At 40.0% G+C, this 44,734-nt stretch carries 35 protein-coding genes and 1 pseudogene; 17 read left to right on the top strand and 19 right to left on the bottom strand.

The window, feature by feature from the left end; translation table 11 throughout:
* Positions 1–74: 74 nt before the first annotated feature.
* The 10 genes from rluF to AAEY57_RS09870 all read right to left on the bottom strand — a co-directional run bounded on the left by rluF (position 75) and on the right by AAEY57_RS09870 (position 15,502).
* Positions 75–1,064 carry a 23S rRNA pseudouridine(2604) synthase RluF gene (gene rluF / locus AAEY57_RS09915; RefSeq protein ID WP_024600878.1) on the bottom strand — a complete coding sequence of 330 codons (990 nt, stop codon included), beginning with the start codon at positions 1,062–1,064 and terminating at the stop codon, positions 75–77.
* 43 nt (positions 1,065–1,107) lie between these two features.
* Complete coding sequence (locus tag AAEY57_RS09910; RefSeq protein WP_502704884.1) at positions 1,108–2,208, bottom strand: DUF418 domain-containing protein; 1,101 nt, start codon at positions 2,206–2,208, stop codon at positions 1,108–1,110.
* A 12-nt stretch (positions 2,209–2,220) separates the two neighbouring features.
* On the bottom strand, positions 2,221–3,435 hold the full coding sequence (locus AAEY57_RS09905) for an EAL and HDOD domain-containing protein (protein ID WP_024600880.1): 1,215 nt from the start codon (positions 3,433–3,435) through the stop codon (positions 2,221–2,223).
* Positions 3,436–3,518: 83 nt separating this feature from the next.
* The gene (locus AAEY57_RS09900; RefSeq protein ID WP_024600881.1) at positions 3,519–5,051 is read right to left on the bottom strand and encodes a glycogen synthase; all 1,533 of its coding nucleotides are present in this window, start codon (positions 5,049–5,051) and stop codon (positions 3,519–3,521) included.
* Positions 5,052–5,109: 58 nt separating this feature from the next.
* On the bottom strand, positions 5,110–6,384 hold the full coding sequence (glgC, locus tag AAEY57_RS09895; RefSeq protein WP_013463240.1) for a glucose-1-phosphate adenylyltransferase: 1,275 nt from the start codon (positions 6,382–6,384) through the stop codon (positions 5,110–5,112).
* Between the two features lie 20 nt (positions 6,385–6,404).
* A complete protein-coding gene (locus AAEY57_RS09890; RefSeq protein ID WP_036954834.1) occupies positions 6,405–8,930 on the bottom strand; it encodes a glycogen/starch/alpha-glucan phosphorylase in 2,526 nt (841 codons plus the stop codon).
* Complete coding sequence (glgX, locus tag AAEY57_RS09885; RefSeq protein WP_051894360.1) at positions 8,923–10,986, bottom strand: glycogen debranching protein GlgX; 2,064 nt, start codon at positions 10,984–10,986, stop codon at positions 8,923–8,925. Before glgX ends, AAEY57_RS09890 begins: the two co-directional genes overlap by 8 nt.
* Positions 10,979–13,201, bottom strand: coding sequence for a 1,4-alpha-glucan branching protein GlgB (glgB, locus tag AAEY57_RS09880; protein WP_058155994.1), 2,223 nt, complete (start codon positions 13,199–13,201; stop codon positions 10,979–10,981). The genes glgX and glgB overlap by 8 nt, the downstream gene beginning before the upstream one ends.
* Positions 13,202–15,190, bottom strand: a complete 1,989-nt coding sequence (malQ, locus tag AAEY57_RS09875; RefSeq protein ID WP_128583283.1) for a 4-alpha-glucanotransferase — start codon at positions 15,188–15,190, stop codon at positions 13,202–13,204.
* A 9-nt stretch (positions 15,191–15,199) separates the two neighbouring features.
* Positions 15,200–15,502, bottom strand: coding sequence for an isoamylase early set domain-containing protein (locus tag AAEY57_RS09870; protein WP_013463235.1), 303 nt, complete (start codon positions 15,500–15,502; stop codon positions 15,200–15,202).
* Between the two features lie 384 nt (positions 15,503–15,886).
* On the opposite strand from AAEY57_RS09870, the gene AAEY57_RS09865 reads away from it, so the two are divergent.
* Entirely contained in the window at positions 15,887–16,810 is a 924-nt protein-coding gene (locus AAEY57_RS09865) for a hypothetical protein (RefSeq protein WP_058155990.1), read from the top strand.
* 1 nt (position 16,811) lies between these two features.
* Here AAEY57_RS09865 and AAEY57_RS09860 read toward each other — a convergent pair.
* The 4 genes and pseudogenes from AAEY57_RS09860 to AAEY57_RS09845 all read right to left on the bottom strand — a co-directional run.
* Positions 16,812–17,417 (bottom strand): annotated as a pseudogene (locus AAEY57_RS09860) (GGDEF domain-containing protein); the annotation flags it as partial.
* A gap of 231 nt (positions 17,418–17,648) precedes the next feature.
* Positions 17,649–18,035 carry a hypothetical protein gene (locus AAEY57_RS09855; RefSeq protein ID WP_249362401.1) on the bottom strand — a complete coding sequence of 129 codons (387 nt, stop codon included), beginning with the start codon at positions 18,033–18,035 and terminating at the stop codon, positions 17,649–17,651.
* Positions 18,036–18,184: 149 nt separating this feature from the next.
* Positions 18,185–18,559: a hypothetical protein gene (locus AAEY57_RS09850; RefSeq protein ID WP_138765372.1), complete on the bottom strand. Its 375-nt coding sequence runs from the start codon at positions 18,557–18,559 to the stop codon at positions 18,185–18,187.
* Positions 18,560–18,815: 256 nt separating this feature from the next.
* Complete coding sequence (locus tag AAEY57_RS09845; protein ID WP_138765373.1) at positions 18,816–19,244, bottom strand: Lrp/AsnC family transcriptional regulator; 429 nt, start codon at positions 19,242–19,244, stop codon at positions 18,816–18,818.
* 191 nt (positions 19,245–19,435) lie between these two features.
* Here AAEY57_RS09845 and AAEY57_RS09840 point away from each other — a divergent pair, with 191 nt between their 5' ends.
* The 4 genes from AAEY57_RS09840 to AAEY57_RS09825 all read left to right on the top strand — a co-directional run bounded on the left by AAEY57_RS09840 (position 19,436) and on the right by AAEY57_RS09825 (position 24,063).
* Positions 19,436–20,641: an aspartate aminotransferase family protein gene (locus AAEY57_RS09840; RefSeq protein WP_138765374.1), complete on the top strand. Its 1,206-nt coding sequence runs from the start codon at positions 19,436–19,438 to the stop codon at positions 20,639–20,641.
* Between the two features lie 81 nt (positions 20,642–20,722).
* Positions 20,723–21,757 (top strand): arginine N-succinyltransferase, encoded by a 1,035-nt coding sequence (gene astA / locus AAEY57_RS09835; RefSeq protein WP_138765375.1) that lies wholly within the window; start codon positions 20,723–20,725, stop codon positions 21,755–21,757.
* A gap of 8 nt (positions 21,758–21,765) precedes the next feature.
* Positions 21,766–23,232, top strand: a complete 1,467-nt coding sequence (astD, locus tag AAEY57_RS09830; protein ID WP_350607706.1) for a succinylglutamate-semialdehyde dehydrogenase — start codon at positions 21,766–21,768, stop codon at positions 23,230–23,232.
* 27 nt (positions 23,233–23,259) lie between these two features.
* Positions 23,260–24,063, top strand: a complete 804-nt coding sequence (locus tag AAEY57_RS09825; protein ID WP_262976440.1) for a DUF1338 domain-containing protein — start codon at positions 23,260–23,262, stop codon at positions 24,061–24,063.
* Between the two features lie 218 nt (positions 24,064–24,281).
* Here the strand turns inward: AAEY57_RS09825 and AAEY57_RS09820 are convergent, their stop codons facing one another.
* Positions 24,282–25,562 (bottom strand): flavohemoglobin expression-modulating QEGLA motif protein, encoded by a 1,281-nt coding sequence (locus AAEY57_RS09820; RefSeq protein ID WP_138765377.1) that lies wholly within the window; start codon positions 25,560–25,562, stop codon positions 24,282–24,284.
* Positions 25,563–25,708: 146 nt separating this feature from the next.
* On the opposite strand from AAEY57_RS09820, the gene AAEY57_RS09815 reads away from it, so the two are divergent.
* From AAEY57_RS09815 to AAEY57_RS09785, 7 genes are all read left to right on the top strand, one after another.
* The gene (locus AAEY57_RS09815; RefSeq protein ID WP_008111462.1) at positions 25,709–25,966 is read left to right on the top strand and encodes a DUF3081 domain-containing protein; all 258 of its coding nucleotides are present in this window, start codon (positions 25,709–25,711) and stop codon (positions 25,964–25,966) included.
* Positions 25,966–26,268: a hypothetical protein gene (locus AAEY57_RS09810; RefSeq protein WP_024600891.1), complete on the top strand. Its 303-nt coding sequence runs from the start codon at positions 25,966–25,968 to the stop codon at positions 26,266–26,268. Before AAEY57_RS09815 ends, AAEY57_RS09810 begins: the two co-directional genes overlap by 1 nt.
* 438 nt (positions 26,269–26,706) lie before the next feature.
* Complete coding sequence (gene betI / locus AAEY57_RS09805; RefSeq protein WP_008111458.1) at positions 26,707–27,282, top strand: transcriptional regulator BetI; 576 nt, start codon at positions 26,707–26,709, stop codon at positions 27,280–27,282.
* Between the two features lies 1 nt (position 27,283).
* Positions 27,284–28,747 (top strand): betaine-aldehyde dehydrogenase, encoded by a 1,464-nt coding sequence (betB, locus tag AAEY57_RS09800; protein WP_350607701.1) that lies wholly within the window; start codon positions 27,284–27,286, stop codon positions 28,745–28,747.
* Positions 28,748–28,756: 9 nt separating this feature from the next.
* Entirely contained in the window at positions 28,757–30,424 is a 1,668-nt protein-coding gene (betA, locus tag AAEY57_RS09795) for a choline dehydrogenase (RefSeq protein WP_036954848.1), read from the top strand.
* 166 nt (positions 30,425–30,590) lie between these two features.
* Positions 30,591–31,808, top strand: a complete 1,218-nt coding sequence (locus AAEY57_RS09790; protein ID WP_013463220.1) for a BCCT family transporter — start codon at positions 30,591–30,593, stop codon at positions 31,806–31,808.
* An 8-nt stretch (positions 31,809–31,816) separates the two neighbouring features.
* The gene (locus AAEY57_RS09785; RefSeq protein WP_028834775.1) at positions 31,817–32,521 is read left to right on the top strand and encodes a TorF family putative porin; all 705 of its coding nucleotides are present in this window, start codon (positions 31,817–31,819) and stop codon (positions 32,519–32,521) included.
* 352 nt (positions 32,522–32,873) lie between these two features.
* Here the strand turns inward: AAEY57_RS09785 and AAEY57_RS09780 are convergent, their stop codons facing one another.
* Entirely contained in the window at positions 32,874–35,120 is a 2,247-nt protein-coding gene (locus AAEY57_RS09780) for a carbohydrate binding family 9 domain-containing protein (RefSeq protein ID WP_016899724.1), read from the bottom strand.
* 141 nt (positions 35,121–35,261) lie between these two features.
* Positions 35,262–35,585: a ferredoxin FdxA gene (gene fdxA / locus AAEY57_RS09775; protein ID WP_008114035.1), complete on the bottom strand. Its 324-nt coding sequence runs from the start codon at positions 35,583–35,585 to the stop codon at positions 35,262–35,264.
* A gap of 188 nt (positions 35,586–35,773) precedes the next feature.
* Here fdxA and AAEY57_RS09770 point away from each other — a divergent pair, with 188 nt between their 5' ends.
* Both AAEY57_RS09770 and AAEY57_RS09765 read left to right on the top strand, forming a co-directional pair.
* Positions 35,774–37,381 (top strand): NAD(P)/FAD-dependent oxidoreductase, encoded by a 1,608-nt coding sequence (locus AAEY57_RS09770; protein ID WP_013463219.1) that lies wholly within the window; start codon positions 35,774–35,776, stop codon positions 37,379–37,381.
* Between the two features lie 92 nt (positions 37,382–37,473).
* Complete coding sequence (locus tag AAEY57_RS09765) at positions 37,474–38,979, top strand: amidase family protein (protein WP_016899721.1); 1,506 nt, start codon at positions 37,474–37,476, stop codon at positions 38,977–38,979.
* 29 nt (positions 38,980–39,008) lie between these two features.
* On the opposite strand, the gene AAEY57_RS09760 is transcribed toward AAEY57_RS09765, so the two are convergent.
* Positions 39,009–40,310, bottom strand: a complete 1,302-nt coding sequence (locus tag AAEY57_RS09760; RefSeq protein ID WP_016899720.1) for a DEAD/DEAH box helicase — start codon at positions 40,308–40,310, stop codon at positions 39,009–39,011.
* Between the two features lie 317 nt (positions 40,311–40,627).
* Between AAEY57_RS09760 and AAEY57_RS09755 the strand changes: the two genes are divergently transcribed.
* Both AAEY57_RS09755 and AAEY57_RS09750 read left to right on the top strand, forming a co-directional pair.
* Positions 40,628–41,095, top strand: a complete 468-nt coding sequence (locus AAEY57_RS09755; protein ID WP_008115277.1) for a DUF3015 family protein — start codon at positions 40,628–40,630, stop codon at positions 41,093–41,095.
* A 39-nt stretch (positions 41,096–41,134) separates the two neighbouring features.
* Positions 41,135–42,952: an Lnb N-terminal periplasmic domain-containing protein gene (locus AAEY57_RS09750; protein ID WP_350607695.1), complete on the top strand. Its 1,818-nt coding sequence runs from the start codon at positions 41,135–41,137 to the stop codon at positions 42,950–42,952.
* Positions 42,953–43,024: 72 nt separating this feature from the next.
* On the opposite strand, the gene dapA is transcribed toward AAEY57_RS09750, so the two are convergent.
* A complete protein-coding gene (gene dapA / locus AAEY57_RS09745) occupies positions 43,025–43,942 on the bottom strand; it encodes a 4-hydroxy-tetrahydrodipicolinate synthase (RefSeq protein WP_008115282.1) in 918 nt (305 codons plus the stop codon).
* Positions 43,943–44,143: 201 nt separating this feature from the next.
* Between dapA and AAEY57_RS09740 the strand changes: the two genes are divergently transcribed.
* Positions 44,144–44,734, top strand: a 591-nt coding sequence (locus tag AAEY57_RS09740; protein WP_350607692.1) for an IS1595 family transposase, incomplete at its 3' end; no start/stop codon positions are given.

Raw genomic sequence — 44,734 nt, 5'->3', positions numbered from 1 at the left:
AATCGTTCTTGGTCGAAAGATCGGATCTCGGAACAGGCATTTAGTTCAATTTTCTTAAACGAGATTCAGGTTAATTACTTTTTTAAGCTTAACGTGCCACTGCTGCGGGTTTTGTTTCCTGTGGCAGTATTTGCTTTGTGAGTATTTGATTTACCCACATAAGTAGTAGAGCGTTTTTGATAAGGCGTATTTCGACTACTTTTTTTAGCTTGCTTTTGTTGCTCGTCATTATTTTCACGACGTAGTTTCCCGCCCTGAAAGTCACGCTTATGAGCAGATTTAGCGCCACTATTTTTAGCTTGTTCAGTGTAATTGCGCTGTTCAGTATCATCATAAAGTGAGTGTTCTTGCGTTTTACCTGAATCAGCAATTGAGTCGTTAATGACCGCCATTTCAGCGTCGCTTAAATGTCGCCACTGCCCTACTTTTAAGCCTTTGAGAGTTACGTTCATAATACGCACACGTTTTAGTGTAACCACTTCGTAACCTAAGTATTCACACATACGGCGAATTTGACGGTTTAAACCTTGGGTTAAAATAATGCTAAATTGCTGCGCACCAGTCTGAGTAACTTTACACTTTTTAGTCACGGTATCTAAAATAGGAATACCGTTCGCCATTTTATTTACAAACTGACGATTAAGTGGTTTGTCTACAGTAACCACATATTCTTTTTCGTGGTTATTGCCAGCTCGTAAGATTTTATTAACGATATCGCCTTCATTGGTTAAAAAAATCAGCCCTTCTGAGGGTCTGTCTAAACGACCAATCGGAAATATACGTTCAGGATAATTAACGGCTTTAACTATATTACTTTGAATTTTACGCTCTGTGGTACAGGTAATGCCCACAGGTTTATTATAAGCAATATACACACGTTTAGGTGGTGCTTTTAATGGTTTACCATCAACCAAAACTACATCTGATTGGGCAACTTTAACACCCATTTCTGGTAATTCGCCATTAACGGTAACACGACCTTGCTCAATATATTTATCGGCTTCGCGGCGAGAGCAAAACCCGGTTTCACTAATAAATTTATTTAAACGCTTCAAGTCTGTCATCAGGCAAATCTTCTTAAATATAAAGGCGCATAGTTTAAACTACTCAAGCTATTTTTTCGCGGTTAATTTTCGCTAATTTACGCCATAGGTATTCAAGCGGGCCTTGCTTAAAATACCGGCAATAAATAGCTGTAAATATAAGCTGTACAATCACTAAGCTAATAGCGACGAGCCAATAATCGAGTCGGTTAAATTTGAGCGTCCACTGCGGAAAAAACACTTTAAACAATAATAACTGCATAATGGTTTGGCTTATGTATAAAGTAAACGCTAAGCGTCCAACTTGTTGGATAAGCCCCCCTATGTGGGCGCTGTTGTCACAAAGTTTAACGATTAAATGAATATAAAGCAGTGCAACACATAAGGCAGCAAGTTCATTAACAGGCTCTTGTAAGGCATAACCAATACCTTGATTGTATGGCACTAACATTAACCTTAAGCTAATAAATAACGCACTTAATAGAATAAGCTTAATAAGCAGCGCCTTACTAAGCCCTTTACTAAACACACCGTATTTGTAAGCCAAAATACCAATTAGCATAAACCCAGCACTAGCCCACAATAATAAAATAGGCACAGCCAACAACATATAGGCGCTCATTGCTATATTTTGGCTAAAGTGAGCACCGATGCTTTGGTAGTAACTAGTGTATATTTCGTAGTACTCGGGGGAATCTCTGTATAATGGCGCCTCATTAAGTCCTAACATAAATATGGCAATAGTCATTAAAGAAATAAAAGTAAAAAGCGCAGCTTTGTTTTTAAGCTCTTCATTCGTGTAATCTAAATAGCGCAATATAAATAAACCTGACACCCCATATAAAAACAAAATGTCGCCCGCCCACAATAAAAAACCATGTATTAAGCCAAACACAATTAGCCAATGTAATCGTTTTTTTAGTGGCTCAGTGCATTGGTATCGCTGATACTGAATATAAAGACCCGCACCAAACAGTAAAGTGAATAAAGTGCGAAACCGCCCTTCAACAAATATAAGGCTTAGTATGTTTAGAAACTGATCACTAGGTGGTGGTGTTGTGAGTGGCGTATAATTAAGCTCGAAAATAGCGAAGGAAAAACAGTTAATAAATACCAGACCAAGTACGGCTATGCCCCTTATAAAGTCCATATTATAATTGCGCAAAGCATGAATTCCCTAAATATTATCTTTATAGCTATCGGCCCATTGTACCGCTTGTTTGTATAATTTTGGTAAAAAAGCACTGTCTAAATTAATCAGTAATACTGCATTCTCAAGCGCCCACCAGCTTCCTGTTTCGTAGGCTTTTACTGTTTCAAGGATATAATATAAGTTATTTTTTTCACCAGTTAACGCTGCTTTTATATCTTCCGGGAATGGAAGTTTATCAACCAGCAAGTCCATTGGCTTGTCTAAAATAGCATCGAGCAGTGAAAAAAGCCCCGTTAAAAATGCTTCACCTTGAACCTGCTTAGCAACTTTAGCGGCTATTAATTCACAAAACCGTGCGCGAATAACGCACATCTGCATGAGCTCTATAGGCTTAGAGCGTGCTGTATGGGCAGTGACAATTAAACTAACAAACTTTTTTAAACGTGCTTGGCCGAGGTAAACTAACGCTTGTTTTAACGACGAAATTTGGCTTTGTAGCGGAAACACACCGCTATTTAATAAACGCAGTAACTTGTAGGCCAATGCCGCATCAAGCTCAAATAAACCGGTGATCACTTTAACATCAGGATCTGGCTTCATTACTTCTGAGTAAATAGCGATCACTAGGCCGTAATTATAGTGAATATCTTTTTGTTCTATCATCACTGGGCGCGCAAAATAATAACCTTGAAAATAATCAAAGCCCATTTTACGGGCCAATTTATATTCTTCATCGGTTTCTATTTTTTCGGCTAGTAGTTTAATATTTTTGTACTTTTTAAGCTTATTAACCACCAGCGGAATTTCAGCAAGTGGAGTAAGGCGAATATCAAATTTAATTAAGTTGACCAGCTTTAAAAAGCGCTCCCACTGCGGCGTATAAACAAAATCATCCAGGGCTAATTTGTAGTTACTGTGAAATAGCTTGCGACATAGCTCGTAGGTATCGTCGGTGGGCTCTATGGTTTCAAGTAATTCAATTACAACATCTTTACAAGGTAAAAAATCACACAAATCAAGTTTTAATGACTCAGGGCCAATATTGATCAATGCTTTTTTACCCGAGGTAATGTGACGAGTACCTAGGTTAAGCTGGTTTTCCATGATAAGCCTCGCCGTTGCTTGACCATCAGATACACCAGGAAAGCAATTTTCAGGACTATCGCGAAATAGCAGTTCATAAGCAACTACATTTTGATTCCGATTTAGTATTGCTTGCCTTGCCACAAATACAGACACATTACCTACTTTATATTATTTCCACCAGACTAAGTAATTAAAGCGTAAATAAGAACGGATGTCACTGAACTTTATAAAATTTTTTAATATAAGTATGTTATATAATCAGTTACCACACTATCCCAACTAAATCGTGCATCAGCAGCTCGCCTTTTTATTGCTTGCCATTGCTTAGGGTTTGTTTGATATAGGCTAAGTGCCTCAGTTAAACTCTGCAAGAGTGCATCAGCTTGTGTACTTAGCGTATCGCCGTTAAAACAAAATCCACTGACATTATGCTCTACGGTATCTTTTAAACCTCCGACACTGTGCACTAAGCAAGGTTGGCCGGCTCGCATTGCGAGCATCTGGCTAATCCCACAGGGCTCAAAAGAACTCGGCATTAAAAATAAATCACCTAATTGATACATTAAATCGCCAACATCTTGCCCATAGCCTTTTAAAAACAAAAAGTTGTTATTACGTGCCATGGCGCAGGTAAAAAGGTGTTCAAGTTTACTATCGCCTGAGCCCAGCACAAGTAAACGCCCCTTAAATTGATTAATGATCTGACACACTGAATCAATAGTCAGGTCTTTGCTTTGTTGCTGGCAAAGTAACAATACTTTTTGCTCAGTGAGCCGCCCTACACTTGTTACAAGTGGCCCTTGCTTATCACACGCCATAAATTGTAAAACACGCTGATGGGCGATGTAGTGGCTGCTGTGTAATTGCGCGCTTTTTGCCATCCAACTAAACAAAGTCGATTCTATTTGCTCTAATAGCTGACTATAGGTTGCTTCATGTTCGTCTTGAATTGCGTAATCACAGCCGTTGAGTATGCCAATTAATTTGCCTTGCTCAGCCGCTTGTTGTAAATCTCGTTCAAGTCCTTCGCCACCAAAGAATCCGTGGGCGTCATTACTTGCTATTTGCACTTCTTGGCTATAACTCGGTGAAACCACATGTACTTTGTCGGCTAAATTAATGGCACTGCGCATAGGGTTAAAGCAATGCGGATAACGAGGGTCACATAATCGTTGCCCGTCGTAACTTAACGAGGGAAACCATGCTTCTAAGCTTGAATCATCCCCTTTAAAAGGACGAATTCCCTGCAAAGCTAAATTGTGCACCGTATATACCAAGCGCAGCTTAGCAAGCTTGCCATAACGAGGATTAAATTTAAGTAACACGGCCACACAGGCACTGTGCCAATCATGCAAATGTAAAGTGTTGGGTTGTGTTAATACGCCCTGTATCAGGGCTTCACAAATAGCGGCATTAAACAGTGCAAACTTGGTTGCATCGGTAGCAAATGGTCTATTATCGTTGTCGTTACAATACACACTCAATGATTGACTAAAAAGAGGATGACTTATAACTATTTGCCTCACCCCTTTTTGATTCTGTGTAATTTCAAACAAAGATAAAACGTGTGTCTCTGACTTAAATGCCACACTCACTTCACCAATAAAACAGCGCTCACCTAGTTCAAAACCATAATCAGGAATAACCACATCTACCGTCAGCCCCTGCGCCACTAACGCCTTTGGTACATCACGAATAACATCAGCAACACCACCAACTTTGGCATTAGGTAACGCATCATTCTCTGCAGCAACCATTAATACATGCATTAATTTACTCTTATAGTTTGCTGCAAGGCTTTCGCCTTGCTCTTTTAATTATTATTTATTAACGATGTGACTTATTGTCTAACTTCATCAGCATATCGCGGGTGACCAATACAATCCCTTTTTTTGATACCCGAAATCCATTGGCTTCATCGGTTTTACGATCAAAACCAATCTCTAATCCAGGTGGGATCTCACAGCTTCTATCTATAATTGCTCGCTTAATTTTACACCCTCGATTTACAATAGCACCGGGTAAAATGACCGACTCCTCAATGGTACAATATGAACGAATATGTACATTAGAAAATAATAATGATTTTCTCACTAAAGAGCCGGAAACAATACACCCACCCGACACCGTTGAGTCAACCGCCATCCCTCGGCGATCATCATCATCAAAAATAAATTTGGCAGGAGGAAGTTGCTCTTGGTAAGTCCAAATTGGCCAAGTAGGATCGTACAAATCCAGTTGAGGCTCTGGCATAACCAGTTCCATATTTGCTTCCCAAAACGAATCTAGAGTTCCCACATCGCGCCAATAGGGTTGTCCTACCTGTGCGGGATCTCTAAACGGGTAGGCAAACACATTATGCTCTTCAATAATAGCCGGAATTATATCATGGCCAAAATCACGCCCTGAGCCCTCTGTTTGCGCATCTTTTTGTAGCTGCTCAAATAAAAACTCAGTATTAAATACATAATTTCCCATTGATGCTAAACAGGTGCCTGGTTTACCAGGCACTGAGCTGGGCTCGGCAGGTTTTTCGTCAAACCGACGTACACGACTTTCTTCATCAACCGTCATCACACCAAAGGTACCCGCAGCTTCTTCAACCGGTACTTCTAAACAGCATACCGTCATGTCGGCGCCATTTTCTACATGCTTTGCCAACAGCCCGCCATAATCCATACGATACACATGGTCGCCAGATAAAATCATTACATATTTAGGTAACTCATGGCGAATAATATCCATATTTTGAAATACCGCATCGGCAGTACCGCAATACCATTCATCACCATGGCGCTGTGACGCAGGTAATATTTCAACTGACTCACCTAATTCCTTTTTAAAATGCCCCCACGCTCGATTTACATGGCGAATCAGTGAGTGTGATTTATATTGCGTTGCAATTCCGACACGTCTTACACCTGAGTTAATGCAATTTGATAGTGGAAAATCAATAATACGATGTTTACCACCAAAATAAACGGCGGGTTTAGCACGCCAGTCGGTTAGCTCATGCAAGCGAGAACCGCGACCTCCGGCAAGAATTAAAGCGTAGGTTTCTCTTGTTAAATTACTTATATAACGATTTGCATAACTGGGCATATTACTCTCTCCGTTTAGTGTCAGCTATTAGTGTCAGTGTTTGTTTTTACTGTTTGGTGTGTGGTATCTAGTGGAGTTAAATGCCATATATCATCACAATATTGACTAATTGTTCTGTCACTAGAAAATGAGCCACTGGCGGCAGTATTTAAAATACTCATTTGAGTCCAGTAGGTTTGATCTGCATAGGCTTTATCAACATCACGTTGCGCAGCTATATAGCTGGCAAAGTCATGGGCGGTTAACCAAGGATCGTTGTTACTTTTAATGCCATTAATCACATCGTCAAATAAGCCAGGTTCAAATAGATTGAAATGGCCACTTTCGAGTAAGTGCATCACACTATTCAAATCAGGGTTATTCGCAATTATTTCACTGGGGTTATAATGTGCTTTTATGTCGTCAATCTGCTCAGCTTGTGCGCCAAATAAGAAGAAGTTCTCAGCCCCAACAGCGTCACGTATTTCGATATTAGCGCCATCTAGGGTGCCTATTGTTAGCGCGCCATTCATCATAAACTTCATGTTGCCGGTACCTGAGGCCTCTTTGCCTGCGGTTGATACTTGCTCCGATAAGTCCGTTGCAGGGCAAATGGTTTCCATGGCGGTGACATTATAATTAGGTAAAAACGCGACTCTTAGAAAAGCAGATACCTGTGGGTCTTTATTGATCACCTCAGCAACATTATTAATGAGTTTAATGATTTTTTTAGCCATCATGTAACCCGGTGCTGCTTTACCACCTAATAAAACGCAACGAGGCACCATGCCTTGTGTGTCGCCACGGCGTATGCGGTCATATAAATGAATAACGTGTAAAATGTTAAGTAACTGGCGCTTATATTCGTGAATACGTTTTACCTGCACATCAAATAGCATATTGATATCAAACTCTACGCCACATCTTTGTTTTACTAAATCAACGAAGCGTTGTTTGTTTTGCTGTTTTGCTTGATGCCACTTTATATGAAACTGCGGGTCATCGTAGTAACGACGTAATTGGCCAATTTGTGCAAAATCACCTATCCAGTCTTTGCCTATTTTTTCGCTAATGATCTGGCTTAAACTCGGATTGCAGTATGCAAGCCAGCGCCGTGGAGTAACACCATTGGTTTTGTTGTTAAATTTATCAGGCCATAGCGCGTAAAAATCTTTAAACAAACCCGCGGTTAATAACTGCGTATGTAGCGCTGCCACACCATTGACAGAGTAACTGCCGACAATGGCTAAAAAGGCCATACGTATTTGCGGCTCGCCCCCTTCTTCAATTAATGATAAATCCCGTTGTTTTTGCACATCACCTGGCCAATGCATGGCCACCTCGGCTAAAAAGCGGGCATTAATTTCATAAATAATCTCTAAAATACGCGGTAATAATTTAGCAAATAACGATACCGACCACTTCTCTAATGCCTCTGGTAGTAAGGTATGATTTGTGTAAGCCATGGTTTTGGTGGTGATATTCCATGCCTGATCCCAATCCAGTTCATGGTCATCAACTAAAATTCGCATCAGCTCGGCAACCGCAATACTTGGGTGGGTATCGTTAAGCTGAAACACATGATGCTGAGCAAATTCAGTAAAATCATTACCGTATTGTTCAATCCATTGTGTAAGTACATCTTGAATACTTGCCGATGATAAAAAGTATTGTTGACGTAATCTCAGCTCTTTACCATTTTCACTGCTGTCGTTAGGGTACAACACCATGGTTATTTGCTCAGCGAGATTTTTTTGTGCTACTGCTTCAGAATAACTTCCGGCATTAAATTCTGTTAAATTAAATTCGTCCGTTGCTTCAGACTTCCAAAGTCTAAGGGTATTAACAATATTATTTTTATAGCCCGGAATAGGTACATCATAAGGCACTGCTAATACATCTTGAGAACTGATCCATTGGCGATGCTCACGGCCAAATTTATCGGTGTAGCTTTGTACATAACCAGAAAACTTAACCCGTTTAGCTTGCTCCGGTGCGCTTAATTCCCAAGGATGACCTTCTCGTAACCAGTTATCTGGTTGCTCAACCTGATTACCCTCTTTTATTGACTGATTAAACATGCCATATTCATAACGAATACCGTAACCGACTACTGGCAGCGCTAAACTGGCACAGCTATCTAAAAAACAGGCCGCTAGTCGCCCTAAGCCGCCATTGCCTAAACCGGCATCATGCTCAGCTTGTTCAACACTTTCAAGCTCAGTACAGTAAGCTTGCAGTGCCTTTGTAACTTGTGATTCTAAATCTAGATTTAATACTGCATTACCCAGCGCTCTGCCCATTAAAAACTCTAACGATAAATAGGCTGTTTTACGGCGTTTTTGTTGTTTTATTTGTTGATTGGTTTCCCTGCAGCGTGCCACTAACCGGTCTCTGATCGTCAGTGCTAATGCATGATACAAATACAGCTGTGACTCGCCCACCACATCACGCCCTAAGGTGTAATAAAAGTGTCGTGTTAAATCATCACTTAAAGTACTTTCGTCTATCACTGGGCCTGCTTGCCAGCCTTTTACTACACACACTTGCTCGTCTTGCTTAGTCATAATCATCGCCTTCTAAATTGGCACTAAAAACCCAACTACTTTGTGCTGAAATATTCACGGTTGCATCTTCTTGAATAACAGATGATGCGTTATTTACACTTGATAATACTAACGTCCATGGCGCGATAATGGGCGATTGTGGTAATTGGCAGACCACAGGCAGTTTACTAGCATTAAGAATAATTAATAACGCATGCTTATTTTGCTTATCAAGTAAGCTATACATTAAAAATTGCCGTGTATCTTCATGCCAATGTGTTTCATCCATTTTTTTACCTTGCTCGGTAAACCACTTAACGGTGAAGCGCTCATCAATATCATCCAAAAACACACTGTGTTTAAATGCACTGTGACCACGCCTGATTTTTAGCGCATCATCAATAAACTGAATCAATGAATGATTCAGTTGTGAGTCTTTCCAGGCAAGCCAGCTGGTGCGATTATTTTGACAATAAGCGTTATTATTACCGCCTTGCGAGTGCGCCATCTCACTGCCAGCGGCTATCATTGGCACGCCTTTGGAGAGTAATAAGGTGAGTAGAAAGTTTTTTTGTTGTTGTAAGCGCAAACTCATTACTTCTGGGTCGCTGGTATATCCCTCAACCCCGCAGTTAAACGAATAATTAGCGCTATGGCCATCCTGGTTGTTTTCACCATTGGCCTGGTTATGTTTTTGCTCATAACTGACTAAGTCGGCTAACGTAAACCCATCATGGCTGGTAATAAAGTTAATGCTATTTAGCGGGCCTCGGTTACTGTGTTCAAAAATATCAAACGAGCCATGTAAACGCTTTGCCACATCACTAATAATGCCTTTTTCACTTTGCCAAAAGCGTTTAATCACATCACGATATTGATCGTTCCACTCTCGCCAAGGTGAAGGAAATGCACCAAGCTGATAACCACCAGGGCCTATATCCCACGGCTCACTGATCAGTTTAACTTTATTTAACACAGGATCTTGGGCAATTGCTTGTAAAAAGGTGTGAGACGCACTAAAGCCCGTATTTGAACGCGCTAAAATGGTGGCTAAATCAAATCGAAAGCCATCAACGCCCATAACTTCAACCCAGTAACGTAAGCTGTCGAGTACCAATTGTAAGGTTTTAGGGTGATCGATATTTAACGTATTGCCACACCCTGTATCATTAATATAAACATTGGGTTGCCGCTCAATGGTGCGATAATATGTCAGGTTGTCGAGCCCTCGCAGAGATAAAATAGGGCCATCATTTCCTCCCTCTGCGGTGTGGTTGTATACCACATCCAAAATAACTTCAATATTGGCGCGATGTAACTCACTCACCATTTGTTTAAATTCGTTTATATCGTCATTAACCAAATAGTCTTTATGAGGAGTAAAAAAATTAAGACTATTATAGCCCCAGTAATTTTGCAGTCCTTTAGCGGTTAAAAACTGTTCGCTTATAAAAGCATGCACAGGCAAAAGCTCAATAGCCGTTACCCCTAAACTTTTTAAATGCTCAATAAAACTGGGATGACTCAAACCTAAAAATGTCCCTTGTAGCGCTTTAGGGATATCAGGATGGCGACAGGTAGCACCTTTAACATGGCACTCATAAATAACGGTATTGGCCCAACTATGCTGTGGCTTATTATTTGAATAAGCAACCGGCGCAGTCACTTTTGATTTAGGCATATCTATCGCATTATTAACCACGCTTTTAGTGCCAATGGGCATTTGCCCGTAATGACGTTCGCTCCAAGTAAATTCGTTAAACAAGTCTTTTGCATACGGATCAATCAGTAATTTATGCTCATTAAATAACATGCCTTTTTCTGGGATGTATTCGCCATCAACCCTAAAGCCATACAATGCGCCTGTGCTTAATGGGGCTATATGAATGCTCCATACGCCGCCTTCATTAATATTCATGGCTATTTTTAATATTTCTGTATGACCACTTTTATCAAATAAGCACACAAAAGCTTGGCTTGCATTAGGGGCATACAAGGCAAAGTTGACGCCTTGGTTTTGTACACTCGAACCCAGTGGCAAAGGCGCACCCTGAGTAACCTCAAAGCAATTACTCATCATTCACCTTTTCTAAGTAAAGTGTGGTTAAGCCACCAATATTAACTGTAATACTGTGATCAAACCCATGACTTGGCTGAACGACTGAATGGATAAGCTGGTTTTTATCCTCTGTGACACGATAACCTGAGCCAAAAAAGCAAACTTCATCGGTATTTAATACCACTTTATATGTGCCCTTCGCTGGCACACCTAAGGTGTAGTGTTGATAAGCCGTTGGTGTAAAGTTAGCGACAATAACCATAAACTGGTCAGCATTTTTAGCATAACGAATAAAGCTAAACATACTCTGCTGGCTGTTATTATTATCTATCCATGAAAAGCCCGTTGCACAGCTATCGAGCTCATATAAAGATGGATGCGCTTGATACACTTGATTAAGACGTTTAACCGTATGCTGAATCCCTTGATGGCTTTGATGCTCAAGCAAGTGCCAGTCTAGTGAATGGTCATGATCCCACTCTTTACGCTGTGCTATTTCGGCGCCCATAAACAGTAATTTTTTGCCTGGATGTGCCCACATAAACGCATAATAAGCACGTAAGTTTGCAAACTGCTGCCAATCGTCACCGGGCATTTTGTTTAGTAGTGATCCCTTGCCATGCACCACTTCATCATGACTTAGCGGTAAAATGTAATTTTCACTAAATGCATACACCATAGAAAATGTCATTTTATGATGGTGATATTTTCTAAATAACGGATCTTGCTGCATATAATCTAAGCTGTCATTCATCCAGCCCATATTCCATTTATAACCAAAACCTAAGCCATTGTGTTCAACACTTTGCGTGACCCCAGGCCAAGCCGTTGACTCCTCGGCAACCATCATAATGCCGGGGTTATTTTTATAACTGCGTAAGTTCACTTGTTTTAGGCACTCTATTGCCCCTAAGTTTTCTCGACCGCCATAACAATTAGCTACCCACTGTCCTTCTTTACGACTGTAATCAAGGTAAAGCATTGACGCCACCGCATCTACACGCAGTCCGTCTATGCCAAATTGGCTAAGCCAATACATCGCATTAGAAATTAAAAAGCTTTTTACTTCAGGGCGGTCATAATTATAAATATAAGTGTTCCAATCAGGATGAAACCCTTGGCGCATATCAGCGTGTTCGTATAAATGGGTGCCATCAAAGCAATGTAAGCCATGTGGGTCGCTTGGAAAGTGCCCAGGAACCCAATCAAGTAATATGCCTATGTTAGCTTTATGACATTGCTCAACTAAGTATTTAAAGCTGTTGTAATCACCAAAGCGGCTCGTAGGTGCAAACAGCCCTACTGGCTGATAACCCCAAGAGCCATCAAACGGGTATTCACTGATCGGCATAAGTTGTAAATGCGTGAACCCCATTTCAATCACGTAGCCTACAAGCTTATCTGCAAGCTCGGTGTAGCTTAAGTAACGGTTATGCTCAGCGCGTTGCCAAGAGCCTAAGTGCACTTCATAAATACTAATAGCGGCATCAATATGATTACGCTTTTGGCGATTTATAATCGCTTGTTCACTTAGCAAAATAGGCGCTGGTTTGTACTGTAATATACTGGCAGTGCCCGGTGCTTGCTGCATTTTAAATGCAAAAGGATCGGCTTTATCTAAAACTTCGCCACTGAGCGTAGTAATAGCAAATTTGTAGCACATGTCTGCACTTAAACCCGGGATAAATAATTCCCATACCCCACTTGCCGGATGAAATCGCATAAAATGGCGATTCGCTTGCCAAAAATTAAACTCACCAATAACCGATACACTGGCGGCATTAGGCGCCCACACACAAAAACGAACACCATCTACCCCTTGTTGTGTAGTAAATTGCGCACCTAGGTGAGTATAAGCATGCTCAAGGCTACCTTCGTTAAACAAGTACATAGCCTGTTCATCCAATGTACTGCTGAAGCTGTATTCATCATAAAATGTAACATCGCTATTTTCATAACTAACCTGGCATTGGTAAACACTGCTAGGCATGCTTGATAACTCAGCGATAAATAAATCACTGTGTTTATAGCGTAACGTGCTAATAACTTGACCATCAATTAACAGTTCGACGCGTAATGCCGCTGGCAAATAGACGCGTATTTCAGTGCCACTTTGGGTGTTGTGCGCGCCTAAAAAACTAAACGGGTCTTTAAATCGCCCTGCAGTTAATGCGTTTACCTGTGCGTCATAATCAACTAATTGCGTTGATACCCTATTTTTAGTACTGCCCATTTACGCATTCCTTATTGAATGTATTGCAGCCAAAAGAGCAGCATTATCTTTAAAAATATCGTCGCATGTATGTGTGAGTACCCGTCGCCAATTAGGATACTCTTTATCGGTGCCAGGAATATTGACTGGGTAGTGTTGCTTGTCTAAATCATCAAGCTGTAATGCAAATAAACGAGACGGCGATTTAGCTAAACATACAGCCAAAGCGCTATAAACATCAAAAGCATCCGTGTTAAGTGAAAAGGAAGTGTTTTGTGGATTTAAAAAGCGTAATAACCGGTGTTGCTCTTGCTCTCGCTGCTGAACTAACTGCTGATACTCATCAGTATCAATCAGCCCATACTGCTGTTTAATTTTTAAATCGCTATGCTGCCACCAGCCCACAAATGGCGGTACATCATGATTGGCTATCATTAGCAGGCATTGATCGCTAAGGTCATCGCTATTTACAAATTCATCATTTTGTTGTTTTTCAAAATAAAATAAGCTGTTTGAGAAAATGCCACTATCAACCAGTGCCTCTTTTACCTCAGGTGGTACAACCCCTAAATCTTCGCCTATTACTATGGCCTGATTAAGATGAGATTCAATTTTTAAAATTGCTAATAAATGCTCAAATGGGTAGTACACATAACAGCCATCTTGGGTATTATTGTTTATGAAACACCACCACAAACGCCTAATCGCCATTACATGGTCGATTCGTAACCCGCCTACTGCATCCATATTAGCGCGTATGAGTGAACGATAAAACTGATAGTTATTGTCAGCAAGGCGCTGCGGGTTTATTGCTGGTAGCCCCCAATTTTGGCCGTTAGGTGCCCAAGGATCTGGTGGTGCACCAAGGGTTGCATCTTGACTAAATAATCCCTGCTGATATTTAAATTCAGTGCCCTCATTAGCACAGCCCACCGCTAAATCATTAATTAAACCAATCGCCATCCCTTGGGCAATACAATGCTGTTGGCATTGCGTAAGTTGGCTGTGTGCTTGCCATTGGAGGTAATATTCAAATGTGGGCTCTGTAGTTTCTAACATAGCCAGCACATCATTGTACTGTTTACAAAACGCACTAAATTCGTTTTGCCGTGCTTGACTGCCCTGTTGTTGAAAATGCTTAAAAAGCAGCTTAAAAGCAGCATATTTACACTCAGTAACCGTTTTATAATCAATAAAGGCTACATCTTGGTCGCTGTATTTACTTGAGGTATAAGCAGATAACAACTCAGTTAAATCCGGATTGTTAAAGCTGTCTGGCGATAAATTAATTGCGATATATAGCGGATTGAGTAAGGCACGATTGTTTGGGTTGTAGGGGCTGGCGCACTCAGGGTTATCTGCAAACAATAAGTGCAATGGGTTAAGTAAAATATAATCCATATTTTGCTTTGCACATAAGGTTGCCAACTCAAGTAAATCACTAAAATCGCCAATCCCGAGTCCGGCTTTATTTTTTAATGTATATAACTGAATTGATAAGCCAAAGCGTTTTTTATCCGCTATTTGGTAGGCTTGTTCAGGGGTAGACCAAATTTGTGTTTTAGCTGATTGCTCACCCATCGTTAATAACGCATCATAATAGCCGGTTGGTAAATGCGTCAGTGGTAGCGCTATTTCTATATAACGACACCCATTTACAAAGTACTCACCTAATGCTGCATACTGAGCAATGTGTTCAAATTGCAGCTTTATATTTAATGCTGCCACAGTTAATGTAATTTTGTGATGCGTATCAGCTTCATTAACACGCACCTTTAGCACATTACTAGCCTGATCTATTATGCTAACAGCAGGTGCGAGTGTTAACCATGTAGCCGCATCCAATTGATAATTTAACTGGGTTATTTGCGCCGTATCACGTGTGTCAACGCCACAGCAGTGCAAAGCAGATATACGGGTGTCTTCGCTAAATATAACGTGTTCACCCGTATACTTAGTGTATTCGTAACCAATACCATGCAAATAAAACAATTGCGATAGTGCGTCCATTCAGCGACCTTAATTAATGCGTTGTGTATTTACTATACTATTTTCTGTACCAAAATTATTAGCAATATACCCATCAGCCTGATGATCGTTATCCCACTGTTTACCATTTATTAAATAGCGAAAATGAAACTCTTTATCAACGGGAAGACGTTGCTTGCATTTAAATACGCCAAGCTTTTTGTTGTGCTTCATTGGCACCGGCTGCCAATCATTAAATTCTCCAAGTAAACAGACATCATCTGCATCTGGGTGAGAAAATTCAAAGGTTACTTCTGCTTCATTTTTTGTTTTAAAAAAGCGTTTATTCAACATAATAGGCTCCAACTAAACCATAAGGGTTATTCATCTTTGCCACAGGCCAAACAGCTTAAAAAGGCGATGTGGAATCCATTCATTCACATAAAAACAGCTTTAAAGTTAATCAAAACTTTATTTACGCATTATTACAGTGCGTTATTTATTTTACCGCACTGGTTTGGTGCAATTTTAACCATTAAAACTGATTTTTAAGTAAGCACTGCAACTGAGCAACTTTTAAACCAACTACACCATAACAGCTAATTAATTTGCTTTTGTCCTTATACACATACTTATTAATTTTTATTACTACATTAAAACTATAAAAACCTTTAGCTTAACAACATCATCAGCGATAATAACTATCTACTCAGCCAACCCGATGAACACTTAAATACAATGTTGAAAAAAAGCATCCTTATTACTTCTGTTATCGTCTTTAGCATCATTACGGCTGTTGTAGGCAGTTCAATTTATACACTATATAGTAAAAAGGTGGTCTCTGTAGACCCAAAACTAAAAGAAATTTCAGGCATTGAGTTTGATAAACATAAACGGCTTTGGGCTATTAACGACAGTGGCGACGAGCCTAAGCTTTATAGGCTCAATGACGATGGTTCAATTGCAAAAGAAGTACTCGTCACGAATGCAAAAAATATAGATTGGGAAGATATGACGCAAAATAAGTTTGGTCATTTCTTTTTAGGCGACTTTGGTAATAATAAAAATGATCGTAAATGGCTAACAATTTATAAAATAGAAAACCCTATAGATATAAAAACCAATACAACAGAAGCTGAAATTATAAAGTTTACCTACCCAGAATTAGATGGCAGCCCAATACAACCTGATCAACGTAATTATGACTTAGAAGCGTTTGTGGCTTTTGGTCGACATTTATACTTGTTTACTAAAAATCGCACAGAGCCATTCGATGGAATTACTAACGTTTACAAAGTAGGTGACCATGCAGCGAATTTTGATGCCCAGCTGATAGATTCATTTAAAACGTGCACCACCATGGAAAAGCTTTGCTGGATCACATCCGCAGCACTTAGCCCAGATAGAAAAAAGCTCGCGCTATTAGATTCAACCAGTATTTGGCTGTTTGAAAACTTTAAAGGCGATAAGTTTTTCTCTGGCGATGTATTTAAAATTGACTTAGGTATTGTAACCCAAAAAGAGGCAATCACCTTTTATGATGACAATACAATCGCCTTTACCGATGAGGAGTTTAAAGGCATTGGCGGCAATGTTTATTTTATAAAGCTCGACCAAGTAACCAAAGTGAAAGTGCAGCGAAGCCATCCTCAGCCGCAGTAGTTTAAAATAAATCTATTTCTGAGGAATTAACTTGTACACTGATTAAGTTCTCGGCAAGTAAATCTTCATAGATACAAAATTTATCTCGGCCATTATTTTTTGCATAATAAAGCGCTTTATCTGCGCTTTCTAGCACTGCAATTGGAAAATCATAAGGACTAATACGCGCTAAACCAGCACTGATCGTCATATTTTCAACAAAAGGAAACGATGTATCTCTAATGAGCTGTATAAATTCAGCCATTTTATTACTGATTGAGTCAGCATCTGTGGGCTCAAAAACAATCACGAATTCTTCCCCACCAAAACGAAAAATTAAATCTGTTGAGCGAAAAAAGTGACGCATTTTTTGCGCTAATACGAGTAACACTTCATCTCCACAGATATGACCGTATTGATCATTTATATTTTTAAAATGATCAATATCTAAAATAGCCAGCCAAGATGTTGATGCCTGCTTTTGTTGCCTTTTATCTTTATCTCGGGATGAGCCGTGCATTTTTAATACTTGTTTTTCAATTAGCTGTTTTATTTTTTTCTCAAAGGTCTGTCTATTTAACAGACCCGTTAATTTGTCTCTTTCGTTTTCATGGAGTATCACTAAATAACCTGAACTCCGGATAATAAATCCATCTCAAGCAGCTATTTTCAGCGCTAACTGCGTTGAATTTACTTGCAATAGGCTAGCTATTGACGCGTAATTTCGCCTTGTTTTCACTAAAAATCTCTAGCTTGAGAAAATAAAAATAAATATCATTTTGATTCAATATGTTAGTAAATCTCTTAACCAGAGTTCAGGTTAAATAGTTTTCAAATATGCGGCAAAAAGCATTTAGCATCACTTGAGCCGAACTATCAAACTTTTTGAAACCACAAAAATGGCAGCAACTGTTTTTTCTTGGCGGGTAATGGGGAGCCAACGGCGTTCAATTCCATCGGCAGACTGAACAGTAATAATACAGGCAGAACGTAAACACGATAGAAGTTCATCCTCAGGCTGTGCAACAATTTGTCGTTGCACCCACTCGAATTGCTTTTCACCCGTGACTTTTAAGCAAAGACTTTGCTCAATAGTCAATTGGCCTTGAACTTCTATATCTTTATAAACTGAGACTTCTTTACAGCCTATAAATTCTTGGATGGTCGATATCAAACTATATTCAAGAGAATCTACATCTCTATTTTTTGTTATTTTGATGACTGAATTCAGTAAATTTTCTTGCATTGTACTCCTTAAAGCAAACTGGGCGTTTGAGCATTAATAAAATTTAGCTTAGACCACGCAGTGGAATATGCTAAATAAAAATTAAAGCATCAATGCTCATCCAGTTTAGGAGCCGCATTTTTAATAAATTAAGAACTGTAAGCGCTATTTTAGCTATTGGTCATGCAATTAATAAACTTCTCAGAGAGCTGTGTTATTGCCACTTTATCAGTGTACATAGGCTCGTTATTTTTTATTATAAACTCAGCACATTGTGCTTGAGATTGTTTGAATTTTTGCTTACATGAGTTTACCGATTCGCCAATTACTTCTTGGTAGATGCTTTCATCACACAAGCTATCGGCAAATTGACTCGCCCCGGTAACAATTTCATTAATGCTGACAGGAGAGGATTCTAATTTGAAGAATATATCGCTGTAAGTTTCAACCGTTATGCTCTGTGCAGGGTCAAATAAAGTCGCTTTTGCACTTAAATATGAGCCACCTATTAATAATGCCACAGCAGCCATTGTTGTGTATTTCATAACATTTCCTTGTAAAGTCTTAGCCCAGTGGTGCCAAAAACGTCCTATTTCACTCACACCTTATTAGCCAATGCTAATAAGATTAATAACTGTATTGATGAGATTTATTAAGTACTGGAAGATTGCAACAAATGCAGGGCAATAAGCCTATTGATTTGGTTAAAAACATTCCTTGTTCCGAATATCAAGTAGACTACAATCAAGTTAGCTTAAATGCAAATAATTAATGCTCACTGAATGTACTAAATAAATCGAATTAACGCTTAAATTTAGTCTCTAAAATAACCGATGAACGGGTACGTTCTACCCCATCTAAGTTACCAATATCATCCAGCAAGTGGCTTAACTGCTCAAGGTTCTGTGCTTCTACAATAGCAATTAAATCAAACTCTCCACTAATTGCATACAACTGAGAAATCGCATCAATTTGCTTTAATTCAATATTAGTTTTTGTTGTTAGCTTCTGTTTTACTTTTATTGAAACATGCGCAGAGACCAAGCTATTTAAAAAGTCATCTCCAAAGTCAACGCTATAACCCTTAATGATCCCACTTTGCTCTAATTTTAGCATTCGGCTTTGCACCGTTGAACGAGATAAACTCAAATGCCTTGCAAGATCAGAAATGCTAGTGCGGGCGTTCGTTTTTAATACTGAGAGTAGTTTTTCATCTTGGGGAGTTATCATAATGCTAATTAAATTCGTTAATTTGACTATTATTCTAATCATTTTTCACAAAATAGCACTGCAAATTTCATTCATAACCTTTGATAATGACATTTTTAATAAGTAAAACACATTGTATTGCTGAATCATCCTGACCTTATCGTTATTTTTTCAGCAACGTATTTTTTTATGTGAATAATTTAGGTGTAAAAATGCAAGTAACCAGAGATTTATTTAACGACGTAATGGTCCCTAATTACAACCCTTCAGCTGTTGTTCCTGTTCGCGGTGAAGGCTCACGTGTGTGGGATCAGAACAATAACGAATTTATCGATTTTGCCGGTGGTATTGCAGTTAATTGTTTAGGGCATTGCCATCCTGCATTAGTCGGTGCACTTAAAGAGCAAGGCGAAAAAATTTGGCACTTATCAAATGTAATGACCAATGAGCCAGCTCTTCGTCTAGCTAAAAAAATGGTTGATGCCACGTTTGCTGAAAAAGTTTACTTTGCAAACTCAGGGGCTGAAGCAAACGAAGCAGCATTAAAATTAGCACGTCGCTTTGCGCTAGATAAATTTGGTGCTGAAAAAACTAAAATTATTGCTTTCAATAAAGGTTTTCATGGTCGTACATTTTTCACTGTAACAGTGGGTGGCCAAGCTGCTTATTCTGACGGTTTTGGTCCAAAACCTGCTGATATTGTTCATTGTGACTACAATGATATTGCCGCTTTTGAAGCCTTAATTGGTGATGATACCTGTGCGGTAATGATGGAGCCATTACAAGGTGAAGGCGGCATTGTGCCACCAACTAATGAATTTGCACAAAAAGTACGTGAACTGTGCACTAAACACAACGCACTACTTATTTTTGATGAAGTGCAAACCGGCGTTGGCCGTACAGGTCACTTATACGCATACGAAGGGTTAGATGTTGTTCCTGATATCTTAACGACGGCTAAAGCCTTAGGTGGCGGTTTTCCAATTGGCGCTATGATCACCAGCACTGAAATTGCAGCACACCTAAAAGTAGGCACGCATGGTTCTACATATGGTGGTAACCCGTTAGCTTGTGCTGTTGCAGAAGCGGCATTTGATACTGTTAATACGCCTGCTGTATTAGATGGCGTAAAAGAGCGTGAACAAATGTTCCGTGATGGTTTAAATGCAATTAATGAAAAATACCATGTATTTAGCGAAGTCCGTGGTAAAGGCTTACTAATCGGTGCGGTATTAAATGAGAAATTTGAAGGCCGTGCTCGTGACTTTTTAGTAGCAAGTGCAAATAACGGCTTAATGAACTTAGTAGCCGGTATGAACGTTATTCGTTTTACACCTTCATTAGTGATCCCATTTGAGGACATTAAAGAAGGCTTAGCTCGCTTTGAAAAAGCAGTAAGCGATGTAGTAAACGGTTAATAACTAAGTAAAACATAACTAAGTCCTGAGGCAAACACACGTTTACCTCAGGATTTTATATGTTGTTGGAGCAAGTAGTTAATGCAAGTATTACGTCCTATTACTGTCAATGATTTTGCAGCACTTAAAGAGATTGCCATTGAGTCTGGCCATGGCTTTACCTCTTTACCTGTCGATGATGGGCAACTACAAGAAAAAATTGCTCGTGCGCAAAACAGTTTTACTAAAAACGTAGATAAGCCCATCGACGAAAGCTATCTATTTGTTTTAGAAGACAGTGAAACCGGCAAGGTAATTGGTACTACCGCCATAGAAGCGGCCGTCGGGTTATCTGTACCTTTGTATCATTATCATCTAGGTAAAACCGTTCACCATTCACCCACTTTAAACGTTTACAATACCGTAGATATTTTGAGTATGTGTAATGACTACACTGGCTGCTCAGAAATATGTACTTTATTTTTACGTGAAGACAGTAGAAAAGGCTTAACGGGACGTTTTTTATCACGTTCACGTTTTTTATTTATGGCGCAACACAGTGAGCGCTTTGCCGACACAGTAATTGCTGAGATGCGTGGTGTTAGCGATGAAGACGGTCACTCGCCATTTTGGCAATGGTTGCAGGAACACTTTTTTAGCATTGAATTCCCACAAGCAGACCATTTAGTGGGGTTAGGCGATAAAGTGTTTATTAGCGAACTCATGCCTAAATACCCTATCTATGTGAATTTGCTGAGCAAAAAAGCACAAGCGGTGATTGGCCATGTGCATGATAAAACCAAACCAGCACTTAAACTGCTTGAAAAAGAAGGTTTTGAACACCGCGGATACGTTGATTTATTTGACGCAGGCCCCACAGTAGAAGCAAAGCTCGGTAATATTCGCAGTATTCGTGATTCACAGGTGTGCCCTATTACTATTGGCGAGCTTGAACATATCAATGAGCAAAGCTCAGACACCCTTGCTATTTGTAATCAAGGGGTTAGTGATTTCAGAGCCACATTCACCAAACATGCTCATTACAATCAGGCAAAGCACACCTTAATCATCAGCCAAGAAGTAGCTGATGCACTTCATTTAAAACAAGGAGATGCAGCGCGATTTTTCCGCCTGTAACATTATTTATGAACACACAACTAATTAATAATCAATGGCTTGTAGGCAAAGGCCCTGCGTTTGATTCTATTAACCCAAGTAATGGTGAAATTGTATGGCAAGGTAATGGCGCCAACGCAGAGCAAGTTGACAGTGCCATTAAAGCGGCAAGAGCCGCGCAAGTTCAATGGGCAGACATGCCAATTGAGCAACGTATTACCATTTTAGAAAACTTCGTAGCCCAATTAAAAGAACACAGCAAAGAGTTTGCCACTATTATTGCTCGTGAAACAGGTAAACCGCTATGGGAAACACGCACAGAAGTGGGCGCGATGACAGGCAAAGTGGCCATTGCGATCCGTGCTTACAATGAACGTACTGGTACAACCGAAAACCCAATGCCTGGTGCAAAAGCCTTTATTCGCCACAAACCTCACGGTGTGGTCGCTATTTTTGGTCCGTATAATTTCCCTGGGCATTTACCAAACGGCCATATTGTACCAGCCATACTAGCCGGTAATACCGTGGTATTTAAACCATCAGAATTAACTCCTCATGTAGCACAGTTTACCTTAGAACTATGGTTAAAAGCAGGCTTACCTGCTGGGGTTATAAACCTCGTTCAAGGTGAGTTAGAAACAGGTAAAGCGCTGGCCTCACACAAAGATATAGATGGCCTATTTTTTACTGGTAGCTCAAACACAGGTCATTTATTACATAAACAATTTGCTGGCCACCCAGGTAAAATTTTAGCGCTTGAAATGGGCGGTAATAACCCGCTAGTGGTTAAAGATGTTGCTGATGTTAGCGCCGCTGTGCACGATATTATTCAATCGGGTTTTATCACCTCTGGCCAACGCTGTACTTGTGCACGCCGTTTATTTATTGAAAAGTCGCCCAATGGCGATGCTATTTTAGAAAAGCTGATCAGCGCCACTAAAAATATCCTAGTAGACGATAGCTTTGCGGACGATCAACCTTTTATGGGTGCCATGATCAGTGAAAAAGCCGCATTAGGCATGGTTGCAGCGCAAGCTAAGCTAGTTAAACAAGGTGCTGAGATTCTTGTTGAGCTTAAACAGTTAAAATCAGGCACTGGGTTTGTAAGCCCAGGCATTATTGATGTCACTAACATTAGTGAAATTGCCGATGAAGAACACTTTGGCCCGCTTATAAAAGTATATCGTTACACTGATTTCAATAGCGCTATAACAGAAGCAAACAACACCAGCTTTGGTTTATCTGCTGGTTTACTTGCTGATAGCGAAGATGATTACAGTCACTTTTTAAAACGTATTCGTGCCGGCATTGTTAACTGGAACCGCCCTATTACAGGCGCATCAAGCGCAGCGCCATTTGGTGGTATAGGTGCCAGTGGCAACCACAGAGCCAGTGCATACTACGCTGCAGATTATTGCGCATACCCAGTGGCCTCTGTAGAGTCAGAAAAAGTTAATTTACCGCAAACCCTCGCGCCGGGCTTAATAATTGAATAACAATTTAAACAGATTTAAGGATTTACCATGCATACTGATGTAAACACATTATTTGATAACCTGTGGCAAAACTATCTAAGCGTAACGCCATCGGCTGACAAAATTCATGACCTATTAGGCTCAACGCAAAAAGACGATATAATCAACGATCATATTGCGCTGCGTACCTTTAATATTGAAAAAGTGGGCCTTGAAAAACTGGCAGCGCACTTTTTAGCCATTGGCTACAAAGAATGTGGTGAGTACCATTTTGAAGCAAAAAAACTCTACGCTAAGCACTACGAGCACAGCGATCCAACGCAACCTAAAGTGTTTATTTCTGAGTTATTAGTTGAAAAATGCTCGCCTGAGCTTCAAGCAATTGTTACTGATATGGTTGCACAAATTGACGAAAGTGCGGTGACTGCCGATAACTTTTTATATTCAGGTACACATTGGCAAGTAAGCACTGATACTTACAAAAAGCTATTAGCAGAGAGCGAATATGCGGCGTGGATGTCTGCGTGGGGTTATCGTGCAAATCACTTTACTGTGAACATTAATACCTTAGCTAAGTTTGATAACATCCATGATGTAAACCAAGCTCTTAAAGATGCAGGTTTTTCACTTAATACCTCAGGAGGCGAAGTAAAAGGCTCACCAGAGGTGCTATTAGAGCAATCATCAACATTAGCTGATGAATACGCTGTAACCTTTAGCGATGGCGATATGTGCATTCCTAGCTGTTTTTACGAGTTTGCTATTCGTTATCCAAAACCTGACGGTGAAATTTACACCGGTTTTGTCGCTGCCTCTGCAGACAAAATATTTGAAAGCACCAACGCACGATAACCAAAGTGTGTTGAATTTAAAAAGCCCACTTTTGGGCTTTTTTTTGCCTAATGAATGGGTTAAAACAATTTTATGTATCGATAAAACGATAAATAAAAATGACAACAATCAATTGCCCCCTTATGGGCATGCAGGCTTATGTGTGTAAACTTAAACGCAGTTGCTCATTTCAACTGCGTTTTTTTGCTAAAAAAGGAACCTGCGCTTCCTTTTTAAAATTATAAAAACAACGGCTTATAGTCGTTTTCTAGTTGTTCGAAAGACAAATCGCCAATAAATCGACCAAAGCTGAGCCACGTAGCAAGGCCTCTTAAATCTTTAAAATGAGGCGGCACAAATTGCGGATTTTCAATGACACCTAAGTCATGCAATTGCGATATTAATCTAAAGTCATCAATTGATATTTTACCCACCAGCAATAATGGCAACTGATCAATTCGACCAAGCTGTATCGCCACCCTAATTAAGTTGTAAACTAAAACAAAGCCTTTTATGTAAGCAATATCTTTGGTAAAGGGTAAGCCGGTTGCGGTACTGCCTCTAAAAACGCGCTGTGCAAGAGTATAGCTGTCGTCTTTTGATAACCCTTGTGCTACATAATCTCGGTATATATCTACAAACTCAGCACCATCAATCACTTTCGTCACCGCTTGAATACGGTTTACTAATTTTGATAAACGACGTGGTGTTGATTTAAGAGTAATAATTTCCGTCAGTACTGCAAGCCCCTCTTGGGTAACCGTAGAGCTTGGTGTGCCTTTACTCAAGCAAGTTAAATAAGGTTGCGCTAAGCCATTTTGAGTCGTGCCTACATGGATCCATCCCTCGTGCACTTCTAAAATATCTAATTCGCGCTGAGAAAACTTAACATCTTGATTGAGCTTAATATTATTAGCACCTGCTGCTGCATCGCTGACAATACCATCACTTAGCATTACCTCTACGTTTATTCCCGGCATGCTGGCATTGACCTGTTCAGATAAAATTCGCACCGCGTCGCTGGCATCAATATTTTTAGGATCTTCAGGCAAAATATCCGCTGCAAGTAAATTTTTTAAAGGCTGTTCGAGCATATTAGCCAGTTCTGATAGCGATGGCTCACCGGCATGAAACAAATCTTTAGGATGACCAAATAGCTCCACTGATAAGTCATGAAACTCTGGCGTACCGCGGTATTCAAGCATGCTCAGAACCGTTTTATATTCGGTACACATTTTACCCATATATTGTGCAATTGGGTTTAATTGCCCCAACTGGTTAATAATATTGCGGTGCAGTGTTGAAAATGCTTGGCGCAACTCGCTAGGAACAAACCCTAAATCGCGCTGTTGATAATAAGCACGATCAATAAGTGGATTTTTTTGACATTTTTGTCTAAAAAATTCCTCTTTAATTTGTTTATCCCAATTTATTGCATCGAGTATTCTAATGGGTGTTTGCAATGCAATGAGTTGGTCGGATAATTCACGAGTTTTCAAAAGTAACGCTTTGTCTATCATGGTAAAAGCTCAACAAAAAGTGAACTTTGAGCATAATTTATAAATGAAAAATAACAAAGCAATATCATACTTTTTAGACTATTGTTTTTATGATGATCGACCCTCACTTCTATAGCGTATGAGTGATTAAATAAAAGGGACAAACAATGAAAAATGAAATCGACAATAAACAGATTCTAGCGGTTTACGAACGCATTCAACAACGCGGAGAAGTCACAGAAGAAGGTAAATTTTATCAAGGGATCACTGCATTTTCTGATATTGACGGCTATACCGTCTATTTACAAGGCAGTGGTGTTTTACTTCGCTTTGGGTTTCATAATACTTATCACCTTGATTATGAACATGACAAACACAAAGACGACTTTTTGAAAAAACTTTACAACATAGCTAATGAAGAGTGATGCGATCAACAAATAGAAGAAACAGACCAACCAGTTCGCGCAATTTGCAGTTTATTAACCAAGTTATTGCGCAATTAAAAGCAGAGCCTGAAAAACTGCAACTCATCAAAAACAACCTTGCTTATTACCGTGCGCAAACGCATTTAAAACGTGGATTTTTACTTGCAATAGAACGCTTTGATTGGGTATTTGAAGCGACCGATAATATTGATGAAATTTGCGACCAAATTATGGCTGACGATTATATTGGCAACCGTTTAAGACGTTATCCTTTGTTATTTAAAGGCGTTGTTGAAACCTAAACAGCGTCTTTATTTATCTCTTCACTAAGTTAACATTTCTGTAAATTAATCTCATATTACACTTCCTAAATCTTTTTTCTTGGATCTTCCCACAAACTCGCCTTACCGCTTTTTAAAGTAACCTGCCCACAAAAAATACAATTAGTACTCTAATATTTATCACACTAATAAATAAATCACTAAAAGTTTCACCAATTATGTAAAAAAATATTTACACCGCAAAAAGCAATCAAAAAAACACACGTAACAAGTTGTTATTAAATGATATTTTATAAAAATCCAGCTTGTTAATATAACTTCATTTTAGACTTATTTTATTAATTATTTATCCATATTTCAGACACTCACCATTTGCACGAACCTTGAATTGTTAGAGCTATTACCTTAAGCTTATCTTTATTGAACGATCAATTAATAAAAATTATGCCTAAAGTTGGAATGGAACCTGTAAGGCGTCAGCAGCTAATTGACGCAACAATAGAGTCAGTTGCTCAAAAAGGGTTACAAGCAACCACAATTAATAGTATTAGCAAAAATGCGGGGATGTCCTCTGGCATAATTAGCCATTACTTTGGTGGGAAACAGGGGCTAATTGAAGCAACTGTGCGTTACTTACTGTCTAACTTGAAAGATGACTTGATCAGCAAAGTAGATGAAAAGACCACGCCAACTCAAAGGTTAATGTTTATTGTTGAATCAAACTTTGCGCTAGTACAACAACGAAAAGACACCACTCGGACGTGGTTAAGTTTTTGGGCGCAATCAATGCACGACAAGGAACTTCATCGTTTACAAAATGTAAACAGCAAACGCTTGCAAAGCAATTTAACCGTTTCATTTAAGCAATTAATGCCTTTAGCGCAAGCAAATCTCGCGGCAGAGTTAACCGCAGCAATGATCGATGGTTTATGGCTACGAGCCGTATTAAGCCAATCAGACGAAAATCAGTTTAAACACAGTGAATCACTGGCTAAAAACTACGTGCATTCACTTATCAAGCAATATGGAGCCTAACGTGACTACACCTATCTATCAAAACTTTATCAACGGTCAATTCCTTGCAAACAAAAGCGGCGAAACATTTGATGTAGTAAATCCTGCAACCGGCCAAGTAATTTATGCCGTTGAAGTTGCCGATGAATACGTTCAAAACGCAGCAATTGAAAGTGCAAAACAAGGCTTTAAAGTTTGGTCAGCCATGACCCCTATTGAGCGCAGCCGTATTTTATTAACCGCCGTTGCTATTTTACGCAAGCGTAATGATGAGCTTGCACTAGTTGAAGTGCTCGATACCGGTAAACCAATGCAAGAAGCTAACTGCGTAGATGTTGAAACAGGTGCAGATGTAATTGAATATTTTGCAGGCCTTGCCCCTGCACAAGTTGGTCAACAACAAATGGTTGGCGATGACTTTTACTACACACGCAAAGAGCCTTTAGGTATTTGTGCTGGTATTGGTGCATGGAACTACCCATTACAAATTGCATGTTGGAAGTCTGGCCCTGCCCTTGCAGCGGGTAATGCATTTATTTTTAAACCTTCAGAAGAAACCCCGCTTGGCGCAATTAAATTAGCAGAGGTGTTTATTGAAGCAGGTGTACCCGCTGGCGTATTCAATGTAGTTCAAGGCGCGAGTGAAGTAGGCCAATGGCTTACTGCACACCAAGATATTGAAAAAGTATCGTTTACTGGTGAAGTAGGTACCGGTAAGAAAGTCGTCGCCAGTGCTGCAGGTACATTAAAAGATGTGACTATGGAACTAGGTGGTAAATCGCCGTTACTTGTCTTTGACGATGCCAATATAGAGCAAGCAGTAAGCGCGGCAATGTTAGGGAACTTTTATACCCAAGGTGAAATTTGTACTAATTGCACTCGTATCTATGTTCACAAAAATGTGTACCAGCAGTTTATTGATGAGCTTAAAACTCGCACCGAAAACAATATTATTGCCGGCGATCCACAAGATTTAAACACTAACTTTGGCGCGCTTATTTCTAAAAAGCATCAAGATTTAGTACTGAGCTACATCAACAAAGGCCTTGAAGAAGGGGCAACGCTATTAACCGGTGGCTCAACGCTTTCACCAGCATCTGCGCCAAATGGTTATTTTGTAGCGCCAACCGTATTTGTTGATTGCAACGATGAAATGACCATCGTTAAAGAAGAAATTTTTGGCCCAGTAATGAGCGTTTTAGTATTTGATGACGAAGATGATGTAATTGCACGTGCTAACTGCACTCACTTAGGTTTAGCTGCTGGCGTATTCACAAGCGATATTAAACGTGCTCATCGCGTTATTCATCAGCTACAAGCGGGGATTTGTTGGATCAATGCTTACGGTAACTCGCCGGCAGAAATGCCTGTAGGTGGCTATAAGCAATCAGGTATCGGCCGCGAAAACGGCATACAAACGCTTGATCATTACACGCAAACTAAGTCTGTTTATGTTGGTATGGCTGACATAGAAAGCCCATTTTAAGGAATCATTATGAACCACTCTTTTGATTATATTATTGTAGGCGCGGGCTCAGCAGGTTGTGTGTTAGCAAATCGCTTGTCTGAAGATTCAAGTAACAAGGTATTGTTACTTGAAACCGGCGGCAGCGATAAAAGCATTTTTATTAAAATGCCCACTGCTCTGTCGATTCCAATGAATACCGATAAGTATGCGTGGCAATTTCATACGCAGCCAGAAAAGTACTTAGATAACCGTGAAATGCACTGCCCACGCGGTAAAGTGCTTGGCGGCTCATCATCTATTAATGGCATGGTGTATGTACGTGGTCATGCGAAAGATTTTGATGAATGGCAGCAACATGGCGCTAATGGCTGGGATTATCAAGCCTGTTTACCGTATTTTAAAAAAGCAGAAAGCTTTTATCTAGGTGAAAACAGCCATCGTGGTGGAACAGGCCCCCTTGGCGTTAATAACGGTAATAACATGGAAAACCCTTTGTATAGCGCCTTTATTGATGCTGGTGCTCAAGCGGGTTATGCCACTACAGCTGATTATAATAGTGCTCAACAAGAAGGCTTTGGCCCTATGCACATGACCGTTAAAAACGGTGTGCGCAGCTCAGCCTCTCGTGAATATTTAGATCCGATTAAGCATCGCAGTAATCTAACAATTGTAACCGGTGCACTTGCGCAGCGCGTTATTTTAGACGGTAAAAAAGCAACCGGTGTTGAATACAAGCTCAATGGCACAGTTAAAACAGCCACAGCAAGTAAAGAGGTTATTTTAAGTGCGGGCTCTATCGGTTCACCTCACCTGTTACAACTGTCCGGTATTGGTGATACACAAATACTTGAAAAAGCAGGTGTTGAAGTAAAACATCACCTACCAGGTGTTGGTCAAAACTTGCAAGACCATTTAGAGTTTTACTTTCAATATAAGTGTAAACAACCCATTACCTTAAACGGTAAATTAGGCTTGTTTTCTAAAGGTTTAATTGGTGCAAAATGGCTGCTTACCCGTAAAGGTTTAGGCTCAACTAATCACTTTGAATCGTGTGCCTTTATTCGCTCAAAACCCGGTGTTGAATGGCCTGATATTCAGTATCACTTTTTACCAGCAGCAATGCGTTATGATGGACGCAGTGCTTTTGCAGGGCATGGTTTTCAAGTGCATGTAGGTCATAACAAACCTAAAAGTCGTGGCAGTGTCACTATTGCCTCAGCAGATCCGACGCAGCCGCCAAAGATTGTGTTTAATTATCTTGAGCATCAAGACGACATTGAAGGCTTTAGGGCGTGCGTACGTTTAACGCGTGAAATTATTGAACAACCTGCCTTTGACGACTTCCGTGGTGAAGAAATTCAACCAGGGCAACAAGTTCAAACGGATGAGCAAATTGATGCCTTTGTGCGCCAAGCAGTGGAAAGTGCTTACCACCCTTCTTGCTCTTGTAAAATGGGTGAAGACGACATGGCTGTAGTTAACTCAAATACCCAAGTGCATGGCATGCAAAGCTTGCGTGTAGTTGACTCGTCGATTTTTCCAACCATACCTAATGGTAATTTAAATGCGCCTACCATCATGGTGGCCGAAAAAGCCGCTGATATTATTTTAGGTAATAAGCCTTTAGCTCATACAGGAGTTGATGTTGTGAATGCCACTGATTGGCAAACTTCACAACGAAATAAAACCCTTTAATTTAGCCTGCCATAAAGGCCACTCTTTTAGCAAAATGCTTTAAGGAGTGCCTTTATGCGCCTTGCAGTGGCTCACAAGCATAAATAGGTTATGCCTGTGTTAATGCAAGCACAATAAAAAAACGGAGTATATATGTGTTATTTTTATTCATTCTGGGAGGGCGATAATGACTATTTGGCTTAATGCAGGCATTATTTTCACCTTACTTGCCATTGTTACTATTTTAATAAAATGGGGCAATGTACGCGTAGTGGGCGTCACACCAGTGAGAACATTCACTTTTATAGCAATCCTGTTTACCTCAGGCCTAGACGTTGGCCTTATTATGTTCCCTTTAACCGAATTTGCCGGTTATGCAGACATAAAAGCAAGCCCAGAATATGCATTTGCCAATCCTCTCTCAATTGAGTTTGGTTATTGGGGATTTTTAATTTGGGGATTTTATTTTCTTACGTGCTTTTATTTCTGTGTAATAGAACCCAAAGTGAAGTTTTTTGAAATTCCATGGGTTAAGTTTTTAAACAACGTGGTCATTATTGGTACTTGTGCGTTTACCGCTTACTTATTACTGAGTAACTTGCCGTGGTATTTACCTGAACTCGGTGATGGCTCAAATGTTATTCCTGCGTTTTACTTAATCGTGCTTGCCGCTATTTGCTTTGCGGTGTATTCAAGTACCGATATTAAATATGTGCGCTTTTTAAGTATTGCAACTACTTGGTTGTTTATCGCCCTAATTGGCTTTATGTGGGCTGATGCCTTCTTATTTGGCGACAGTGAACTCTCTGCATTTACTAAAAACATCGGATTAATTGGTAATTACTTTGCCAACATCAATGAGTTTGTATTACCACTGAATGATTACCATGAGTTTTACTTATTTTGGTGGTTTGCGTGGAGCATTATGATTGGTCAATTTACATCGCGTTTTGTGGGCGGTTTAAAAACCTATCAAGTCCTTGGTGCTATGCTGATTTTCCCATCGATTCCAATCGCTATCTGGTTTAGTGTGTTATATCACTACCATGAAGCCGGTATTCCAACCGAGGGAATTAAAAACTTTGCTATGGTGTTTGTAGGTATCGTATTTGTTATTAATTCGCTCGATTCCCTGATCCGTTTATACACAGATAATTTAAACCTAACCGTAAAACGCTTTGGTAAATTTAAATATATTGCCATGAACGTTGTCGCTTTGTCGCTACTAACACTGCTATTTAAGCTTGAGTTTTTGCAAATTCAATGGGTTGGTGCTTTAGTTATAGGGTTATTCTTTATTTGCCTTGGTTTTATTGCCTACAGCAAACTTAAAACGGTCAGCAATATCGAAGGATCGCCTAAAGCGAATAAAATTGATTACACAAAAATAGAAACTATCAGCTAAGAAAACACATGAACAATAAATTAAAACAACTTTTTATCGCTTTACCGTTCACCGTTTTATCAACAACGGCAGCGGCTAACTGGTCAACAACGATTACGGCTGCATCTGATTACACCTTTAATGGTGTATCACAAACAGATAACGATCCGGCACTACAAGCAAGCCTTGACTACGCTTATGATAACGGTGTTTATGCCGGTGTATGGGCATCAAACGTAGATTTTGGTGATGACACCGACTTTGAACTAGATGCTTACGTAGGCCGATACATTCAGTTAAACGAACAAGTAAGCCTGGATTACGGTATTGCTTATTACACTTACCAAGGTAATAACAGCGATGGTAACTACGCAGAAGCGTATACTAAATTTGGTTACGCCAGTGACTACGGCCAAACAGAGCTTAACTTTTGGTACAGCTGGGATTACTTTGGCTACGATACTGGCCATGTGATTTCTATGATTGCGCACACTTACGAGCTTGCGCCAAATCATGCGATTCGTGCCAGCTTTGATATTTCAAACTCACTCGATGGCAATAAGTTCCAATGGGATGAAGCTAAGGGCGACAAATCGTATTATCACTACCGCTTAGCATACCAAACGAGCTATGAAGGGTTTGGCATTGAAGTGGCTGCTGAGAATACCAGCCTAGATTACGATTACGCAGATGAGCGAATTGTACTGGCTATCTCACGTACATTTGATTTGTAATAGTTAGCAGGGTCTGTTGTACTTTTAAGATTGAATTTGCAGCAGCCTGTTTGGTATTTAGGCAAAGCAGAGCCTATGTAGTGTTATTCCCCATAAATAGGCGATAACGTAGCATTAATGCCAAACAGGCGCTGCCCAAAGGGTTCTTCCTAGGGGCTATTTACTCTTTGTTGCTCGGTTTTTACTTAGCCCACTAGGTTACAAACCTCGCGCCGCGATTAAACACCCCCTAGTTTGAACAAATTTCAATCCACAAAGGTCAACAGACCCTAGTAAATATAAAAAAACACGCTACTGGTTAGCGTGTTTTTTTATTGCCTAGCAAAATCTTACTTTTATATTATTTATAGCGTTATAACTGCCACGCATAACTGACTTTAGTAAAGAAAGTACGTTGGTCTCGCTCAATGCTTTTTAACGAGTCATCCTGATAACCTTTATCTGAATACCCTAAGTAAAATAAGGTTTGTGCGTTAATTTTGTATGAGTACACCAGCTGACTACCGTAATCTTTGTTGATTTCGCTAACCTGATAAAAGTAAGCATCCTCATTTCTGTCTATATCTTCAAACTGTAAAATCAGCTTAAGCATAGCGCGCATACTAAACTTATAATAAAGCCTAAAATCAATAAGGTTTGCGGTAAAAACACGTCGCCCTTGGTAATCATCTAAATGGCTATAATTATGCCTAACATCGACCTGCCAATGGTTATTAATATCCCAAACAGCCTGCGATTGTGTGGTTAAAACATCGCCTAGCTGCTCATTAGTGTAATCTATACGGCTTGCATATTCGGCATATAACGATAATCTCAGATCTTTTGACGGTCTAAAAGCCGTATAAAAATAACCAATATTTTGGTTATAAAACTTGCCGTTATAATTTTCATAGCGATTTAACAAACCCAGCTCAAATACAGACTGCTTTTGACCTTGAAAGGTCATGTAACCTTCGTATTCTTCTTCAAGTAACTCGCCATTTTGCGCCCAGGTTTTATCCCAATCGGCGGTGTATGACCAGGTTGTTAGCATGTCATGTTCATCACCATACCAAGTTTGTCCGCCACCAAAGCCTACCTTTTCATAGTCTACCTTTTCTTGATAACCTAAATCGGTCCGGTAATCCTCACCAATATTGTCATAGGTCGCGTAGAGCTTATAATCACGCTTATCGCGTGTCAGCTTTAATGCATACGCCATATCCGACTGAGAGTCTGCTAAATTGTAGTTATCAACTAAAAACGGCGAGTTATTGGTATCAGCATTCGCGATTTGATAATTAAGCGTATCTGACTGATTAAACCAATAGCTTCCATCAACCGATAGCACCGTATTATGGTAGTCACTACTTTCTCTATGTGTAGAAGTGACACCAATAGTACCTTGTTGGCCAATATCATATTGATAACGTGCCACCACTGCTTTGGTTTTATCATTTAAGTTGGCAAAGCCCGAGCCTTGGTTAGTTGGCAATAAAATATTACTGTTATCGTCATCTGCAAACATCAGCGCATAACTGTGGCTGTCGGTTTTACCGGTGAGCTTGGCGCCAATATTTGGCTCAGCTATGGTACGGGTGTAAAGGAGTTCAAATAAGTTACTTTTAAAGTAAGATGCGCCATCTAAGAAAAACGGGCGTTTTTCTGCGTAATAAATAGAATATGTGGTGTTTACATCCAGTTCTAACGAATCGGTTTCTACCTGAGAGAAATCAGGGTTTATGGTGGCATTAATAACTGCATCTTTAGTGACGCCCCAACGCAGATCAAGCCCTACTTCTGTATTTACATCGCCGTTATCCCACGCACCAGGTACCTGTGTTTTTTGATCGTTTCTTAATGCGGTTAAGGTTGGCGTTAATTGCAGATTTTTACTCGGTGCTAAATTATTAAATCCAGTTATTTTGTCAAACTGACACAAACTACATTTAATATCACGGTCAAAGCCTGTACTTGATAATTGATACAACACATCACGCTGATAGTTGCGCATTACAGCAAAACCCCAGGTAGATTGATCTTTATTTTGTGCAAAGCGCAGAGCTTTAAACGGAATACGCATTTCAATTACGTAACCTTGCTCGTTTATGGTACCGGCACTGTCCCAAATGGCATCCCATGATAAGTCTGACACCCATTCATCGGTATCCGTCATGCGAAGATCACCTTGAGCGCCCAGTGGGTTTACATAAAACTCATAGCCTGTACGTTCATCGTTAAAGGTATCAATCACCAAACCGACAGTATCATCTTGCCAGAGGGTATCTCTGTCACGAAGCGCCGCGCGAATTTTACTCGGATCCGGGTCATAAGCTACAAACGCCACATATAAATTATGACCATCGTCATAAAGGTATGCATCTGTTTTTACTGGCGGTGTGCCTTTTTCATTCGGCTCATCTTGGTAATTTACCGCAACATGTGTTGCTTGTTGCCAATGTGGCTCGTTAAGCACGCCATCTACATCAATATTTTTATTAATGTGCGCGAGTTGATAATTAAGCTTATCGGCAAGTGCATTAGGGCTGAGAGTTAAACCGAGGCTGAAGCTGATCAACAACAGCCATTTTATTATTTTTGTAGGTATAAAGTACTGCATAAACATCCATTTAGATTTATTTACTTGTTAAAAGTAAACTTTGGTCTGGAGTGTAAATTATACAGGTACGTTTGTTAATACTTGCGCGTTAATATTTGCAATAAAATTAACAAAAAACTAATACACAACAAAATGGAATGATTATGTGTCGAGAAGTTTTAATTTATTAGCCACACCATTCCAACTATCGGCATCTTCCGGGGCGGGTTTAACTTGGGTGATGCGTGGCCATATTTCTGCTAGCTCCGCATTTAATTGGGTAAACTCTTTTTGCGATTCAGGTAATTCATCTTCTTGAAAAATAGCATCAGCGGCACACTCAGGTACGCATAAACCACAGTCAATACAGTCAATAGGACTAATAGCCAAAAAATTAGGACCTTCAAAAAATGCATCTGCAGGGCATACTGATACGCAATCAGTGTACTTACATTTTATACAATTTTCGGTGACTACAAACGCCATAATGGTTTAATACCTAATGTTTCACAATAACAGCTGCGGATCATACCCAACCCTTACCAAAACACAATAAATAAGTGCCAAAAGTGGGCAATTTAACGTAACATATGGCGCTTATAAATCAGCGCTTTGTGCACACCCCTTATTGTGAGCGGAATTTAATCCCCGCTATGACACCTAAAGAGATATTAATGATACGTTTAACCGAAATAAAGCTGCCGCTTGACCATGACGAAAATGCCATTGGCCAAGCCATCATCAATAAATTAAATATAAGCCCAGAGCAGCTACACAGCTACAATGTGTTTAAACGCGGTTACGATGCACGTAAAAAAAGCGCCATTTTACTGATTTACACGCTTGATGTTGAAGTGGATAACGAAGCACAACTGTTAACCTCGTTTGAAAAAGACCAACACGTTAAAGTCTCCCCTGACACCAACTACAAATTTGTAGCGCACGCCAATAGCAGTATTAAAGAACGCCCTGTGGTAATTGGCTTTGGCCCTTGTGGCTTATTTGCCGGTTTAGTGTTGGCACAAATGGGCTTTAACCCAATTATTTTAGAGCGCGGTAAAGAAGTGCGTGAGCGCACCAAAGACACCTTTGGCTTTTGGCGTAAAAAGGCCCTTAATACAGAATCAAACGTACAGTTTGGTGAAGGTGGCGCAGGCACGTTCTCAGACGGTAAGCTCTACAGCCAAGTAAAAGATCCTAAACATTATGGTCGTAAAGTCATTACTGAGTTCGTAGAGGCCGGCGCTCCTGAAGAAATTTTATACGTGAGTAAGCCGCATATTGGTACCTTTAAACTGGTAACCATGATTGAAAAAATGCGTGCACGTATTATTGAACTTGGTGGAGAAATTCGTTTTAGCACCCGCGTTGACGATATCCATTTAGACAACGGCCAAGTGACTGGGCTTACGCTTTCTAATGGTGAACAGCTTGAAACTCGCCATGTGATATTAGCGGTTGGCCACAGTGCCCGCGATACGTTTAAAATGATCCACGATAAAGGCATTTATGTTGAAGCTAAACCCTTTTCAGTGGGCTTTAGAATAGAACATAAGCAATCAATGATTGATGAATGCCGCTTTGGCGATAATGCGGGTAACCCTATTTTAGGCTCTGCAGATTACAAATTAGTACACCATTGTAATAACGGCCGTACTGTATATAGCTTTTGTATGTGCCCTGGCGGCACTGTAGTTGCCGCAACCTCTGAAGAAGGCCGAGTCGTCACCAACGGTATGAGCCAATATTCACGTAGTGAACGTAATGCTAACAGCGCTATTGTAGTGGGTATTTCGCCAGAAAAAGACTTCCCTGGGCATCCCCTAGCCGGCATTGATTTACAGCGTAAACTAGAAGAGCAAGCCTATGAACTTGGTGGTAAAAACTACGATGCCCCTGCACAGCTTATTGGCGACTTTTTAAAAGGTAAATCATCGGCTAATTTAGGCGATGTACAGCCTTCGTATACGCCGGGCATAAAACTGACTGATTTGAGCAACGTATTACCTCCTTTTGCGATTGAAGCCTTGCGTGAAGCAATTCCAGCCTTTAACAAGCAAATTCGTGGTTTTTCAACTAATGATGGCTTACTCACTGGGGTAGAAACGCGTACTTCATCACCAATAAGTATCAAGCGCGATAAAACCTTCCAAAGTATTAATACTAAAGGGCTTTACCCTGCAGGTGAAGGCGCGGGTTATGCGGGTGGTATTTTATCAGCGGGTATTGATGGTATTAAAGCCGCAGAGGCGGTTGCGTTATCGATGCTAGAAAACGCCTAACTCGATTTAATCGACCTTTATCGAAAAACCTCACAATGTGAGGTTTTTTTGTGCTAAAAATAACCTGTGTTTCCATAAAATAGATAATAACAATGATTATAAAACGGCTACTTTTAACCTTATGTGTTTGTACAATAACTAACTTACACGCAGCGGCTAACAATACAGAGCTTAAAACCATTAGTGACATTCACAGCGCCTATAAAAATAATAGCACTACAGCTGAACAGCTTACCCGCACTTATATCGACAGAATAAACGCGCTCAATCCTAAATATAATGCAGTAATTAGTATTGAGCCCACTGCAATTGAACAAGCCAAACAACTCGATGCACTGTTTAAAGCCGGAAAATGGGCAGGCCCTTTACATGGTATTGCGGTATTACTAAAAGATAACATTGAAACAACAGGTACATTACCCACTACAGCGGGCTCATTAGCACTTAAAAATAACATTACCAATAAAGATGCCTTTGTGGTTAAACAATTACGCCAAGCAGGCGCTATTATTTTAGGCAAAGCTAACTTAAGTGAATGGGCTAATTTTCGCTCATCGTATTCGTCATCTGGTTGGAGTGCAATAGGTGGGCAAACCCATAACGCCCATGATGTAACGCGTAATCCGTGTGGTTCAAGCTCGGGCTCTGCTGTCGCGGTTGCTTTAAATTTTGCACCTATTGCGCTGGGCACTGAAACCGACGGCTCAATTACCTGCCCTGCATCTGTTAATGGGGTGTACGCCATAAAACCCAGTATGGGACAAGTTTCGCGCGCAGGCGTGGTGCCACTTTCTAGTAGCCAAGATTCGGTAGGCCCAATGGCACATTCTTTAAAAGATGCACTCGCAGTATTGTCCGTCATTCAAGGGGAAGACCCTAATGATGTATCAACACTCAACGTAAATAGAAAGCTTGATAGTATAGCGCCTAAGCCGTCACTGAGAATAGGCGCTTTACCTGCCAGTAAGTTTACTGTGGAAACACAAAAACTTTACGCTAAACAGCTACAAGCATTAAAAGACGGAGGTCATACCGTTGTCAATGTTGAAGTAAAAGATGATTTAAGCACACTTTACGTTGATGAATACGCCATCTTGCTTTACGACTTTAAAGCCGAAATTAATCACTATTTAAGCCAAACACCAACGCAAGTAACGGTAAAAAGTTTAGACGATTTAATCGCATTCAATACCGCAAATAAAAAGCAAGAAATGCTCTACTTTGAGCAAGATATTTTACAGCAAGCCAACGCGGTTGATTTGAGTGAGAAACAACAATATCAAAAAACCAAGGCGCGTTATCGCGCACTAGCAAACCGCGCTATTAGCAATTTATACCGCAATAATAAGCTCGATATTGTGATTGCGCCCACCGTTTCGCCCGCCTGGAAAACCGATTTAATTAACGGTGATAACTTTAAAGGCAGTAGTAGTTCATTGCCTGCTATTGCAGGAACAACCCATATCACTCTGCCAGTAGGTAAAGTAAGCCACTTACCGGTTGGATTGTCGGTTATTGCTAATCAAAATGCTGAAGCGGCTGCTTATGCGTACGCTGCTATTATCGATAATGTATTAGGCATAAAAAAACCTGAGTAAACTCAGGTTTTTTTAATGGCTTAGCTATCTTACTTTTTAAGTGATAGCTTTTCGCCTTTTAAGCTTTTACGTACATTAGAAATACGCGAACGGTTCTTCGCTCTCGCTTCACCGGTAGCTTGGCCTGATGGCTTATTAGCACGGGTGCGGCGTAAATGCGCTGGCTTTTTACCAATTTTATCAATCAGTACTTCACGATTACTTACTTCGTAACCTTCTAAGTAAACACGTTTAATTTTTTGACCAATTAAGGTTTCAATTTCAAACAACATGTTTTCTTCTTCGCGGCTAACAAACGAAATTGCTTGACCTTGGTTACCAGCACGGCCTGTACGGCCAATGCGGTGTACGTAATCTTCAGCAAGCCAAGGTAAATCAATATTAATAACGCGCGGTAAACCGTCAATATCAATACCACGTGCTGCAACTTCTGTTGCAACTAGAACGCGTACTTTGCCTTCTTTGAATTCACGTAACGCACGACGACGGTTACCCTGCGATTTATCACCATGACACACTGCCGCTGGGATACCGTCTAGGTTAAGCTCAGTGACTAGCTCATCTGCGGTTTCTTTCATGTTTACAAACACCAGCACTTGCTGCCAGTTTTTCTTACCAATTAGCTCAGAAAGTAACTCTTGCTTACGGCGCTCTTCTACCGGGTAAACCACGTGTTGTACTGTGCTTGCGGTGCTGTTAGTTTGATCAACACGCACAATTTCAGGTTGCTTTAGCACTTTAGAGGCAAATTGTTTAATTGCTGCTGGGAAAGTTGCTGAAAACAATAAGATTTGACGCTCATCAGCACAGCTTTTTATCACGCTTTGCATGTCATTAATAAAGCCCATATCGAGCATACGGTCAGCTTCATCAAGTACTAAGTGTTTTACTTGGGCAAGGCTTAAGTTACCTAAACGAATATGATCAAGTAAACGCCCTGGTGTTGCTACTACAATATCCACACCTTCTTTGAGTGCAATTTCTTGTCCTGCGGTATTAACACCACCAAATAAACTCACTACTTTTAGCGAAGTGTACTTAGCAAAGTCTTTAAAGTTATTCGCTATTTGCTCTGCAAGCTCACGCGTAGGCGCAAGGACTAAGGCGCTTGGCGCATTCGTAGTACTGCAATCTGACTCAAATAACTTTTGGATAATAGGGAGTGCAAAGGCAGCGGTTTTACCTGTGCCGGTTTGTGCACTCGCTAAAACGTCTTTACCTTTACGAACAGCCGGAATAGCTGCGCGCTGAATGGGCGTAAGGGTGTGGTAATTAAGTTCGTCTAACGCCTGAATAAGTTCAGGGGCAAAACTAAAAGATTTAAAATTCATTGCTGTATAACCTGCGGCCACATTATCAAGGGTCGCAAATTATACAGTAAAATCGCTTAAACAGTTAGTTTTAAACACCAGAAACCACTAATTTATAAAATGCAGGGTAATTAGCTATTATTAGCCGCTGTTTGAATTAGCTAAATGATTTTAACTCGCAATATTAATCCTCGCTTATTCACTTCTTTATTGCGATTTTATAAACTTTACACCGTTCTTTTACATTGTGTTACATAACCATTTGCATTTAAATAAAAAAAGCAGGTACACTTTCCCGCCCATTTTGTTGGGTGAATATAAATTAAAGGAAATTAATAATGATAAAAAGATGTTTAACTGCTGCGGTATTAGTAAGCGCGTTTGTTTCAATGCCGTCACAAGCAAAAAGTGGCATCAACCCATGGCAACAATGTGGTATTGGCGCGATGGTTTTCCCAGATAATGGCGTTGCTGCAGCAATTTCTAATATTATTTGGGATTTAGGCACAACTGCAGTGTCTTCTAACATCTCTTCAGTAGAAAGTTGTGAAGGCGCTAACGTAAAAACAGCGCAGTTTATTCAACAAACTTTTCCTGTATTAGAACAAGAAATAGCACAGGGTGAAGGCGAGTATATCGCTGCAATGCTTAACGTACGTGGTTGTGATGTAACTGCACATCAACAAATTATCACTTCGGTACGTAACGATTACGCAAACGCGCCAATAGACAATGCACAAGCATTTTATGAATTAGTTGAAGGTAAAATTACAACTAACTTTTCATCTCAATGCGCTGCAATCTAATAATTAAAGGGCTTAACAGCCCTTTTTTTTGGTTAAACAATGAAACCTCTATTTTATTTAATTAGTGCTTTTTTATTCATCTCTTTCTCAAGCTCTGCCACGAAATCTATCTCTGTTTTAGCCAAACACCCAATATGGTTGAAATTAGGGCATTACAAAAACCAACCAGCTACCATCAGTTATATTACTAACGCATCATTTTTTATTGCAGATAACGGACGTACTGATCCGGCTGCCGAATTAAAAGCAACAATCCATGCTTTTAATAACCTGCCCTCAATGCCATGTCGCTACCCTGCTCGTTACCAATGGCTCAAAGAGCAAGGTTTAACCTTTTCAATGCCAGCTGCAGAGTGCCCAAAATTAAAGCAATGGCGAGAGCAACAAGCAATTCACTCTGTTAGTTTAGTATTTGCATCTGGTTATATGAGTAATCCCGCATCATTATATGGTCATTTATTACTTAAACTTAATCGCTCGACCGAATCAAAAAACAAATTATTAGATTACAGTATTAACTATGGCGCACACGTTCCAGATAATGAAAACGGCTTGGTGTATATTCTCAAGGGCTTGTTTGGTGGTTATAAAGCCGGTTTTTCAGATCAACTATTTTACCGCCACCAGCATAATTACGGTGAGATAGAATTAAGAGATTTATGGGAATATACGCTTAATCTAAACGAGCGCGACGTGGCTTTTATTGCTAATCACTTATGGGAAATTTTAGGCACTGAATTTGATTATTACTTTGCCGATGAAAACTGTGCATTTCATCTTGCGCAAATTATTGAACTTGTTATTGGCGATCAACTAACCAGCGAAGGCGCTCCTTGGGTAATACCAGCCACTATTTTTTCAAGATTAAACACGGCCACTTACCAAGGCCAATCGGCGGTTAAAAATATCACATTTACCCCCTCGCGCGACACTGTATTTGCCAAGCACGTTCAATCTTTAAGTGAAAAAGAGCTCAGCTTTGCAAAACAAATCTTTGCCGAATCACCTGTACTTAAAAACGAATCGTTTTTAGCTTTGCCAGTACACTCTCAAAAAGCCATTATTGGCGCTTTATTTGAACTCGTACAAGTAAAACAAATTCAAAAGCAAACCCCAGTAAAAATAAGTGAGTTAAAGAATGCACTTATTAAAGCGCGCTTAAAGCTGCCAATGGGCGAAAACAAAGTAAAATTTCAATTTACCCAACAGCCACCACATCAAGGGCAAAAGCCCTCTAATAGCTCAGTTTCTGCGGTGCACACGGCTGAGCAAACACAGTACACTTTGGGTTTTAGGTTGAGTTATTTTGATACCCTTGCCTCTGATATTGCCCGCATTCCATTTTCTAATTTAGAAATGTTAGATACCGAGCTGATGTTTACTGATGGCGAAACTTACATAAACAAAGTTCATTTATTAGATTTGGAGTCATTCAATCCAAACCAATTATCTTGGGCTAATGAATCTAAGTGGTCGTGGAAAATTAATGTTGGATTCGACAGACAACCAGCACTGTGCAGAACCTGTAAACGTAGCTTTGTTATGGGGGGAGCCGGACAAGCTTGGCAATTTAGCAACAACACCTTAGCCTATAGCTTAATTAATGGTTATTTAGGTGATTTAGCTAAAAACAGCCACTTTTATGATTCGTCGGTAGAAGTGGGGATTATTACTGGTACTGACTCAGGTATTAAACTTAAAGCATCCTACGAAAAGTCATTCTTAAATGCCAAAAACCCTGCGCAAACCAAACTAGAAATGGCAGTGCCTTTAAGCCAAGATATTGATATTAGATTAGCGGTCACTCACGCTAATTCAGCTATGTGGCAGCTTAAACTCAACTACTATTGGCAGTGATATAAAAAAGCAGCCTCTGTGTTTACAGTAGGCTGCTTTGAAAATTTAGTATTTAATAAATAGTCTAACAGTTTAAGATAAAATCAAAACCTTACTAATATCCACACACTGCGCTCGACTACCGACAAAATCTTGCTCATTAAGCTGATTAATTAGGGTTTCACCTTGTTGCTGTTGCTCATCGCTAAGCGGCACATAAGGCATTCTAAACACTGGGTTAACCGCGCCTGTCATGATCATCGCGGTGTTAATGGCAATTGGGTTTGGCTCGCAAAACAACCAGTTCATTAATGGTTGTAATGAGTTATTAAGCGCATCATTTTTGCTATCCATTAATTGACGGAACAAACCCGGGATCAGGTTAGACGTAACTGAAATAACACCATGTGCTTTATGAGTATGGCGTGCATCGTGTGCTTCGTCATCATTACCAGACCAACACGCAATACCTTGTTGTTCATAGTGCGCTATACGCTCATTGCCACCACATTCTTTAACACCAATAAAGTGCTCATGCTGGGCCAGTGGTTCAATAATATCAGGGGTGAGGTCTTGACCTGTGCGCCCTGCTACGTTGTAAATAAACGCCGGACCAATATCAAGCACACGTTTAAAGTGTTCTTTAACACCGGCAATTGATGTGCGCCCGTAGTAAGGGTTAATTTGTAATGAGGCATGCATGCCGCTGGCAAAACCATATTTTGTTGCTTTAATTGCTTCGCGCGTATTATTACTGCCGGTGTTGCCTACAATCAGTAATTTATCACCAAATTTATTGGCACTGTGCGCAATTAGCATTAAATGCTCTTCCCAGTTCATTAACTGGCCTTCACCGGTGGTGCCACCAACAACTATGCCGTCAACACCCGCTGCAATTTGTATTTCAACGAGTTCATCATACTTTGCAAGATCGATCTCACCATTGGCTAAGTAAGGTGTTTTAATTGCAGTAATAAGGCTTGCTTGTTTAATTTGTTCTAGGGTGCGCATAAAAAAATCATTGTTATTAATACTTGCCCTATTTGTACCATATTTACCGCGCTATTTGCAGTGATAGCCAGTATTTAATTATAAAATGGCTTGTGTTATTGAGTTTGATGATACAAAATAAATAACTGTATATATATGGCGCTGATCCATTTCTGTGTTGGTTTGCTATACTAAGTAAATCAAATCATGTTAGGAGCGTCCATGAATAATACTCAGTTTGCCAATCTTCAAACAAAACTAGAAGATCTAACTTTTGTTCAGTTGAAGCGTCTCCGACAGCACCTCGAAGAAATGATCTCTTCGAATCATGTAGGTAAAGCTATCGCTGTGCATGAGGAAGGCGTAGGCGAATGTGCCCATTGTGGTAGCGATGAGTTCACAAAATACGGAACAACAGCACGAGGGCAGCAGAGATACAAATGCAAAGCTTGTGTTCGAACGTTTAATTCACTTACAGGTACTCCGTTATCTGGCATGAAAAAACAAGATAAATGGCACCAGTATTCTGAAGGCATGTGGTTTACAGCCAAGATCAGAGAAGCAGCAAGTGAGCTAGGTATTAATGTTAAAACCGCTTGGCGTTGGCGTCATCAGTTATTATCTAAACCAAGACAAAGAAAGCCTTCAGAGCTTCATGGGATCATTGAAGCCGATGAAACCTTTATTAACGAGTCGTTCAAGGGTAAACGCAAGTTGGAAAGACCTCCACGTAAGCGTGGTGTTAAGAGCCATAACATACCTAAAGTACCAGTTATGCTTGCATTAGATCGCAACGGTGCTGTCACTCACTGC

It is taken from the genome of Pseudoalteromonas sp. MER144-MNA-CIBAN-0113 (genome assembly GCF_040308965.1).
Classification (GTDB): domain Bacteria; phylum Pseudomonadota; class Gammaproteobacteria; order Enterobacterales; family Alteromonadaceae; genus Pseudoalteromonas; species Pseudoalteromonas tetraodonis.
The sequence above is the reverse complement of the archived record's forward strand: the minus strand, read 5'-3'. Positions and strand labels throughout refer to the sequence as shown.

Bases quoted from the DNA above. Each gene is read 5' to 3' on its own strand.
- rluF (WP_024600878.1), bottom strand. From the start codon at position 1,064: ATGACAGACTTGAAGCGTTTAAATAAATTTATTAGTGAAACCGGGTTT.
- AAEY57_RS09900 (WP_024600881.1), bottom strand. From the start codon at position 5,051: ATGCATGTATTAATGGTTGCTGCAGAGAATGATGCGTTACCTAATGCC.
- glgC (WP_013463240.1), bottom strand. From the start codon at position 6,384: ATGCCCAGTTATGCAAATCGTTATATAAGTAATTTAACAAGAGAAACC.
- AAEY57_RS09890 (WP_036954834.1), bottom strand. From the start codon at position 8,930: ATGACTAAGCAAGACGAGCAAGTGTGTGTAGTAAAAGGCTGGCAAGCA.
- glgX (WP_051894360.1), bottom strand. From the start codon at position 10,986: ATGAGTAATTGCTTTGAGGTTACTCAGGGTGCGCCTTTGCCACTGGGT.
- glgB (WP_058155994.1), bottom strand. From the start codon at position 13,201: ATGGGCAGTACTAAAAATAGGGTATCAACGCAATTAGTTGATTATGAC.
- malQ (WP_128583283.1), bottom strand. From the start codon at position 15,190: ATGGACGCACTATCGCAATTGTTTTATTTGCATGGTATTGGTTACGAA.
- AAEY57_RS09870 (WP_013463235.1), bottom strand. From the start codon at position 15,502: ATGTTGAATAAACGCTTTTTTAAAACAAAAAATGAAGCAGAAGTAACC.
- AAEY57_RS09865 (WP_058155990.1), top strand. From the start codon at position 15,887: ATGTTGAAAAAAAGCATCCTTATTACTTCTGTTATCGTCTTTAGCATC.
- AAEY57_RS09855 (WP_249362401.1), bottom strand. From the start codon at position 18,035: ATGCAAGAAAATTTACTGAATTCAGTCATCAAAATAACAAAAAATAGA.
- AAEY57_RS09850 (WP_138765372.1), bottom strand. From the start codon at position 18,559: ATGAAATACACAACAATGGCTGCTGTGGCATTATTAATAGGTGGCTCA.
- AAEY57_RS09845 (WP_138765373.1), bottom strand. From the start codon at position 19,244: ATGATAACTCCCCAAGATGAAAAACTACTCTCAGTATTAAAAACGAAC.
- AAEY57_RS09840 (WP_138765374.1), top strand. From the start codon at position 19,436: ATGCAAGTAACCAGAGATTTATTTAACGACGTAATGGTCCCTAATTAC.
- astA (WP_138765375.1), top strand. From the start codon at position 20,723: ATGCAAGTATTACGTCCTATTACTGTCAATGATTTTGCAGCACTTAAA.
- astD (WP_350607706.1), top strand. From the start codon at position 21,766: ATGAACACACAACTAATTAATAATCAATGGCTTGTAGGCAAAGGCCCT.
- AAEY57_RS09825 (WP_262976440.1), top strand. From the start codon at position 23,260: ATGCATACTGATGTAAACACATTATTTGATAACCTGTGGCAAAACTAT.
- AAEY57_RS09820 (WP_138765377.1), bottom strand. From the start codon at position 25,562: ATGATAGACAAAGCGTTACTTTTGAAAACTCGTGAATTATCCGACCAA.
- AAEY57_RS09815 (WP_008111462.1), top strand. From the start codon at position 25,709: ATGAAAAATGAAATCGACAATAAACAGATTCTAGCGGTTTACGAACGC.
- AAEY57_RS09810 (WP_024600891.1), top strand. From the start codon at position 25,966: ATGCGATCAACAAATAGAAGAAACAGACCAACCAGTTCGCGCAATTTG.
- betI (WP_008111458.1), top strand. From the start codon at position 26,707: ATGGAACCTGTAAGGCGTCAGCAGCTAATTGACGCAACAATAGAGTCA.
- betA (WP_036954848.1), top strand. From the start codon at position 28,757: ATGAACCACTCTTTTGATTATATTATTGTAGGCGCGGGCTCAGCAGGT.
- AAEY57_RS09790 (WP_013463220.1), top strand. From the start codon at position 30,591: ATGACTATTTGGCTTAATGCAGGCATTATTTTCACCTTACTTGCCATT.
- AAEY57_RS09785 (WP_028834775.1), top strand. From the start codon at position 31,817: ATGAACAATAAATTAAAACAACTTTTTATCGCTTTACCGTTCACCGTT.
- AAEY57_RS09780 (WP_016899724.1), bottom strand. From the start codon at position 35,120: ATGCAGTACTTTATACCTACAAAAATAATAAAATGGCTGTTGTTGATC.
- fdxA (WP_008114035.1), bottom strand. From the start codon at position 35,585: ATGGCGTTTGTAGTCACCGAAAATTGTATAAAATGTAAGTACACTGAT.
- AAEY57_RS09770 (WP_013463219.1), top strand. From the start codon at position 35,774: ATGATACGTTTAACCGAAATAAAGCTGCCGCTTGACCATGACGAAAAT.
- AAEY57_RS09765 (WP_016899721.1), top strand. From the start codon at position 37,474: ATGATTATAAAACGGCTACTTTTAACCTTATGTGTTTGTACAATAACT.
- AAEY57_RS09760 (WP_016899720.1), bottom strand. From the start codon at position 40,310: ATGAATTTTAAATCTTTTAGTTTTGCCCCTGAACTTATTCAGGCGTTA.
- AAEY57_RS09755 (WP_008115277.1), top strand. From the start codon at position 40,628: ATGATAAAAAGATGTTTAACTGCTGCGGTATTAGTAAGCGCGTTTGTT.
- AAEY57_RS09750 (WP_350607695.1), top strand. From the start codon at position 41,135: ATGAAACCTCTATTTTATTTAATTAGTGCTTTTTTATTCATCTCTTTC.
- dapA (WP_008115282.1), bottom strand. From the start codon at position 43,942: ATGCGCACCCTAGAACAAATTAAACAAGCAAGCCTTATTACTGCAATT.